Annotated in this window: 47 protein-coding genes and 1 pseudogene; 32 read left to right on the plus strand and 16 right to left on the minus strand. The window is 67.5% G+C overall.

All coding sequences use genetic code 11. From position 1 onward, the window contains the following. Positions 1 to 106 precede the first annotated feature (106 nt). Positions 107 to 1,159 (minus strand): PAS domain-containing sensor histidine kinase, encoded by a 1,053-nt coding sequence (locus C466_RS12820; protein ID WP_004597740.1) that lies wholly within the window; start codon positions 1,157 to 1,159, stop codon positions 107 to 109. A gap of 140 nt (positions 1,160 to 1,299) precedes the next feature. Next, positions 1,300 to 2,181 (minus strand): DMT family transporter, encoded by an 882-nt coding sequence (locus C466_RS12825; RefSeq protein ID WP_004597743.1) that lies wholly within the window; start codon positions 2,179 to 2,181, stop codon positions 1,300 to 1,302. A gap of 111 nt (positions 2,182 to 2,292) precedes the next feature. On the opposite strand from C466_RS12825, the gene C466_RS12830 reads away from it, so the two are divergent. Both C466_RS12830 and C466_RS12835 read left to right on the plus strand, forming a co-directional pair. Continuing rightward, a complete protein-coding gene (locus C466_RS12830) occupies positions 2,293 to 2,856 on the plus strand; it encodes a DUF309 domain-containing protein (RefSeq protein ID WP_004597745.1) in 564 nt (187 codons plus the stop codon). Positions 2,857 to 2,962: 106 nt separating this feature from the next. Further along, positions 2,963 to 3,766: a M14 family metallopeptidase gene (locus tag C466_RS12835; protein WP_004597749.1), complete on the plus strand. Its 804-nt coding sequence runs from the start codon at positions 2,963 to 2,965 to the stop codon at positions 3,764 to 3,766. 31 nt (positions 3,767 to 3,797) lie between these two features. Here C466_RS12835 and C466_RS12840 read toward each other — a convergent pair whose 3' ends face one another. Next, positions 3,798 to 4,178 carry a cupin domain-containing protein gene (locus C466_RS12840; protein ID WP_004597751.1) on the minus strand — a complete coding sequence of 127 codons (381 nt, stop codon included), beginning with the start codon at positions 4,176 to 4,178 and terminating at the stop codon, positions 3,798 to 3,800. 83 nt (positions 4,179 to 4,261) lie between these two features. Here C466_RS12840 and C466_RS12845 point away from each other — a divergent pair, with 83 nt between their 5' ends. The 3 genes from C466_RS12845 to C466_RS12855 all read left to right on the plus strand — a co-directional run bounded on the left by C466_RS12845 (position 4,262) and on the right by C466_RS12855 (position 8,709). Then, complete coding sequence (locus C466_RS12845; RefSeq protein ID WP_004597753.1) at positions 4,262 to 5,446, plus strand: CBS domain-containing protein; 1,185 nt, start codon at positions 4,262 to 4,264, stop codon at positions 5,444 to 5,446. A 136-nt stretch (positions 5,447 to 5,582) separates the two neighbouring features. After that, positions 5,583 to 7,637: a DUF460 domain-containing protein gene (locus C466_RS12850; protein ID WP_004599831.1), complete on the plus strand. Its 2,055-nt coding sequence runs from the start codon at positions 5,583 to 5,585 to the stop codon at positions 7,635 to 7,637. Between the two features lie 85 nt (positions 7,638 to 7,722). Then, entirely contained in the window at positions 7,723 to 8,709 is a 987-nt protein-coding gene (locus tag C466_RS12855; RefSeq protein WP_004597756.1) for a tyrosine--tRNA ligase, read from the plus strand. 20 nt (positions 8,710 to 8,729) lie between these two features. Here C466_RS12855 and C466_RS12860 read toward each other — a convergent pair whose 3' ends face one another. Both C466_RS12860 and C466_RS12865 read right to left on the minus strand, forming a co-directional pair. Beyond that, a complete protein-coding gene (locus C466_RS12860) occupies positions 8,730 to 9,512 on the minus strand; it encodes a topoisomerase DNA-binding C4 zinc finger domain-containing protein (RefSeq protein WP_159358430.1) in 783 nt (260 codons plus the stop codon). A gap of 567 nt (positions 9,513 to 10,079) precedes the next feature. Then, a complete protein-coding gene (locus tag C466_RS12865) occupies positions 10,080 to 12,422 on the minus strand; it encodes a DEAD/DEAH box helicase (protein ID WP_004597761.1) in 2,343 nt (780 codons plus the stop codon). Positions 12,423 to 12,624: 202 nt separating this feature from the next. On the opposite strand from C466_RS12865, the gene C466_RS12870 reads away from it, so the two are divergent. The 8 genes from C466_RS12870 to C466_RS12905 all read left to right on the plus strand — a co-directional run bounded on the left by C466_RS12870 (position 12,625) and on the right by C466_RS12905 (position 22,612). Then, positions 12,625 to 12,987, plus strand: coding sequence for a TRAM domain-containing protein (locus C466_RS12870; protein WP_049902427.1), 363 nt, complete (start codon positions 12,625 to 12,627; stop codon positions 12,985 to 12,987). A 92-nt stretch (positions 12,988 to 13,079) separates the two neighbouring features. Then, positions 13,080 to 18,728 (plus strand): LAGLIDADG family homing endonuclease, encoded by a 5,649-nt coding sequence (locus tag C466_RS12875; RefSeq protein WP_004597763.1) that lies wholly within the window; start codon positions 13,080 to 13,082, stop codon positions 18,726 to 18,728. Beyond that, a complete protein-coding gene (locus C466_RS12880; protein WP_004597765.1) occupies positions 18,729 to 19,028 on the plus strand; it encodes a DUF7854 family protein in 300 nt (99 codons plus the stop codon). 152 nt (positions 19,029 to 19,180) lie between these two features. Beyond that, the gene (locus tag C466_RS12885) at positions 19,181 to 19,519 is read left to right on the plus strand and encodes a DUF7855 family protein (RefSeq protein ID WP_004597767.1); all 339 of its coding nucleotides are present in this window, start codon (positions 19,181 to 19,183) and stop codon (positions 19,517 to 19,519) included. After that, positions 19,516 to 20,331: a DUF7856 family protein gene (locus tag C466_RS12890; RefSeq protein WP_004597769.1), complete on the plus strand. Its 816-nt coding sequence runs from the start codon at positions 19,516 to 19,518 to the stop codon at positions 20,329 to 20,331. Before C466_RS12885 ends, C466_RS12890 begins: the two co-directional genes overlap by 4 nt. A gap of 67 nt (positions 20,332 to 20,398) precedes the next feature. Next, the gene (locus tag C466_RS12895) at positions 20,399 to 21,184 is read left to right on the plus strand and encodes a DUF7857 domain-containing protein (RefSeq protein ID WP_004597772.1); all 786 of its coding nucleotides are present in this window, start codon (positions 20,399 to 20,401) and stop codon (positions 21,182 to 21,184) included. Next, complete coding sequence (locus C466_RS12900) at positions 21,181 to 21,831, plus strand: nucleotide-binding protein (protein WP_004597773.1); 651 nt, start codon at positions 21,181 to 21,183, stop codon at positions 21,829 to 21,831. Before C466_RS12895 ends, C466_RS12900 begins: the two co-directional genes overlap by 4 nt. A gap of 94 nt (positions 21,832 to 21,925) precedes the next feature. Continuing rightward, positions 21,926 to 22,612, plus strand: coding sequence for a M48 family metalloprotease (locus C466_RS12905; protein WP_004597776.1), 687 nt, complete (start codon positions 21,926 to 21,928; stop codon positions 22,610 to 22,612). A 56-nt stretch (positions 22,613 to 22,668) separates the two neighbouring features. Here C466_RS12905 and C466_RS12910 read toward each other — a convergent pair whose 3' ends face one another. Further along, positions 22,669 to 22,968, minus strand: coding sequence for a HalOD1 output domain-containing protein (locus C466_RS12910; protein ID WP_004597778.1), 300 nt, complete (start codon positions 22,966 to 22,968; stop codon positions 22,669 to 22,671). A gap of 122 nt (positions 22,969 to 23,090) precedes the next feature. On the opposite strand from C466_RS12910, the gene pheS reads away from it, so the two are divergent. From pheS to C466_RS16805, 3 genes are all read left to right on the plus strand, one after another. After that, positions 23,091 to 24,626, plus strand: a complete 1,536-nt coding sequence (pheS, locus tag C466_RS12915) for a phenylalanine--tRNA ligase subunit alpha (RefSeq protein ID WP_004597780.1) — start codon at positions 23,091 to 23,093, stop codon at positions 24,624 to 24,626. Continuing rightward, positions 24,626 to 26,362, plus strand: a complete 1,737-nt coding sequence (gene pheT, locus C466_RS12920; RefSeq protein ID WP_004597782.1) for a phenylalanine--tRNA ligase subunit beta — start codon at positions 24,626 to 24,628, stop codon at positions 26,360 to 26,362. Before pheS ends, pheT begins: the two co-directional genes overlap by 1 nt. 119 nt (positions 26,363 to 26,481) lie before the next feature. Continuing rightward, a complete protein-coding gene (locus tag C466_RS16805) occupies positions 26,482 to 26,637 on the plus strand; it encodes a hypothetical protein (protein WP_159358437.1) in 156 nt (51 codons plus the stop codon). A gap of 42 nt (positions 26,638 to 26,679) precedes the next feature. On the opposite strand, the gene C466_RS12925 is transcribed toward C466_RS16805, so the two are convergent. Next, a complete protein-coding gene (locus tag C466_RS12925; protein WP_004597785.1) occupies positions 26,680 to 27,318 on the minus strand; it encodes a bifunctional 4-hydroxy-2-oxoglutarate aldolase/2-dehydro-3-deoxy-phosphogluconate aldolase in 639 nt (212 codons plus the stop codon). A gap of 223 nt (positions 27,319 to 27,541) precedes the next feature. On the opposite strand from C466_RS12925, the gene dgoD reads away from it, so the two are divergent. From dgoD to kdgK1, 3 genes are all read left to right on the plus strand, one after another. After that, positions 27,542 to 28,693 carry a galactonate dehydratase gene (gene dgoD, locus C466_RS12930; RefSeq protein ID WP_004597787.1) on the plus strand — a complete coding sequence of 384 codons (1,152 nt, stop codon included), beginning with the start codon at positions 27,542 to 27,544 and terminating at the stop codon, positions 28,691 to 28,693. A gap of 40 nt (positions 28,694 to 28,733) precedes the next feature. Then, positions 28,734 to 29,564 carry an SDR family NAD(P)-dependent oxidoreductase gene (locus tag C466_RS12935; RefSeq protein WP_004597790.1) on the plus strand — a complete coding sequence of 277 codons (831 nt, stop codon included), beginning with the start codon at positions 28,734 to 28,736 and terminating at the stop codon, positions 29,562 to 29,564. 151 nt (positions 29,565 to 29,715) lie between these two features. Next, the gene (gene kdgK1 / locus C466_RS12940) at positions 29,716 to 30,672 is read left to right on the plus strand and encodes a bifunctional 2-dehydro-3-deoxygluconokinase/2-dehydro-3-deoxygalactonokinase (protein WP_049908382.1); all 957 of its coding nucleotides are present in this window, start codon (positions 29,716 to 29,718) and stop codon (positions 30,670 to 30,672) included. An 84-nt stretch (positions 30,673 to 30,756) separates the two neighbouring features. Here the strand turns inward: kdgK1 and C466_RS12945 are convergent, their stop codons facing one another. Then, positions 30,757 to 31,761, minus strand: coding sequence for a Gfo/Idh/MocA family protein (locus tag C466_RS12945; RefSeq protein ID WP_004597795.1), 1,005 nt, complete (start codon positions 31,759 to 31,761; stop codon positions 30,757 to 30,759). A 167-nt stretch (positions 31,762 to 31,928) separates the two neighbouring features. Here C466_RS12945 and C466_RS12950 point away from each other — a divergent pair, with 167 nt between their 5' ends. After that, entirely contained in the window at positions 31,929 to 32,126 is a 198-nt protein-coding gene (locus tag C466_RS12950) for a hypothetical protein (RefSeq protein WP_004597797.1), read from the plus strand. 47 nt (positions 32,127 to 32,173) lie between these two features. On the opposite strand, the gene C466_RS12955 is transcribed toward C466_RS12950, so the two are convergent. Further along, the gene (locus tag C466_RS12955) at positions 32,174 to 32,851 is read right to left on the minus strand and encodes an MBL fold metallo-hydrolase (RefSeq protein ID WP_004597799.1); all 678 of its coding nucleotides are present in this window, start codon (positions 32,849 to 32,851) and stop codon (positions 32,174 to 32,176) included. Positions 32,852 to 33,047: 196 nt separating this feature from the next. On the opposite strand from C466_RS12955, the gene C466_RS12960 reads away from it, so the two are divergent. Beyond that, positions 33,048 to 33,425: a YccF domain-containing protein gene (locus C466_RS12960; RefSeq protein ID WP_004597800.1), complete on the plus strand. Its 378-nt coding sequence runs from the start codon at positions 33,048 to 33,050 to the stop codon at positions 33,423 to 33,425. Positions 33,426 to 33,458: 33 nt separating this feature from the next. Here C466_RS12960 and C466_RS12965 read toward each other — a convergent pair whose 3' ends face one another. The 3 genes from C466_RS12965 to C466_RS12975 all read right to left on the minus strand — a co-directional run bounded on the left by C466_RS12965 (position 33,459) and on the right by C466_RS12975 (position 35,387). Then, positions 33,459 to 33,905, minus strand: coding sequence for an FKBP-type peptidyl-prolyl cis-trans isomerase (locus C466_RS12965; protein WP_004597803.1), 447 nt, complete (start codon positions 33,903 to 33,905; stop codon positions 33,459 to 33,461). Positions 33,906 to 34,009: 104 nt separating this feature from the next. Continuing rightward, positions 34,010 to 34,621 (minus strand): peptide-methionine (S)-S-oxide reductase MsrA, encoded by a 612-nt coding sequence (locus C466_RS12970; RefSeq protein WP_004597805.1) that lies wholly within the window; start codon positions 34,619 to 34,621, stop codon positions 34,010 to 34,012. A gap of 142 nt (positions 34,622 to 34,763) precedes the next feature. Continuing rightward, complete coding sequence (locus tag C466_RS12975) at positions 34,764 to 35,387, minus strand: hypothetical protein (RefSeq protein WP_004597807.1); 624 nt, start codon at positions 35,385 to 35,387, stop codon at positions 34,764 to 34,766. A gap of 239 nt (positions 35,388 to 35,626) precedes the next feature. On the opposite strand from C466_RS12975, the gene C466_RS12980 reads away from it, so the two are divergent. After that, positions 35,627 to 36,517, plus strand: coding sequence for a DMT family transporter (locus tag C466_RS12980; protein ID WP_049897869.1), 891 nt, complete (start codon positions 35,627 to 35,629; stop codon positions 36,515 to 36,517). A gap of 98 nt (positions 36,518 to 36,615) precedes the next feature. Here the strand turns inward: C466_RS12980 and C466_RS12985 are convergent, their stop codons facing one another. Further along, a complete protein-coding gene (locus C466_RS12985) occupies positions 36,616 to 38,520 on the minus strand; it encodes an ABC transporter ATP-binding protein (RefSeq protein WP_004597811.1) in 1,905 nt (634 codons plus the stop codon). 536 nt (positions 38,521 to 39,056) lie between these two features. Continuing rightward, positions 39,057 to 39,877: pseudogene (locus C466_RS12990) on the minus strand (IS5 family transposase). A 475-nt stretch (positions 39,878 to 40,352) separates the two neighbouring features. On the opposite strand from C466_RS12990, the gene C466_RS12995 reads away from it, so the two are divergent. Genes C466_RS12995 through mobA form a run of 3 tightly spaced genes read left to right on the plus strand, consistent with a single transcriptional unit; the run spans position 40,353 to position 41,727 of the window. After that, positions 40,353 to 40,574 carry a 4Fe-4S ferredoxin N-terminal domain-containing protein gene (locus C466_RS12995; protein ID WP_239640340.1) on the plus strand — a complete coding sequence of 74 codons (222 nt, stop codon included), beginning with the start codon at positions 40,353 to 40,355 and terminating at the stop codon, positions 40,572 to 40,574. Further along, positions 40,574 to 41,074 carry a molybdopterin-dependent oxidoreductase gene (locus C466_RS13000; protein ID WP_004597817.1) on the plus strand — a complete coding sequence of 167 codons (501 nt, stop codon included), beginning with the start codon at positions 40,574 to 40,576 and terminating at the stop codon, positions 41,072 to 41,074. Before C466_RS12995 ends, C466_RS13000 begins: the two co-directional genes overlap by 1 nt. Beyond that, positions 41,071 to 41,727: a molybdenum cofactor guanylyltransferase gene (gene mobA / locus C466_RS13005; protein WP_004597819.1), complete on the plus strand. Its 657-nt coding sequence runs from the start codon at positions 41,071 to 41,073 to the stop codon at positions 41,725 to 41,727. Before C466_RS13000 ends, mobA begins: the two co-directional genes overlap by 4 nt. 77 nt (positions 41,728 to 41,804) lie before the next feature. Here the strand turns inward: mobA and C466_RS13010 are convergent, their stop codons facing one another. Next, positions 41,805 to 43,643, minus strand: a complete 1,839-nt coding sequence (locus C466_RS13010) for a bacterio-opsin activator domain-containing protein (RefSeq protein WP_004597821.1) — start codon at positions 43,641 to 43,643, stop codon at positions 41,805 to 41,807. A gap of 345 nt (positions 43,644 to 43,988) precedes the next feature. Here C466_RS13010 and C466_RS13015 point away from each other — a divergent pair, with 345 nt between their 5' ends. Genes C466_RS13015 through C466_RS13035 form a run of 5 tightly spaced genes read left to right on the plus strand, consistent with a single transcriptional unit; the run spans position 43,989 to position 51,364 of the window. Beyond that, positions 43,989 to 45,020, plus strand: coding sequence for a 4Fe-4S dicluster domain-containing protein (locus C466_RS13015; RefSeq protein ID WP_049902444.1), 1,032 nt, complete (start codon positions 43,989 to 43,991; stop codon positions 45,018 to 45,020). A gap of 4 nt (positions 45,021 to 45,024) precedes the next feature. Continuing rightward, entirely contained in the window at positions 45,025 to 46,296 is a 1,272-nt protein-coding gene (nrfD, locus tag C466_RS13020) for an NrfD/PsrC family molybdoenzyme membrane anchor subunit (protein WP_004597825.1), read from the plus strand. After that, positions 46,293 to 49,550: a molybdopterin-dependent oxidoreductase gene (locus C466_RS13025; RefSeq protein WP_004599833.1), complete on the plus strand. Its 3,258-nt coding sequence runs from the start codon at positions 46,293 to 46,295 to the stop codon at positions 49,548 to 49,550. The genes nrfD and C466_RS13025 overlap by 4 nt, the downstream gene beginning before the upstream one ends. 6 nt (positions 49,551 to 49,556) lie before the next feature. Beyond that, positions 49,557 to 50,273, plus strand: coding sequence for a TorD/DmsD family molecular chaperone (locus C466_RS13030; protein ID WP_193366053.1), 717 nt, complete (start codon positions 49,557 to 49,559; stop codon positions 50,271 to 50,273). 11 nt (positions 50,274 to 50,284) lie between these two features. After that, the gene (locus C466_RS13035; protein ID WP_004597831.1) at positions 50,285 to 51,364 is read left to right on the plus strand and encodes an Mrp/NBP35 family ATP-binding protein; all 1,080 of its coding nucleotides are present in this window, start codon (positions 50,285 to 50,287) and stop codon (positions 51,362 to 51,364) included. Between the two features lie 718 nt (positions 51,365 to 52,082). Here the strand turns inward: C466_RS13035 and fni are convergent. Then, positions 52,083 to 53,165, minus strand: coding sequence for a type 2 isopentenyl-diphosphate Delta-isomerase (gene fni, locus C466_RS13040; RefSeq protein ID WP_004597834.1), 1,083 nt, complete (start codon positions 53,163 to 53,165; stop codon positions 52,083 to 52,085). Positions 53,166 to 53,337: 172 nt separating this feature from the next. On the opposite strand from fni, the gene C466_RS16185 reads away from it, so the two are divergent. Together C466_RS16185 and C466_RS16625 are read left to right on the plus strand one after the other, a co-directional pair. After that, the gene (locus C466_RS16185) at positions 53,338 to 53,982 is read left to right on the plus strand and encodes an ArsR/SmtB family transcription factor (protein ID WP_004597836.1); all 645 of its coding nucleotides are present in this window, start codon (positions 53,338 to 53,340) and stop codon (positions 53,980 to 53,982) included. Positions 53,983 to 54,053: 71 nt separating this feature from the next. Beyond that, positions 54,054 to 54,521, plus strand: coding sequence for a hypothetical protein (locus tag C466_RS16625; protein WP_204366011.1), 468 nt, complete (start codon positions 54,054 to 54,056; stop codon positions 54,519 to 54,521). Positions 54,522 to 54,572: the final 51 nt, after the last annotated feature.

Genomic DNA, 54,572 nt, shown 5'->3' on the forward strand with positions numbered 1-54,572 from the left:
AGAGATGTGTATAAGAGACAGCTCTACAGGAGCGGAGCTTGAATCCGCCGCCGTTTCCGGGCTTGGCTACCCTCGCACGCGGACTGGCGTTGGCTCGGGCTCCCCTTTACCTCGTCGGTTCCGCGCCGACCAGCGTCACCCGGAACCCGCCTTCGGCCGACTCGCCGATCTCCAGCGTCCAGCCGTGCGCGGCCGCGACGCGCTCCACGATGGCGAGTCCGATGCCCGTGCCGCCGTCCGGTGAGACGCCGAAGTCGGTCAGTTCCGCGCGGTCGCGCTCGTCGTCCGGAAGCCCCGGCCCGTCGTCGGCCACGTACACGCCCCGCTCGTCGACGCCGACCCGGACCGCGGGGGCGTCGCCGCCGTGGTCGAAGGCGTTGCCGATGAGGTTGCCGATGGCGCGCCGGAGCAGCGTCGCGTCGCCGGCCACCGGTCCGGGGTCCTCAACGACGAGGTCGGAATCGGCCGGCAGGTCGCCGAAGTCGCCCGACTCCAGGCAGTCGGCCGCGAGGTCCGCGAGGTCGACCGCCTCGTCCGCGGTCTCGATCTCGTCGGGGTCGCGGGCCATCACCAGCGCCTCGTCGATCATCGCCTCGATCCGACCGAACGCGCTCTCGGCGGCCGCCAGCCGCTCCGTCTCGCCGGTCTCGCGCGCGAGGTCGACGTAGCCGCGGGCGACGGACAGGGGGTTCCGGAGGTCGTGCGAGAGGAAGCCGGCGAGCCGTTCGAGCCGCTCGTTGAGCCGTTCCAGTTCGCGCTCGCGCTCGACTCGGTCCGTGACGTCGCGGATCACCCCGACCGCGCCGACGACCGAGCCGTCCCGTTCGATGGGGGTCAGCCGCGTCTCGGTGGTCACCTCGCGCCCGTCCGCGAGCGTCATCGTGAGCTGGACGCGCTCGTCGTCCGCCTCGCCCGCGAGGACTCGCTCGACGGCCGCCCGGTAGCGCTCGCCGGTCTCCTCGGACCAGTACCCCTCCTCGACGAGCCGTTCCGGGTGCTCGTCGTGGAGGACCGCCTCGTCGAACCCGGTCGCCTCGCGGAGCCGGTCGTTGACGAACACGCGGTTCCGGTCGGCGTCGAGGACGTACGCGCCGTCGCCGAGCGCGTTCACGATCGACTCGGCGTGGTCGATCGGGCTTGACTCCGGCGAGGGGTTCATACGATCGGTACGGGCCGAACGGCCAAGTGCCTCTCGGGTAGCGGCGGGCGCGACGGTCGAGGCGGGCGGCCGCTCGTCCCGCGTCCCGCTTCGTCTCGCGCACCGTCACCTCCCACGCGGTATCCGTCCCGCGCGCCGCCTCAGCCTGCGATCATCGCGACGCCGACCACCGCGAGGACGGCCGCGACGAGCCGCAGCCGGAAGTGGCGCTCGCCGAGCAGCACGCCCCCGAGGACGACCGCGACGATCGCCTGCGTGTTGATCACCGGGGAGGCGACGCTCGCGGGCAGCGCCGCGAACGCGACCGTCGTCAGGTGCTCGCCCAGCGCGACGAGCGCGCCGGCGGCGAGGAACTTCGGGAGGTCGTCCCGGCTCGCCTCGATCGGATTCCGGACCGCCGCGGGGAGCAGCACGACCGCGACGCCGGCGAGCAGCAGCGGTACCCACAGCGTGCCGGGGATCGCGAGCTCCTGGAGCGCGACCCGCTTGCCCACGTCGGCGACCGCGTAGCAGGCCGCGCTCGCGAGCGCCAGCTGCGCGGGTCGCGATCGGGCGGCCCGCGCGAACGGCGCGAAGAAGCTGCCCGGCTCGTAGTTCGCGACGTACACCGCGAGGGTGGTGACGACCACGCCGGCGACCTGGATCGGCGCCAGCACCTGCCCGAGCAACCCGACCTCCAGCGGGAGGACGAACATCGGGACGACCTTGTTGATCGGCGCGACGTACGACACCGCCCCGTTCTCGATGGCGCGCAGGAAGAGGACGAACGCCGCGGCCGTCGCGAGGCTCGTGACGGCGACGACGGCGAACCGCTGCGGGACGACCAGCCCGGCCAGCCCGGCCGCGGCGTCGCCGAAGCCGACCGTGAGGCCGGCCCCCGCGAGGAACCACCCGAGCGCCGCGGCGTTTATCGCCACCGTCAGCGCGGCGGGGGGATACTCCGAGAAGGCGCGCTTCAGGACGAAGAGGTACGTCCCCCAGACGACGGCGGCGGCGAGCGCGAAGAGGAGTCCGGCGTCCATTCGTTCGCCCCGAGCGCGACCGGCGGAAAGAAGGGTTCGATCCGTCCGCGGGCCGGTTCATCCACCTCCCCCGCGAAACGGTTAGGTCGCTCCCGCGTGAACGGCCCGAATATGGACGACCACACCCGCGACCCGGGCGTTGCCCCACCGCTCGGGGATCCGACCGGGTGGCACGCGAGCGACCGACCCGACTCGTCCGCAGCGGGCGACGAGGGCGGGTCGTCGGGCGGCCCGCCGGACCCGCGTGCGGTCGGCGGCTACTGGGAGCACGCGACGCTCCGGCGAGCGACCGAGCACGGCGTGCGGCTGTTCAACGACGGCGCCTACCACGAGAGCCACGACTGCTTCGAGGACGAGTGGTACAACTACGGGCGCGGCACCGTCGAGAGCGCCTTCCTCCACGGGATGGTCCAGGTGGCCGCCGGCGCGTACAAGCGCGTCGACTTCGAGAACGACGCGGGGATGCGGTCGCTGTTCGAGACGGCCCTCCAGTACCTCGACGGCGTCCCGGGCGACTTCTACGGGGTCGACGTCGACGACGTCCGGGAGACCCTCCGGGCCGCGCTCGACGAGCCGAGCGCGGTCGACGGGTGGCAGATCACCCTCGACGGCGCGTGCCCCCCGGCGTACCCCGCCGACTACGAGTACGCGGAGCGCGTCGACGAGGGGCACTGAGATCCGTCGGCAGGGAGGCCTCGAGCGGAACGACGCGCGCGGCGGGGTCGACTCCCCGGCGACGCGGATCCGAACGCCACTTACCCGCCGCCCGCCTGGGAGTCGTATGGAAGTTCACGATCTGGGCGACGGGGAGCCCGAGGTCGCCGTCGTCGGCGCGATCCACGGCGACGAGCCCTGCGGCGCCCGCGCCGTCGAGCGCCTGCTCGACGCCGACCTCGACCCCGAGCGGCCGGTGCGGCTGATCGTCGCCAACGAGCCGGCGCTGGACGCCGGCGAGCGGTACCTCGACGCCGACCTCAACCGGGTTTTCCCGGGCAACCGCGACGCGGAGGCCCACGAGGTGCGGCTCGCGGCCGAGCTCGTCGACGCGCTGGAGGGGTGTACGACCCTCGCGATCCACTCGACGCAGTCGTACGCCGAGCCGTTCGCCGTCATCGACTCGATGGACGAGGTGACACGGGCGGTCGCGCCGCACCTCCCGGTCGACGCCGTGATCCAGACCGACGCGTTCACCGAGGGCCGGCTCATCGAACACCCGCACACGCTCGAAGTGGAGGCGGGGCTCCAGGGCTCCGACGCCGCCGCCGACAACGCCTACTGGCTCGCCCGCGCGTTCCTCGCCGCGACCGGCGCCATCTCCGCGCCCGGCGCCGACGACGTGCTCGACGCCGGCGGCCGCGAGGACGTCTCGGTGTTCCGGCTCCGCGAGCGGATCCCGAAGCCGGAGGCGGAGGCGTACGAGGTGTTCGCGCGCAACTTCGAGCGCGTCGAGCCCGGGGAGCGGTTCGCGGCCGCCGACGGCGAGCCGCTGCTCGCCGACGAGTCGTTCTACCCCGTGCTGCTGTCGCCGAACGGCTACCGCGACCAGTTCGGCTACGTCGCCGACCGCGTCGGCACGCTGGAGTAGTCGGCGGACCGGGACCGAGACAGTCGAATTGCTACTCGACGAGTTCGATCGTATCGTCGCCGTTGGGCACCGCGCAGATGAACGCGCCGGGCTCGTCGCCCTCGTTGCGGTACCAGTGTTCGACGCCCGCGGGGATGAGGAGCGCGTCGCCGGGCGAGACGGTTCGCTCCTCGTCGCCGATACCGACGACGTACTCGCCGGCGAGGACGTACTGCTCGTGTTCGACCGCGTTGGTGTGCCGCGGGACAGCGGCGCCCGGCGCGAGCTCGAACCGGCGCATCGCGAAGTTCGGAGCGCCGTCGGACTCGTCGAGGAGGACGCCCTTCGAGAGTCCCTCGGCGGCGTCGACGGGCTCGTAGTCGACGTCGTCGCCGCGCTTCACGACCGACTCCGGATCGCCTGTGTCGCTCATGTGCGCCCCGACGCGGGCCGCACACTTAATCGATCACCGACCCGACCCCGTTACTTAACCCGGCACCGGCCGAACTCAATGGCATGCGTGGAATCAAGGTCGGGAGCGCGTTCGGCATTCCGATCAGGCTCAACTGGACCTTCCTGATCGTCTTACCGCTGTTCGCGTACCTCATCGGCGGACAGGTGGGAGAGATCGCCGGGGTGATGAACGAGGTCGCCGGGCTCGGGATCGACGCGGGCGCGGTCGCGGCCGGCAACACCCCGTGGCTGCTCGGGCTGGCGGCCGCGGTGGGGCTGTTCGTCGGGGTACTGCTCCACGAGTTCGGCCACTCGCTGGTCGCGATGCGCTACGGCTACGAGATCGAGTCGATCACGCTGTGGCTGCTCGGCGGGCTCGCCAGCTTCGCCGAGTTCCCCGAGGACTGGAAACACGAGTTCTGGATCGCGATCGCCGGCCCGCTCGTCAGCGTCGCGGTCGGCGTCGCCTGCTACGGGGTCGTCCTCGTCGGGGCGGGCGGCTCCGACGCCCTCCTCTTCGTGTTCGGCTACCTCGCGCTGTTGAACGTCGTCCTCGCGGTCTTCAACATGCTCCCCGCGTTCCCGATGGACGGCGGTCGCGTCCTGCGGGCGCTGCTCGCGCGGAACCAGCCGCACGCGCAGGCGACCCAGCGGGCCGCCGCCGTTGGGAAGGTGTTCGCGTTCCTGATGGGGATCATCGGCCTGTTCACCTTCCAGTTGCTGCTCATCGTGCTGGCGTTCTTCATCTACATCGCCGCCTCCGGCGAGGCGCAGCAGACGACCCTGAAGGCCGCCTTCGAGGGCGTCACCGTCACGGACATCATGACGCCCCGCGATGACCTCCACACGGTGTCGGAGGACACCTCCGTCGCCGACCTGATGGGCCGGATGTTCGAGGAGCGCCACACCGGGTACCCCGTCCTCGACGGCGACGAACTCGTCGGGATGGTCACCCTGGAGGACGCCCGCTCGGTCCGCGAGGTGGAGCGCGACGCCTACCGCGTCGACGACGTGATGGCGACCGATCTGGTCGCGGCCGACCCGAACGCCGACGCCCTGACCGCGCTCCAGACCATGCAGGAACACGGCGTCGGGCGCCTGCCCGTGGTCGACGCCGACGGCGAGCTCGTCGGCCTCATCTCGCGGTCGGACCTGATGACCGCGTTCAACATCATCCAGACCGGCGGCACGCCGGGGATCATCAGCGGCCGGCAGCAGCAGGCGGGCGAGGACCCGCGCATCCTCTGACCGCTCGTCAACTTGGCGCCGATCCGCTGACCGCTCGCCGATTCGACATCGATCCGCCGACCGCTCACCGACTCGCCGCCGAGGAATCGTCTCCCCCGGCGTGGGGTATATACGCGGCAACGACCTACCTCGGTACGTGACAACCCGGACCATCCGCGCCCGCGACCGGCCGGTGTTCGGCGTCGACGTCCACAGCGGCGACGTCCGCGGCGACAGCCCCTCCTACGCCCTCGTCATCCTCGACTCCGTCGACGAGGACGACCCGGACGCCCCGGACGCAGACGGCCCCATGGCCCGGGTCACCCGTGACGTGGTCTCCTTCCGGAAGCTCTGCCGGCTGATCGACGACCGCGAGCCCCTCTACGTGGCCACCGACAACGCCTACGAGCTGGCGGCGGACAAGGGGGAGCTCGTCAACTTCCTCCGGTCGCTGCCGGACGGCACCCGGCTCGTCCAGGTGACCGGCGCGGAGCGTCCGGAGCCGCTCTCGCGGGTCGCGTCCAGACACGGGATCCCCTACGGGAAGGAGCCGATGAAGGAGGCGGAGGCGGCCGCGCGGCTCGCCGCGGCCAACGTCGGCCACGAGGTGACCGCCTTCACCGACGAGACGACGGTGAAGGTGTCCCGCGGGCGCTCGACCGGGAAGGGCGGATGGAGTCAGGACCGGTACACGCGACGGATCCACGGCAACGTCAGGAAGCGGACGCGACAGGTCCAGTCGAAGCTGAAGGAGGCGAACCTCGACTTCGAGCGCGACGTGACCGAGAAGTACGGCGGCTACGCGAACGCGACGTTCACGGTCGAGGCCCGCCCCGAGGACATCCCCGTCTCGAACTCGCGGGCCGGCGACGTGCGCGTCGAGGTCGAACGCGAGCGCCGCGACGGCATCGAGTACGAGCCGCTGGTACAGCGGCGCGACCGCGTCATCGTCGGGATCGACCCCGGCACCACCACCGCGGCCGCGGTCGTCGGCCTCGACGGCACCGTCCACGCCCTCTACTCCTCGCGGACCGGCGACACCGCCGAGGTGACCGAGTGGATCGTCGAGCAGGGCCGCCCGATCATCGTCGCCGCCGACGTGGAGCCGATGCCGGAGACCGTCGAGAAGTTCCGGCGCTCGTTCGACGCCGCCGGCTGGCGCCCCACGACGGACCTCCCGGTCGACGAGAAGCTCCACCGCACCCGGGAGGCGAGCTACGACAACGACCACGAGCGCGACGCGCTGGCGGCCGCGCTGTACGCCTACGACGACCACGAGGACCAGTTCGAGCGGATCGCGGCGAAGACGCCGCCGCGGCTCGACCGCGAGGCGGTGATCGCCGGCGTCGTCGCGGGCGGCGCGTCCGTCGAGGCCGTCGTCGACGACCTGAGCGAGGACGACGGGAGCGGCGGCGGGAGCGGCGACGGCGACGCGGACGAGGCGGACCCCACGGAGCCGGAACGAACCGAGGAGGAGGAGACGATCCGCCGGCTCCGCGAGCGCGTCGACCGGCTGGAGTCGCACGCCGAGTCGCTGGAGGAGGACTTAGAGGAGCGCGACGACCGGATCGCTGAGCTGGAGGGCGAGCTGGAGGAGGCGAAACGCGAGGAGCGCATCGAGGCGCGCTCGCGGCGAGCGGTCTCGCGGCTCGAACGCGAGACGGACCGGCTGGAGCGCGAGCGCGACGAGGCACAGGAGCGCGTCGCTGACCTCGAACGGAAGGTGGAGACGTTAAAGGAGCTGTGGCGGCTCGACCACTCGAACTTCGGCGACGTCGCCGAGGGGCGGGGGCTGGTGAGCGTGAAGGTCGTCGAGCAGTTCACGCTCGACGCGCTCGACGCCGCGGACGAGGCGTACGGGCTCGTCGCCGGCGACGTGGTGTTCCTCCGGGACGCGTCGGGCGCCGGGCGCCGGACCGCCGAGCGGCTCGCGGAGACGGAGCCGCGGGCCGTGATCCGCGGCGAGGGGAACCTCTCCGACGTCGCGGACGCGGTGCTGTTCGAGCGCGGAGTTCCGGTGGTGCCCGCGGACGCGGTGCCGGTCCGCGAGGTGGACGAACTGGCGGTCGCGAGCGAGGAGGACCTCGCCGCCGCCGTCGAGGAGTGGGAGGAGGAGGCCGAACAGCGCCGACGCGACCAGAAGGCCGAGCGGATCGACCGGATCATCTCCGAACACCGGGCGGGGCGGACGCTGCCCGAGACGGAGGAGTGAGGTCGGCGAACGCGGCCGCTGCGGAGCGCGTGAGCGCTCACCACGCATCCAGAAGTCATATGTCCGGTAACGTACAGTCGGACGTATGGACGCTCACGAGCTGATCACCCGGAACGCGGCCGAGGTGGTCACCGAGGAGGAGATCGAGGCGCTGGCCGACGACCCCGAGGGCAAGCGGGCGTACGTCGGCTACGAGCCCTCGGGAGTCCTCCACATCGGTCACATGCTCACCGCGAACAAGCTGATCGACCTCCAGGAGGCCGGCTTCGAGGTGACCGTACTGTTGGCCGACGTGCACGCCTACCTCAACGACAAGGGCTCGTTCGAGGAGATCCGCCACACCGCGGAGCGCATGCGCGACCAGTTCATCGCCTACGGGCTCGACGAGTCGAACACGCAGTTCGTTCTCGGCTCGGACTTCCAGCTCGACGACGACTACACCCTCGATCTCCACGCCCTGGAGCTTGAGACCACCCTCGCCCGCGCCGAGCGCGCGATGGCGGAGATCAGCTCGGGCGACTCCGTGAAGGTGTCGCAGGCCGTCTACCCGCTGATGCAGGCGCTCGACATCCCGTACCTCGGCGTCGACATCGCGGTCGGCGGGATGGAACAGCGCAAGGTCCACATGCTCGCGCGCGACGTGCTCCCGAGCATCGACCGCGAGCCGCCGACGAGCCTCCACACGCCGCTCATCGCCGACCTCGGCACCGGCCGCGGGAAGATGTCCTCCAGCGAGGGCGTCACCATCTCGATGGAGGACTCCCGCGAGGACATCGAGTCGAAGGTGAACGACGCCTACTGCCCGCCGACGGCCGACCCCGATCCGACCGACGACGGCGTCGAGCGCGACAACCCCGTCCTCCAAGTGTTCGAGTACCACGTGTTCCCGCGGTTCGACGCGGTCACCGTCGAGCGCCCGGAGGAGTACGGGGGGAACCTGAAGTACGACGCCTACGACGACCTGGAGGCCGACCTGGAGTCCGGCGAGCTCCACCCCGCGGACGCGAAGGGCGCGCTCGCGGAGTACCTCGACCGCCTCATCGCGCCGGGGCGCCAGCAGCTCGCCGAGTAGGCCTGCCGCTTTTCGGGCCGCTACGCGTCGTTCGGCCGCTGTGCTTCCGCGTCTCCGCTCGCCGTGTACCCGTCGAGCGAGCAGGAGCCGTCCAGACAGCCGAGCCCCGCCGCCGTCTCGAAGACGGGGAGTCCGCAGTCGCACTCGTCGACGACGACGCCGGCCGGGAACGAGAAGGTGGTCTCGCAGTCGGGATAGTTCTCGCAGCCGAGGTAGACCCGGCCGGGCGCGGAGCGTACCCGGAGGTCGCCCTCGCAGTCCGGACAGTCCCACGCCCTGTCGAACCGGTCGCTGACGGCGTCCTCCATCGGGTCGCACGCGGGGTCGAGACAGAGGTGGAACGGCTCGCCGCGCTCGACGCGGATCTTCGGCAGCCCGCAGTCGTCGCAGGTCGCGTCCGTGACGCTCGCGCCGGCCGGGAGCCCCCACCGCGTCTCGCAGTCGAGACAGACCACGTCGCCCCGCGAACGCACGAGCGGCCCGCCGTCGTCCGGGCAGGTCCCGACCGGAACGCCCGCCTCGGTGACGGGAAGGGCGCGGCACGCGGTCGCCTCCTCGGCGACCACCCGGAGCCGCCGGGAACCGTCGCGGGCGGTGACTGTGAACCCGTCGCCGTCGCCCTCGACGACGACGCTCTCCGGCCGAGTGAGCCACGCGACGGGCTGGTAGCCGTCGGCGTCGTGGACGAGCGTCGTGTCGTCCGGCTTGATCAGGACGACGACCCGTCCGCGGTGGGTGCGGGTGCGGTCGCCGCGGTCGGTCACTACGCAGTCGCCGGCCAGCACGCGGAGTCGTTGCGGCATGGGGCGGGTGGCCGCGGTATGGGTGAAAAGCGGTCGTTGCGGGGGTTTATGAGGGATACGTGGTGGGTGGCGGTGAGTACTGATGGTGGGACGATAGGGCGAATCGCCTGAGCGCTCCGATCGCTCATTTATAAATTGTTGACTGCGGATCGGCGGCGAACACCACCAAATCCCCAGCCACTCACTTATAAACCATTGACTGCGGATCGGCGGCGAACACCGCCAAAGCCCCAGCCGGGAGGCGGGCGCACGCTCGCTGCGCTCCTCGTCACTCGCTCCGCTCGTTCCTGCGGTGCTTGCGTCGCCTGCGCCCGCCTCCCGGCTGCCCCTTTGAGTCCCGCCCCGAACCGCACAGCAACCGCACCTCACGCCTCCCCAGCCTCGTCGGTGGTCCTCCGCTTCGCTCCGGACCACCGACTCCCTCGCGCGTGCGACTCGCAGTCTGACGACTGCTCGTCGGCACGCGCCACCGCCTCGTTTATTTATAAGCTATCGACGCCACCGGCGTTGTTACTTAAATAGCTCGCTGACGACAGTTCGCAAAATCGGGTTCAGACGCCGGGAGACCTACTCCACGCGAACCGTCCGCGTCGCGGTGACCGGCAACAGCGGGAGGTCCGGGAAGACGACCTCGACGACGAACTCCAGCTCGTCGGCGTCGGGGGTGCCGAACACGCCGACGGGGACCGTCGCCTCGCCGTCGAGGTACGTCGTCGTCGCGGTCATCTCCACGTCGTTGACGGTGACGCGGAGCCCCGCGCGGGCGCTCCCGGAGACGGCGGTCACGGCGACCTCGCACATCTCGTTTTCGCCGACGGCGATGGCCTCGGGGAAGTCGCCCCAGTCGACGTCGATCCGGGGGCAGTCGCGCGCGGCCTCGACGATGCGCTCCGCGACGGAGCCGCTCATGCCGGCGTTTTCGAGCTCTTTCGCGCCGGCGTCGACGACGTCGGCGGGAGAGGTGAGGCCGGCGTCCGCGAGGCGCTCGGCGCGGCCGGAGCCGACCCCCTCGATCGCCGTGAGGGCGACCGCCTCGCGGGAGACGCCGTGCTCGACGCGCGCCTCGACGCGGCGGGCGAGGTTGGCGGCCCGGGGGCCGGCGAAGCGGTCGAGGAACTCCGCGAGCGCCGCGAGCAGGCGGAGCGCGTTCTGCCGGATCACCCACGCGTCCGAGCGGAGGTCCGAGGGGATCGAGTCGGCCATCCCCGCGAGCAGGATGGCGAACACCTTGCGGTGGCCGTCCTCCAAGTCGGTGTCGCGCCCGTCGAGAATTCGGTCGATCGCGTCCGACTCGGCCGAGCGCGCCGACACCGAGTCGAACTCGCCGGCGGACGCGACGGTCTCAAGTACGGAGTCGACCGTCAGCGTCTCGCGGTCCGCGAGGCGCCGGAAGCGGCGCGCGGTGTCGAGCCGGAGGTAGTACTTCGAGGCGAGTCGCCCCAGGCCCGTCGGTTCGATCGCGAGGTCGTCGTCCGCCGCGACGAACCCGTCGTCGACGAGCGATTCGAGGGTGTCGCGCACGCGGTCGCGGAGGGTCGGGAAGTCGTACGCTTCGGGCTCCGACTGCGCGCGGACGTAGTAGAAGGTGGTCTCCAGCCACGCCATCACGTCCTCCAACCCGCGGATCGTCCCCATCGCGATCTCGGCGTTGAGGTGCGACTCGAGGTCGGCGGCGAGCCGCGACTCGATCTCCTTGCCGTCGCGCAGCAGCTTCCGGTACTTGTCGGCGTCCGCGCGGTCGCAGACCACCCAGCCGTACCCCACGTCGTCGTACTCCGGCCGGCCGGCGCGGCCGAGCATCTGGAGCACGTCGAGCGGCGAGATGTCGGTCTCGCCCTCCAGCGGGTCGTGGTACTTCGTGTCGCGGATGACGACGCAGCGCGCCGGGAGGTTCACTCCCCAAGCGAGCGTGGAGGTCGAGAAGAGGAACTTGATCTTCCCCTGCTTGAACCACTCCTCGACGCGGTCGCGGTCCTCTTTCCCGAGGCCGGCGTGGTGGAAGCCGACGCCGTCCGTGACCGACTGGCGGAGGGTGTCGTTGGTGAGCTCTTTCGCCTCGTTGTGGAAGTCGTAGTCGTCCCGGGAGTCGATCGGGATGTCGCGCTCGGTGATCTCGTCGCGCGCCTTCTTGGCCGCCTGGACCGTGTCCTGCCGCGAGGAGACGAACACCAAGGCCTGCCCGTCCTCGCGCACGTGCGGCTCGGCCAGGTCGAGCGCGCGGTAGAGCCGGCGGTACTTGTCGGCGAACGCGTTCGACCCGTGCGAGTACGTCTTCACGCCGGTCTCTAAGTCGACCGGGCGGTACTCGTCGCCGAAGGCGTACGTCGTCTCGGCGGGGGCGTCCAGCCACTCGGCGACGTCGTCGATGTTCGGCATCGTGGCCGACAGCGCGACGACGCGCGGGTCCTGAAGCCGGCGGAGCCGCGAGACGGTGACCTCCAGCACGGCGCCGCGCTTCTCGGAGTCGAGCAGGTGGACCTCGTCGATGACGACGCAGTCCACGTCGGTGATGAAGGAGTAGCGCGCGGAGTCGTGCTTCCGCGTGGCGCTGTCCGCCTTCTCCGGGGTCGTCACCAGGACGTCCGCGCGCTCCGCGCGGCGGGGGTTGAGGTCGCGCTCGCCGGAGACGACGTAGACGGAGTAGCCCAGCTCCTCGAAGCGCTCCCACTCGCTCTCCTTCTCGTTGGTGAGCGCGCGCAGCGGCGCGATAAAGAGGGCGGTCCCGCCCGCCGCGAGCGTCTTACAGATGGCGAGCTCGGCGAGCGCCGTCTTCCCGGAGGCCGTCGGCGCCGAGGCGACCACGTTGTGGTCGGTCTCAAGAATGCCCGGCAGCGCCTCCCGTTGCATCCGGTTGAACTCGTCGAACCCGAAGGCGTCGGCGAACTCCGGCACCGCGTCCGCGACCTTCACGGCACACCACACCCGTGCGCGAGTCGTCGGGAACCGCGGCTGTGTCGCATCGGATCGAGAGGGGGGCTTCGAGGGCAAAGGCGTTTCTCATGCGGGCGCGAGGCGAGTCGGACCGTCGGGCGGCGGGAGCGCGAGGCCACGGGGCGCCGACGCGGGGTCGCGGACCCACATCGTTTAGGTGACCGCGGTCGACCGCACGGGTATGATCCCATCGTCGCCGGTCGTCGTCGGCATCGCCGTCGCGGTCGCGCTGCTCGCGCTGTTCGTGCTCGCCCGACGGCTCCGCGGGCCGTCCGCCGACGCGCGCGAGTCGAAGCGCGCCCACGACGCGGCCCAGGAGCGCGACCCGCCGGTCGAGATCGGCGAGACCTACGAGTTCGGCGTCACGGAGCTCACCGACCACCACTCCGGCGAGGAGGTCGCGGTCGGGAAGGTCGAGGGGTTCGTCCTCTTCACCGAGGACATCCCGAGCGGGCTCGAACCGGGCGACGTGATCCGCGCGAAGGTGCTCTCCTTCAACGAGGGGCGCACCTCCGCCGACGCGACGTTCGTCGAACGGGCCTGAGTGCGGCCGGACCGCCGGCGCGAACCGGCGGCCGCGACCACGTCCGCTCCGAACCGGAGGTTCATACGTGATGCCGACGAAGTGGTGTCGCAATGGCTCAGGCCGGCACCCAGGACCTCACGGAGCGGTTCATTCAGTTCTATCGCAACTACTATCGGGAGGAGATCGGGCAGCTCGCGCAGCGGTACCCCAACGAGCAGCGCTCGCTGTACGTCTCCTACGACGACCTCTTTCAGTTCGACCGCGACCTCGCCGAGGACTTCCTGAACAAGCCGGAGCAGATGCGCGAGTACGCCGAGGAGGCGCTGCGGCTCTACGACCTCCCCGCCGACGTCAGCCTCGGCCGCGCGCACGTCCGCATCGAGGACCTCCCCGAGAGCGTCGACATCCGCGGCATCCGCGTCCACGACGACCACATCGGGAAGCTCGTCTCCATTCAGGGGATCGTCCGCAAGGCCACGGACGTCCGCCCCAAGGTCACCGAGGCCGCCTTCGAGTGCCAGCGCTGCGGCACGATGACGTACATTCCCCAGAGCGACGGCGGCTTCCAGGAGCCCCACGAGTGCCAGGGCTGCGAGCGGCAGGGCCCCTTCCGCGTCAACTTCGACCAGTCCGAGTTCGTCGACTCCCAGAAGCTCCGCATCCAGGAGTCCCCTGAGGGACTCCGCGGCGGCGAGACCCCCCAGTCGATCGACGTCGACATCGTCGACGACATCACCGGGAAGGTGAGCCCGGGCGACCACGTCACCTGCGTCGGGGTCCTCCACATCGAGCAGGTCGAGCAGGGCAACGAGAAGTCCGCCATCTTCGATTTGTACATGGACGGCGTCTCCATCGCCATCGAGGACGAGGAGTTCGAGGACATGGACATCACCGAGGCGGACAAACGCGACATCATCGAGCTCTCCGAGCGCGACGACATCTACGAGGCGATGGTCGGCTCCATCGCGCCCGCCATCTACGGCTACGAGGAGGAGAAGCTCGCGATGATCCTCCAGCTGTTCTCCGGCGTCACCAAGCACCTTCCCGACGGCTCGCGGATCCGCGGCGACCTTCACATGCTCCTGATCGGTGACCCCGGAACGGGTAAGTGTCAAAAATATGATACTGAGGTGACACTTGCTGACGGAACGGAACGGGCAATCGGGGATATAGTAGAGTCAAACCTCGAAGACCCGATAGAGGTCGACGACGGGGTATACGAACCGGTAGATATCGGTGTTCAAACAGTAACCGAATCAGGGGCCGTCGAGACTGGGACCGCGACAAAAATCTGGAAACGAGAAGCGCCGGATAGGATGCACAGAATTTCGATGGCATCGGGGCGCGAAGTAGAAGTAACACCGTCGCACCCGTTGTTCAAACAGTTGAACAGAGGATTGTCTCCCCGACGGGCAGATCAATTGGCGGAAGGAGACCTCATTGCGGTCCCCGGAAACATCGACGCGGATTGGGATGATTCGCTTGATGTTTCGTTCCAGCAGGTCGAAGCCTACAACGCGAATTCGTTCACGCCGCCCACCCGAGTCGATCCCACTCTGGCTCGACTCCTCGGTTATATCATCGCAGAGGGCCACACCTATGTCTCGGGATCGAGTGCCGCTACCGAGGTTACGAACGTCGACGAAGAGATACTGACGGACGTGGAGAACTGCTTCCGCGAGTTGGGCGTTCGGTGGTCCCGTCTAGAGAAATGGGATCATGAGACTGCCGAAATCGTCCGCTGTTCCTCGTTGGAGTTCGTCCGGTTCCTCAGAGAACTCGAACCGGCAATTCTCAAAAACTCTGAGAATCAACTCGTCCCCGATTGTCTCAAACGGGCGAGTCCGGAGAACAAGAAGGAATTCCTACAGGCGTACGTTGACAGCGAGGGGACAGTCTCACCCAAAGAACGCGAAATCACGGTTTTCTCGATGAGTAGAGAACTGCTGACCGGAGTACAGACGTTACTCCTCGCGTTCGGGATCCAGAGCCATCTTCGGAAACGACACAACGACAGCCACCGACTGCGCATCAGTGGACGGGATTTCGTCAAATACGTCGACGAAATTGGATTCGTTACCGATCGCAAAGCGACGGCCTCGAAAGCGTTCGACGACGTTCCAGAGAACACAAACACGGATGTGATTCCGGGACTAAGTGACGATCTCCGGCAGATCCGCGAGGCGCTCGCGTTGTCACAGTTCGATATCGGAATGCCGCGTCCGACGTATCAACACTACGAACGCGGCGACAGAAATCCGAGTAGAGCGAGTCTGAGAGCGGTTGTCGACACGTTCGAAACCCGCTTAGACTGGCTTCGGGAGAAGCGCGGAGAGCTGCTGGACGGTGACTGGCAGGCAGTCGAGACGCTACGAGAGGAACTGAACATCTCTCAGAAGGTACTCTCGGAGGGTATGGACGTCTCTCAAACCGCGATCAGCTACTATGAGCGGAACGACGTCGCTCCCGACGGTGGACAGACCGCGGATGCAAAGGACGTGATTTTGGATCGTCTCGACGAGGCATTATCTGTCAGCCAAGACATCTCCGAACTCGATCGTCTGTGTGCGAACGACGTTCACTGGGACCGGATCGAGTCGATCGAATCGGTCGATCCGGATTACGAGTGGGTCTACGATCTCGAGGTCAGAGACACGCACACGTATCTCGGAAACGGCGTCGTCTCTCATAACTCCCAGATGATTTCGTATGTAGAAAACATCGCGCCCCGCTCGGTGTACACGTCCGGGAAAGGGTCGTCCGCGGCGGGGCTCACGGCCGCGGCCGTCCGCGACGACTTCGGCGACGGCCAACAGTGGTCGCTCGAAGCCGGCGCGCTCGTGCTGGCGGACAAGGGGATCGCCGCGGTCGACGAACTCGACAAGATGGACTGCGTAACGGGCGACACGCTGGTCTCACTCGCCGACGGGCGCGTCGAGCGCATCGACGAACTCGCGCGGGAGGCCGCCGAGGACGGCGACATTGAACAGCTCTCGAACGGTCGCCGCGTCCGCGACGTCGACCTCGACGTCTGGTCGATGGACGAGGACGGCAGGCTCGTCGAGCGCCCCGTCTCCGCGGTCCACGAGTACGACGCGCCGTCGGAGCTGACCCGGGTGACGATGGAGACCGGCGAGTCGCTGACCGCGACCGCCGACCACCCGTTCTTCGTCCTCGACGACGGGGAGCGCGTCGAGCGCGAGGCGGCCGCGCTCGACGACGGCGACTGGGTGTACGTCCCCCGCGAGATCCCGACGAAGGCGGCGGACGGCGGAACGGTGGCGGCGAGCGGCGGAGAGGGACCGTTAACCGAACCCGTCGACGGCGAGGATGTCAACGGCGAGAGCGTCTACGGCGTCGACGCCGCGATGGCGAGCGTCCTCGGATACCTCTCCGGCGACGGGAACGTCTACTACGACCGCGACGAGGGCGTCTACGGCGTCCGGTTCACCAACGCGGACGACGAGCTCTTGGACGACTTCGAGCGCGCGGCGCGCGAGGCGTTCGATGCCGAGCCGACGCGGCCGCCGAGCGAGAAGCGCGACGACGGCGTCGAGACGGTCCGCGTCACCGGAAAGGAACACGCCGACGCCGTCCTCGACGCGGGGATGAACCTCGGTCGGTACGACGGGAAGTGCTTCCCGACCCCCGTTCCGACCGGAAGCCGCGCGGCGAAGGCCGCGTTCGTCCGCGCGCTCGCCGACAGCGAGGGGCACGTCGACGACTCGGCCGGCAACGTTCGGATAGCGTCCGCGAGCCGGGATCTGCTGGAAGGTGCCCGAAACCTGCTCTTACAGTTCGGCGTGTCGAGCCAGCTCCAGCACCGCGAGCGGAATGGGGGCCGCGACGTGTACTACCTCACGGTGACCGACGCGGACTCGCTCGCGGCGTTCCGGCGGTACGTCGGGTTCACGGCCACGCAGAAGGTCGAAGCGCTCGACCGCGTCGTCGATTCGGCCGGCGGCGGTCGCACGATCCTCGACGTGGTCCCGGAGGTCGGCGACGTGCTCGCGCGGTGTCGCGACTCCCTCCGGCTCCACCAGCGAGAGTGCGGCCTCGACGCGGGCACGTATCACGGCTTCGAGAGCGGGGCCGCGAACGTCTCGCTTCACCGGGCGCGGCGGATCCTCGCCGCGTTCGAGGAACGGCGAGAGGCGGTCGACGACGACCTGTCGGTCCTCGACGCGACGCCGACGTGGGAGACGCTCTCGGAGCTGCGGGAGCGGTACCACGTCTCGCAGTCCGAACTCGCGGACGGGACGGCGCTGTCCCAACAGCAGATCTCCCGCGAGTGGGGCGAGAGCGAGGCGGTCCGTCGGACGGTGACCGAGCGGCTCCGAGAGATCCTCACCGAAGTCGCGGAAACCGACCTCGACGACCTTCGCGAGTTCGTCCGCGGCGACGTGAAGTGGCGTCGGGTCGAGTCGGTCGACACCGTTCCGCCGGAGTCGACCGAACACCGCGGCGAGGTGCTCCGACAGCGGCTCGCAGACGTCATCGGCGGGCCGGTCGAGACGGCGAAAGAGCGCGCTCGCGACCTGCTCGACCGCGGTCCGGTCGGCGAAACGCGAGCGGAGCTGTCGGCGGCGCTTGACGCGTACGGGATCAGTCAGGCGGACGTGGCGGCGAGGCTCGACGTGACGCAGGCGACCGTCTCCCGCTGGCTGTCCGGCGCCGTCGAGATGGACCGGCTCGACGACCTCCGAGAGGCGGTCGCGGGGGAAGTCGACGCCGTCAAGGCGGAACTGCGAACGATACTGGCGCGCATCGAGGACGGAGAGCGACCGCGAGTGTACGACCTGACCGTCGAGGGGACCCACAACTTCGTCGCGAACGGGCTCGTCGTCCACAACTCCTCTGACCGCTCCGCGATGCACGAGGGCTTGGAACAGCAGAAGATCTCGGTGTCGAAGGCCGGGATCAACGCCACCCTCAAAGCGCGGTGCTCGCTGCTCGGTGCGGCGAACCCCAAGTACGGCCGGTTCGACCAGTACGAGCCGATCGGCGAGCAGATCGACTTAGAGCCCGCGCTCATCTCGCGGTTCGACCTGATCTTCACGGTGACGGACAGCCCGGACCCGGAGCACGACTCCCGCCTGGCGAAACACATCATCAAGACGAACTACGCCGGCGAGCTCAACACCCAGCGCGAGGAGCTGGCGAGCTCGGAGTTCACCTCGGAGCAGGTCGCGGCGGTGACAGAGGAGGTCGCGCCGGAGATCGACTCGGAGCTGCTGCGGAAGTACATCGCCCACGCGAAGCGGTCCTGCTTCCCCACGATGACCGACGAGGCGAAGGATCTCATCGAGGAGTTCTACGTCGACCTGCGCTCGAAGGGCGCGGACGAGGACGCGCCGGTGCCGGTCACCGCCCGGAAGCTGGAGGCGATGGTGCGGCTCTCGGAGGCGAGCGCGCGGGTCCGCCTCTCGGACACCGTCGAGCGCGAGGACGCCGACCGCGCGACCGACATCATCGAGTCGTGTCTCAAAGACATCGGCGTCGACCCGGAGACGGGACAGTTCGACGCCGACGTGGTCGAGACGGGCACCTCGAAGAGCCAGCGCGACCGCATCAAGAACATCAAGGGGCTCATCGCCGACATCGAGGAGGAGTACGAGGAGGGCGCGCCGGTCGACGAGGTGCTCGACCGCGCGGGCGAGATCGGGATGGACCGCGGGAAGGCCGAAGGCGAGATCGAGAAGCTCCGGACGAAAGGAGAGGTGTACGAGCCCAAGCAGGGCCACCTCCGGACGACGTAGATGGACCGCATCTCCGCGATACGGAACGTCGAGGACGCGCTCCGCGAGTTCGAGGACGGCGACGCCGACCTCGCGGCCACGGAGCGGCGCGTCGCGGCCGTGCTCCGGACGTACGCCACCGAGTTCGACGGCGACGGCGACGTGTTCCGCGCCGTCGGCGACGACCCAGTCGACGGCACGGTCGTCGTCGCGCCCTCGGAACCGGCCGCGCGCGAGCGCGTCCTCTCGGCGAGCGGCGTCGACGGCGAGGGCGATCCGGACGGTGCCGACGGTCCCGAATTCGAAGTGGAGCGGTTCTAACGGTCGACCTCGATCGCTTCCAGCGTCCGGGGTCGAGCGGTTTCGATCGCCGACCGCTGGCTCGCGAGAGGCGATTCGGTCCGCCGTCGCTGAATGCGGCTGAAACGTTCCGGTCCGGAACGGATAAATTGGAAAACCGACCACCGGCGGGCGTGCTGCTGGTCGTGACGTATTCGGCGGCCGCGCAAACCGGCCTCCGAAACCTGTGTCGTCGCCACGAGTCGGTCGTCGCCCGGCGGTTCGGCCGCGCCGCGCTGTTCGACGAGACCGTGTACGCCGCCTTCCTCGCGCTCCGGCTGCGGGAGTCGCACGGCGGGGACGTCCAGATAGAGCGCACCGAGCCGTTCAATGAGTTCGTCGCCGTCGACGACCCGGTGCGGGAGGCCGCCGCGGCGTACGCGGACCGGTCGGCGGAGTCGACGCCGTACGCCGCCTTTGCGGCGGGGACGGAGCACCCGGACCCCGACGCCATGCGCGACCGAGAGCTGTGACCGGGGCGGAGTCGAAGCCGTCGGGATCGGACCGCGAGGAGCACGAGGACGAGCGGGAAGACGGGACCGTCGCTGTCGAGGAGCGTCCGGAGCCGAGCGCGGTGCTCGGACGGCTTCCCACCGACGCGGGACTCCGACGGCAGCTCGCGGCGGCCGCGCGCTCCCGGGGACGGACCGCGTCGGTCGCGGCGGAGATCGCCGAGATCGAGGCGGAGCTCGCGGCGATCGAGATCGAGCCGGTCGACCTGACGGCGGCGCGGCGGCGGGTCGCCGAGACGACCGGAGAAACCGAGCGACTGAAAGAGCGGGTCGCGGCGCTGCGCGGGGACGCCCGGGCGCGCCGCGCGGTCGACGCCGAGGCTGACGAGACGCTCGGCGACCTGGAGGAAGCGGCCGCGGAGCTGTCGGCCGCGCAGACGGAGGCGATCGCCGCCGAGCAAGCGCTCGAACGCGCGCGAGCCGAGGCGGCTCGGAACCGCGACGAGCGGCGGCGACGGCTCCGGCTCCGAGACCGGCTCCGAAATCGTCGGCGGACCGCCCGCCGCGAGCTCGCCGAGGCGATATATCCGGCTTTCCGGCGCGCGCTGGCGGTCGTCCCGGGCGGCGACCCGAGCGCGGCCGGCGCGGAGCCGAGCGGGTACGACGGGGACCCGATCGCGGCGTCGCTCGCGGCGGTCAGGCTCGCGGCGCTCGACGGCGTCGTCGAACTGCGCGGCGACGCGGCCCGAGCGGTCGCCGCGTCCGAGCGGAGCGCGCGATCGCTGCTCCGCGCGAGAGACGTTCGCCTCCGAGGCGCGTCCGGCGGGCGCTGAGTCCGACGGTACGGGCGCGCGCCTGGCCCGTCCCGAGCCTTAAATACGATTCCGCGGCACCCGGCGCATGGAACTCGACTGGTCCGTCGACCGCGAGGGTGACGCGTCGCTCGTCGGCGTTCGGGTGCGAAACGACGGAGCGGTCCCGCGGCGCGTCCGGATCGAGAGCCGGCTGGACGGCCCCGTCCTCCCGCCTCGGCGCGGCGGCGTCCCCGAATCCGGCTGGGACGCCGGGGGCGTGACCAGGGTGATCGACCCGGGCGACCGGGCGGCGTTCGGGTTCGCGGCGCTCGCCGACCCAGTCGAGCCGCCGGTCGAAATCGCGAGCGTCGAGCCCCTGAGAGGGAACGCGGACGACGGTCGCGGATCGGCCGAGGACGGCTCCGACCTCGCGCGGGCGGCGGTGCGCGACCTCGAATCGCATCGCCCTCCGCGGCGCGCGGTCGCCAGAGCGGAGCCGGGTGACGACGAGGCGGGGAGCGACGGCGAAGCGGCTGACCGGGACGGCGAAGAGCGCCCAGGAAACGAGGAATCGACCGGTTCTGACGGAGGCGCGACTCGGTCAGCGGCTCCCCATGCGTCGCCGAGCGCGGCGGGGCCCGACGAGATCGACGCGTGGTTCGCGGCCGTCGAGGCGCGGATCGAGCGGGCGGAGCGGCTGGCCGACGCCGACCTCGCGACGGCGACGGCGGTCGTCGAGGAGGCCGGCGGCCTCGACGCGGTCGGGGGACTCGACGAGCGCGTCGCGGCCGACGCCGAGCGTCTGAAGGCGGTCCGCGACCGCGCCGCGGCGCTGGCCGAGCGCGCCGAGGAGAGCGAGGTCCCGACCGAGGCGCTGGAGGCGCTGGCATGATCCTCGCGGTGGCGGGCGGGAAGGGCGGCGTCGGGAAGACGACGCTCGCGTACAACGTCGCCGCCGAGCTCGACGGCGTCGTCGTCGATGCCGACCTCGGGATGGCGGACCTGCCGGACGGCCGCGGCCCAGACCTCCACGACGTGCTCGCCGGCGCGGCGGACCCGATAGAGACGGTTCGGTCGGGGCCGGTCGACATCGTCCCGTGCGGCCGGACGCTGGCCGGCGCCCGGGCGGCCGACCTGACCCGGTTGGCCGAGGCGGTCGCCGCGGTCGAGCGCGAGTTCGGGACCGTCGTCCTCGACTGTCCGGCGGGGCGCCGCGCCGACGCCGGCGTGCCGCTGGCGGTCGCGGACGCCTGCCTTCTCGTCGTCTCGCCGCGGGCGTTCGCGCTGGCCGACGCGATCCGCACCCGAGAGCTCGCCCGCGAACTCGACGCCGGGCTGGTCGGCTGCGCGGTCAACCGCGTGACCGAGCCGCCGCCGGTCGAGGCGATCGGCGACACCCTCGGCGCGCCGGTCGAGGTCGTTCCGGCCGACCCGCGCGTCGGCCGCTCCGTCGCGGCGGAGCGGCCGGTCGTCGACGCCGCGCCCGACAGCGATGCCGCGGCGGCGGTCAGGGCGCTCGCGCGGCGGGTTCCGGAGTGAGGAGCGAGACGAGTGAGATGCGCGAGATCGAGAAACCGGGAACGCCGTCGCGACACCGCGCCTTTTTACTCCGGTCGTCCCGTCGGCGAGAGCGATGATCGGAGTCGCGCTCGTCGTCGGCGTCGGCGTCATCTCCGCGCTCGCGGTCTCGGTGGGACCGCTGTACGCGGCCGACCGCTTCCGGGAGTTACGGGAGCCGACGGACGCGGAGCGCGCGCAGATCGCTGCGCTGGCGGACCCCGGCGGACTCGACCTCGACCGGATCGCGATCGAGTCCGTCGGCAGCGATGACGGCGGCGGGGGATCCGCGGCCGACGGTCCCGCCGAGGTCGCCGTCCGGGGGCCGCCCGGCCGACGGGTGCTGTTCCTCACGGCGGACGTGTTGACCGACCTCGACGAGGACGTCGCGATCGGACTGCTCGCGGCGGAGGCCGGGCGAGTCGCGACGTACTACGCGGAGTTCCGCGCCGTCGCGGTCGGCGCCGTGCTGGCGACGCTGGCGGCGGTCGTCACGACGCTCGTCCCGTTCGAGTCCGGCTTCGCCGCTGTCATCGCCGTGGGGGTCGCCGCCTTCTGGGCCGGCCGTCGGGTCCAGTACGCGGCGGACACCCGCGCGGCGGACGCCGTCGGCGCCGACCGCGTCGCGGACGCGTTCGAGCGCGTCGCGGAGCGCCGCGGGGTCGAACCGGAAACGGGGGACTGGTCGACGTGGTTCGAGGTCCAGCCGCCGCTCGGCGACCGGATCGCGCGGCTCCGCGAACGGGCGGCAGACGAAGGGTAGCGAAGCGGGTAGACGAGGCGTAGCGGGCAGAAGGAGGGATTCGAGCCGGCGGGGGCTCAGTCCCGCGAGCGCCGAGCGACGGCGGACTCCGGACCGACGCGGACGTCGTAGCCCGCGACGGTGAGGGAGACGTCGACGTCGGACCGGTCGGCGACGAGCGCGTTCAGCGCGTCGGGGTCGACGTGTTCGTACAGCACCACGCCCGCCTCGTGGAGCTCGGTGGCCTCGACGCCGGCGAGGTCGGCGATCGCCTCGACGACGGCGAGGCTGGGACTGGGACCGCCGTCGCCGTGACGGACGCGGGCCGTCTCGGCCGTCGAGCGGGAGCCGGTCGCTTCAGTCGGGACGCTGCTCATACTGGATCTCTCGTCGAAACCACGTATAAATGAGTCGTTCAATTTATCAGAAGTGATTAGATCGGGGCGTCCCGGTCCCGGAACCGTTACCAACCAGCCGCACGCGTGTAGAGACAACTCGAATGCGACTCCCGGAACGACAGCTCGCGGTCCTCGAGGCCGCGAGCGCGACGGACGAACGAACGGTGGCAGAGATAGCCGCGGAGACCGACCTGAAGCCGGAGACGGTCGCCGGCGCGGCGTTCGACCTGGCCGACGAGGGCCTCGTCGAGGTCGGGTCGGCGACCGACGAGACGCTCGAACTCACCGACGAGGGGCGGACCTACGTCGACGACGGGCTCCCCGAGACGCGGCTCTACCGAGCCGGACTCGACGCGGGCGCCGACGCCGAGCCGGCCTCGATGGGCGAGGTCATCGGCGGGGCCGATCTCGACGGCCCCGAGGTCGACATCGCCTTGGCGAACTTCGCGCGGAAGGGGTTCGGGAGCGTCGACGGCGGCGAACTCTCGGTCGACCCCGACGCCGACCCGGACGCCGACCACGAGGCGACGGCGCTCGCGGCGCTCGCTGACGCCGGCGGTGAGGGCGAGGGCCTCGACGCGGAGGCCCTCGGCGTCGACGAGGCGGCGATCGACCAGCTCGACTCGCGCGGGCTGGTGGCGGTCGGCGAGTCGGTCACGCGGACGGTCCGGCTCACCGACGACGGCGTCGACGCGCTGATGACCGGCGTGGAGGCGACCGAGACGGTCGGGGCGCTCACGCCCGAACTCCTCGCCAGCGGCGAGTGGCGCGACGCGGAGTTCGCCGAGTACAACGTCGAGGCCGACGCGGAGACGGCCCGCGGCGGCCGGAAGCACGTCCTCCGTCGGACCGCCGACCGCGTGAAGGACGTGCTGGTCGGCATGGGGTTCCAAGAGATGGAGGGCCCGCACGCCGACGCCGACTTCTGGATCAACGACTGCCTGTTCATGCCGCAGGACCACCCGGCGCGGACCCACTGGGACCGGTTCGCGCTCGACGTGGACCGGATGGACGGGATCCCGGACGAGCTGATGGCCCGCGTCGAGGCCGCCCACCGCGACGGGTGGGGGATCGACGGCGACGGCTACCACTCGCCGTGGTCGGCCGACTTCGCCCGCGAGGTCGCCTTACGCGGGCACACCACCTCGCTGTCGATGCGCTACCTCTCCGGGATCGCGGGCGCCGAGCTGGAGCCGCCCCAGCGTTACTTCTCCGTCGAGAAGGTGTACCGAAACGACACGCTGGACCCGACGCACCTGCTGGAGTTCTTCCAGATCGAGGGGTGGGTGATGGCCGAGGACCTCTCGGTGCGCGACCTGATGGGCACCTTCGAGGAGTTCTACCGCCAGTTCGGGATCACGGACATCCGATTTAAGCCGCACTACAACCCGTACACAGAGCCCTCCTTCGAGCTGTTCGGCGAGCACCCGGAGACGGGCGAGGAGATCGAGATCGGCAACTCCGGCGTCTTCCGCGAGGAGGTCACCGGCCCGCTCGGCGTCGACTGCGACGTGATGGCGTGGGGGCTCGCCCTCGAGCGACTGGCGATGCTCACGACCGGCGCGGAGGACATCCGCGACCTCCACGGGACCCTGGCCGACATCGACTTCCTGCGGAACGCGGAGGTGAGCTACTGATGCCCGTCGTCGACGTCGACCCCGACGAGCTGCGCGAGCTCACCGGCCACGAGGAGAAGGACGACGCGGAGCTGAAAGAGGACCTGTTCGGGCTCGGCCTGGAGTTCGAGGGCGAGACCGACGACGGCATGTTCCAGTTCGAGTTCGCGCCCGACCGGCTCGACCGCCTCTCCGTCGAGGGGGTCGCGCGCTCGCTGCGCTACCACTACGGCGACGCTCGCGGTGTCTACGTGCCGAACACGAACGACCCCGAGTGGAGCATCGAGGTCGACGAGTCGGTGCCCGACGAGCGCCCGTACGTCACGGGCGCCGTGGTCCGCGGCGTCGACCTCGACGAGGCGGCCCTGGAGTCGCTGATCCAGCTGCAAGAGAAGCTCCACGCGACGATGGGCCGCGGCCGCGCGAAGGGCGCGATCGGGATCCACGACCTCGCGATGGTGAAGGGCGCGCCGCTTCAGGAGGGCGCGGAGCCGTCGATCACCTACCGCGGCGTCGACCCCGACGGCGACACGTTCGTCCCGCTCGACGCGAACGACGAGCTGACCCCGAACGAGGTCCTCGACGAGCACGACACGGGGACGACCTACGCCGACCTCGTCGAGGGGCTCGACCGCTATCCGGCGATCTACGACGACCTCGGCCTCTTCTCGTTCCCGCCGGTGATCAACGGGAAGCGCACCGAGGTGACGACCGGCTCCCGCGAGCTGTTCGTCGAGCTCACCGGCACCGACCAGTGGACGATCGACCGGATGTGCAACATCATCTGTTACGCGCTGTCGGCCCGCGGGGCGACGATCGAGGCGGTCGAGGTGAACTACGCCGACGGCGCGACGCACCCGAGCGAGTACGGGGCTGAACTCGTCCGTCCCAACCTCGACGTCGACGAGAAGGCCGTCTCGCACGACCGGATCGAGACGCTGCTCGGCGTCGACTTCGAGCCCGAGGAGGTTGTCGACTGCTTCGAGCGCGCCGGGCTCGACGCCTCCTACACCCTCGACGAGGACGTGACCTACGAGGTGTCGATTCCGCCGTACCGCGTCGACGTGCTCCACCCGCTCGACCTCGTCGACGACGTGGGGCGCGCGTACGGCTTCGACAACTTGGAGCCGCGCTACCCCGACGTGGGGACGGTGGGGGGCCGCCACGAGCGCTCGCGGCTGGAGGACGCGGTCCGGACGAGCCTCGTCGGCCTCGGCTTCGAGGACCTGCTGAACTTCCACATGACGAGCGGAACGGAGAACTACGACCGGATGAACGTCGAGGCGGGAAGCGACGCCTTCGGCGGCGGCGACCCCGTCGAGATCACGGAGCCGTACAGCGAGGAGTACACCCAGCTCCGCACCTGGGCGCTCCCGTCGCTCGTCATGCTGTTGGAGCGGAACACCCACAACGCCTACCCGCAGGACGTCGCCGAGGTCGGCTTCGTCGCCGAGCGCGACGACGCCGAGGACGCGAACGTCGCCGAGTCCCGCCACGTCGCCGGCGCGGTCGCCCGCCGCGACGCCTCCTACGAGGCCGCGAAGGGCCGCCTCCAGGCGCTCTGTGACGACTTCGGCGCCGAGCTGGCGACCCCGCGGACCGAACACCCGTCGTTCATCGAGGGGCGCGCCGCCGACGTCGAGATCGACGGCGAGCGCGTCGGCGTGATCGGCGAACTCCACCCCGCGGTGCTCGTCGAACACGACCTGGAGGTGCCGGTGGCCGCCTTCGAGTTCGATCTCGACGCGCTGCGGTAATCGGCCCAGGAACGGGAGCCGAAGCCGACCGAATGTCTGTTTCGACGGGTCGGTAACGAATTATCACGAACCCGATCGCGAACAGAAGACATATAAATTCCTTGGCACACCCACCGGGCATGAACTGTGAGAAGTGCGGCGTCGACGCTCCGCTCGCGCACCGCGACGTCGACGGCTTCCCGTACTACCTGTGTGAGGCCTGTATCAGCGGGTGGGACGCGGTTCGGGGGCCCTCTGCCGACGCCGCCGAGGAGGCCCGGTCTCCCGCGCGGTAGGGGCGTCGCGCGGCGGCGGCACAAGTCTGACCGCCGAACGAGTCACTCCCGAGCCGCGGCGACGGCCTCGACGACGGCGCGCGCGTTTTCCCGGACCGCGTCGAAGTCACCGTCGGCGACCGCCTCGTCGTCGACGATCGAGCTGCCGACGCCGACCGCGACCGCGCCCGCCCGGACGTACTCGCCCGCGTTGTCCGCGCCGACGCCGCCGGTCGGCACGAGCGGTATCTGCGGGAGCGGCCCGCCGATCGCCGCGACGTGGTCCGGGCCGCCGGTCTTCGCGGGGAACACCTTCACCGCGTCGGCGCCGGCCTCGTAGGCCTCGATCGCCTCGGTCGGCGTGTACGCGCCGACGGCGACCGGCGTGCCGTAGCGGTTCGCCGTCCGGATCACGCCGCGGTTCACCGTCGGCGTCACGAGGAACTCCGCGCCGGCGAGCTGCGCCGCGCGCGCGGTCTCCGCGTCGAGGACGGTGCCGGCGCCGACGACGGCGTCGTCGACGCGGTCGGCTATCGCCTCGATGGAGGCCATCGCGTTCGGCGTGTCCGCCGTCACCTCCAGGGCCGTCACGCCGGCGTCGACGACCGCGTCCGCGACCGCCACGGCGTCGTCTCGCCCCACGCCGCGGAGGATCGCGATCACGCCGCCCTCGGTGATCCGGTCGAGTCGATCGGTTCGCATGGCTGGTACCTCCCCGCCGGGGGTCTTAAATCGGGCCGTGTCGGAGACGGCCGCGGCGCGCCCGCACACACCTCCTATTTAACAAACGGACGGGCAAGTACGACCGTGGCGACGGACCGGTCCGGGTCGGACGCGGGAGATCGACGGAGCGTGCGACCCGCCGTGACCGACGGCGTGCGAGTCCCGCGGCCCCCGGACCGGTTCGGAGTTACCCCAACTCACCATGTACATCACCGACTACGAGCTGTTCGAAGTACCGCCCCGCTGGCTGTTCCTGAAGCTGACGACGAGCGACGGCACCGTGGGGTGGGGAGAGCCGATCGTGGAGGGGCGGTCGCACACGGTCGTCGCGGCCGTCGAGGAGCTGCTCGACGACTACCTGCTGGGCGAGGACCCGACGCGGATCGAGGACCACTGGCAGGCGATGTACCGCGGCGGGTTCTACCGCGGCGGTCCGGTGCTGATGAGCGCCATCGCCGGCGTCGACCAGGCGCTGTGGGACCTCAAGGGGAAGCAGTTCGGCGCGCCCGTCCACGAGCTGCTCGGCGGCCGCGCGCGCGACCGGATCCGCGTCTACCAGTGGATCGGCGGGGACCGACCGGCGGACGTGGGCGAGGCCGCGAGGGAGAAGGTCGACGCCGGCTTCTCGGCGCTGAAGATGAACGCCACGGCGGAGCTCGAGTCGATCGACTCCCCGGCCGCGGTGGCCGCGGCGGCCGACCGGATCGCGGCCGTGCGGGAGGCGGTCGGCGACGAGGTCGACATCGGCGTCGACTTCCACGGTCGGGTGGCCAAGCCGATGGTCCGTCGGCTCGCGGCGGCGCTGGAGCCGTACGACCCGATGTTCATCGAGGAGCCGGTGCTGCCCGAGAACAACGACGCGCTGCCGGCGATCCGGGCGTCGACGACGATCCCGATCGCGACCGGCGAGCGGATGTACTCGCGGTGGGACTTCAAGGAGGTTCTGGAGGCGGACGCCGTCGACCTGATCCAGCCGGACGTCTCCCACGCCGGCGGGATCACCGAGCTGAAGAAGATCGCGTCGATGGCCGAGGCGTACGACGTGTCCGTCGCGCCGCACTGTCCGCTCGGGCCGATCGCGCTCGCCTCCTGTATTCAGGTCGACGCCTGTACGCCGAACGCGCTGATTCAGGAGCAGTCGCTCGACATCCACTACAACGAGACGAGCGACGTGTTGGACTACCTCGCCGACCCGTCCGTGTTCGAGTACCGCGACGGGTTCGTCGACATCCCCGACGGCGACGGGCTGGGAATCGAGATCGACGAGGAACACGTCCGCGAGCAGGCCGAGGAGGACGTCGACTGGCACAACCCCGTCTGGCGCCACGACGACGGCTCCGTCGCGGAGTGGTGATCCCGATGGCGAGACATATCGACCGATCGGAGGGCGACCGATGACCCGCCGACGCGAGTCGCCGACCGAGGGCGCGGTCCCCGGGCGGTTCGCCGGCGAGACGGTCATCGTCACTGGGTCGACGCGCGGGATCGGCGCCGGGATCGCGGAGCGGCTCGCCGCGGAGGGGGCGAACGTCGTGGTCAGCGGGCGCTCCGAGGAGGCAGGAGCGGCCGTCGCCGAGCGGATCGCGGCGGGGAGCGAAGAGGGAGACGCGACGTTCGTCCGCGCGGACATGCGCGACCCGGACGACGTGGCCGCGCTCGCTGAGGCGGCCGCCGAGCGGTACGGCTCCGTCGACGTGCTCGTGAACAACGCCGGCGTCCAGACGGAGACGGCCGCCGACGAGGCGACGCTCGACGACTGGGCGTTCGTCGTCGAGACGGACTTCCGGGCGTACTGGCTCGCCGCGCGGGCCGCCCTCGAGCACATGGACCGCGGGGCGATCGTGAACGTCTCGTCGAACCACGCGTACGCGACGATGCCGGCGCACTTCCCGTACAACGCGGTTAAGGCGGGGATCAACGGCATGACGCGGTCGCTCGCGGTCGACTTCGGCCCCCGCGTCCGGGTGAACACGGTCGTCCCCGGCTGGGTGGAGATCGAGCGCACCCGCGAGGAGCTCCCGGAGGGGCGGTTCGAGGAGGTCGAGTCGATCCATCCGACCGGGCGGATCGGGACGCCCGCCGACGTCGCCGGCGCCGTCTCCTTCCTCGCGAGCGAGGACGCCTCGTTCGTCACGGGGGCCGCGCTGCTCGTCGACGGCGGCCGCGGCGCGGTGATGCAGGACGACACGCTCCCGGACTACCGGGCGCGCGAAGACCGAGAGTAGGCGGGGACGGCGCGGTGAGGAGAGACGCGGCGCGAGCGGAGCGCGGGCGCCCCCGCCCGCGCCGGCCGACGGCGATCACCCCTTCTTATAATCGGCCGAGCGTAGCACCCACCATGAACCCGTTCGAGACCTGCGGCGCGGGGTGGCGCCGATGACCGACCTCGTCACGTTCGGCGAGACGATGCTCCGGCTGTCGCCGCCGCGCGGCGAGCGGCTGGAGACGACGCGCGACCTGACCGTTCAGGCCGGCGGCGCCGAGAGCAACGTCGCGGTCGGGGCCGCGCGGCTCGGCGCCGACGCCCGCTGGCTCTCGAAGCTCCCCGACTCGCCGCTCGGCCGGCGGATCGTGACCGAACTGCGAAGCCACGGCGTCCGCCCGGACGTCGCGTGGGCCGACGCGGACGCGAGCCGCGTGGGGACCTACTACCTCGAACACGGCGGCGAGCCGCGGGGGACGAACGTGATCTACGACCGCGCCGACGCGGCGATCACGACCGTCGAGCCCGACGAACTCCCGACGGACGCGGTCGCGGAGGCAGAGTGGTTCCACACGACCGGGATCACGCCCGCCCTCTCGGAGACCACGGCGGAGACGACGACCGCGCTGTTGCGGACCGCCGGCGAGGCGGGGACCACGCGCTCGTTCGACCTGAACTACCGGGCGAAGCTCTGGGACCCGGAGACGGCGCGGGCGGCCTACGAGGAACTGTTCGAGCACGTCGACACCCTGTTCGTCCCGCGGCGGGACGCCCGCGAGGTGCTCGACCGGGAGGGCGGCGCCGTCGAGATCGCGCACGGGCTCGCCACGGAGTTCGGCTTCGACACGGTGGTCGTCACCCGCGGGCTCGAGGGGGCGGTCGCGCTCCACGACGGCTCGGTGTACGAGCAGGACGTGTACGAGGCGGAGACGTTCGACGCGATCGGCACCGGCGACGCGTTCGTCGCCGGCTTCGTCGCGGAGCGCCTGCGCGGCGGCGACCTCCCCGCGGCGCTCCGGTGGGGCTCGGCGACCGCGGCGCTGAAACGCACCACCGACGGCGACCTCGCGGTGACGACCCGGGCGGAGGTCCGCGACGTCATCGAGGGCGAGGGCGGGATCGATCGGTAAGGCCGGTCGCAAGGCCGGTGAGCCGCGCGGCGGCGCCCGGGGCGTATTGACGGGAGTCCGGAGGACGTTCTCCGGTGGCAGCGTTCAGAGGTCGACGGGGCCGCCGTCGGCGGCGCTCTCGGCGAGCGCGTCGATGGCCGCCATGTTCGCGATCGCCTCCTGCCCGTCGGTCAGGGGGGCGGTCCCGTCGGCGACGCGCTCGGCGAAGTGCTCGACCTGAAGCCGGTACTGGTCGACCGCGGGGAACGTCTCGACGCCGTGCCGGCCGTCGATCTCGTACTCCAGCTCGACGGGCTCGTCGGTCGGGGCGTCGAACGCGCGCTTGACCGCGACCCACCCGTTCGTCGCGTCGACGCGGTACCGCTGGACGAGCTGGGTGTCGAAGCCGGACGCGACCCGCGCCGAACGGCCGTCGTCGTACGCCAGCACGCCCGAGAGCTCCGTGTCGACCCCGGCGTCGCGGGTGTCGCCGGCGTGGGCGTACGCGCGGTCGGGCTCTCCGAGAATCGTCCGAGCGAGCGAGACGGGGTAGCAGCCGACGTCCATCAGCGACCCGCCCGCGAGGTCGGGGTCGAGCCGCACGTCGTTCGGGCGGTCGTACAGCGGGAACCGGAAGGTGGCCGTCACCGTCCGCACGTCGTCGAGCTCGGTCGCGGCGAGCGCGACGGCGCGCTCGGTGCGCGGGTGGTACCGGTACATGAACGCCTCCATCAGCGTGACGCCCCGCTCGTCGCAGTGGGCGACCACGTCGCGCGCCTCGGCGGCGTCGGCGGCCAGCGGCTTCTCGCAGAGGACGTCCAGGCCGGCGTCCGCGGCGCGCTTCGTCCACTCGGCGTGGCGGCCGTTGGGGAGCGGGACGTACACCGCGTCGAGCGCGTCGTCGTCGAGGAGCGCCTCGTAAGAGCCGTAGCTGCGCGGGATCGCGTTCTCGGCCGCGAACCGCTCCGCGCGGGCGGCGTCGCGGGACGCCACCGCGCCGACCGCGTGGTCACTGGCGGCGATCGCCGGGATCACCGCTTTGCGGGCGATCCCCGCGGTGCCGAGGACGCCGAATTCGAGGCCGGTCGAGCCGGTCGGTGAGTCGGGCATGGCCGGGGCGACGCGCCCCCCGGACAAGTCGGTTCGGGTCGGCGAGATTCAAACGGCGGCGGGGGCGGCGACCGCCGTCGCCCCCTGCGACGCGGCGTCGGTCGTCGCCGGACGGCTGTCGGGGAACCAGTACCTACTACTGGGACGCCTCGGTACGTGGACGGCACATGTCCCTGTCGAGCGACGTCCTCCTGTTCAGCATCGTGCTCATGCTTTGGGCGGTTCGCGTCGAGGTCCGCGGATACGGCGACTCGGGCGGGATCGTCCTCGCCGCGCTCGCGCTCGGCGTCGCGGGGCTCCTCGGGAGTTTCCTCTCCGCGGCGATCGGAGCCGGCCCGAACGCGGACGCCGAGAGCGCGGAGTGACCCCGTTCGGCTCGGTTCGAAACCGAGATCGCTGCCCCTACTGACCGCTACCGGTCGGCCACCAACTCCCGGATGCGGGCCGTCCCCGCGGCGGCGCGGCCGCCGTGGAAGCAGAACGTCTCTGCCACGGCCAAGTCAGCGAGCGTCTCGACGCTTTCCCACGCGGTCTCGAGGTCCTGGGTCACCTCTGGTCGGGGGCCGACGAGCGCGCCGTCGACGACGTTGAGCGCGTCCGCGCTGACGAGCAGCTCCGCGTCGGGGAAGTGCGCCGACACGTGCCCCGGACTGTGGCCGGGCGTCGCGATGACCTCCATCGGCCCCGCGGCGGTCGCGAACGTCTCGCCCCCCGTCAGGCGGACGTCGACCGTCGTCGAGTCGATCGACAGCGGTCGCTCCGCGGTGGACTTGACGAGTTCCCTGTCGCCTTCCAGGTACGGCGCTTCCGTCTCGTGCGCGAAGACGACGGCGTCGGTCCGGTCGACGACGGCCGCCAGACAGCCGGCGTGGTCCGGATCCTGATGGGTGATGAGGATTCCCCAGGCGTCGTCGAGGCGCAGCCCCTCGTCGTCGAGCGCGGCTTCGAGGACGTCCACCGTGTCGGGGAGGCCGACGTCGATCAGGAGCGGTCCCCGCGGCGTCTCGACGGCGGTCGCGTTGAACGTCGCCTCGCGGTCGTCCATCGAGACGCGTAACGGGAGCCCGTGTACGCCCGGCGTCAGTTCCATGCGAGATCCAGGTCGGCGAGCGTCTTGAAACGGGCGGGGGCGAGCGGGGCGCCTCCTCGGAGCGACCACGAATTTGCTGCGGGAGACCTACTCGGAGCTCCCGCACCTGCGACGTTCGGTACCGGGCGCGTTCGAACGCTCCGGGAGGACCGCGACGGACGACACGGGTTTCCCCGCTGAGCGTCTACCCCGAGTAATGGCACAACGCTCCCTGCTCGTTCGTGCGCTGTGGTTCGTCTTCGTCGGCTGGTGGGCGACGCCGATCGTCGTCAACGTCGCGTGGCTGCTCAACGTCACGGTCGTCCTCCTCCCGATCGGTATCAAGCTGATCAACCTCGTGCCGACGGTGCTCACGCTCGCGGAGCCGCGGTCGCTCTCGGACCCCGACTCGGCCCGAGGCCAGCGGTCGCTCGTCGTCCGTGCGGTCTACTTCGTCCTCGTCGGGTGGTGGCTGAGCCTGCTGTGGGCGAACGTCGCGTCGGCGCTCGCGATCACGGTCGTGGGGCTGCCGGTCGCGATCTGGATGCTCAACCGGCTCCCGTACGTCACGTCGCTGTACCGGTTCCACGGGTAGGCCCGACCGGCGGGCGCGGCGGACGAGCGGGGCTCAGTTGACCTCGATGACCTCGACGTCGAACGTCAGGGTCTCGCCGGCGAGGGGCGGGTTGAAGTCCGCGCGGACCACGTCCTCGTCCACGTGGATGATCTCGCCTTGGCTGCCGTCCTGGGCCTCGAGGTACGCGCCCTCCTCGGGCAGCTGTCCGCCGAGCATCTCCCGGAGCTCGTCAGTTTCGAACTCCTCGACGTTCTCGTCGCTGGGCTGTCCGTAGGCCTTCTCCGGCGGAATCGTCAGCGTGTCCGTCTCGCCGGCCTCCAGCCCGATCAGTCCCTCCTCCATCCCCTCGATGACCTGGCCGCCGCCGACCTCGACCGTCAACGGCGTGTACTCGCGGTCGGGCTGGGCCTCGGCGAGGCCGGCGTCCTCGGCGACCGACTCCTTGGAGGTGTCGAACACGGTCCCGTCGTCCAGTTTGCCGGTGTACTCGAGCGTCACAGAATCGCCAGTAGTTATCGACATACGGACGCAAGAAGTGCCACACGGAAAGGCAGTGGCATCTGTGGATATCGGATATCCCGCGCACCCGGTAGCCAGCGGGGTCACTCGGATGCCGGGGGTTCCTCGAGGACAGCGACATCGTGTCCGGCGGCGTAGCCGTTCAGCTTGGCAGCGATCGGCGACTCGCGCACCGCTTCGTCGTCGTATCCCGCTTCGTCGAACGCGTCCATGAGCGACGAGACAGACCGGAGCTTGTACTTTTGATGGTAGTCTTCGGCGGGGTAGAACCGCGAGAGCTGTTCGATGCGCGTGCCGATGCCGTCGGCCGTGAAGCCCCGTGACGAGAGGAACTCGGTGAGAGTCGCTTGCTGGGCCGCCGTCGCCGTGAGGACGGCGTTCTGGTACTGCGTGTTCCGGGTCTGGCGGTTGGGGGCGTGCGACTCGAAGACGAGCTCCAGCAGCTCCCGATACGTGACGGTGGCGGGGTCAAACTCGACCTGAAACACCTCGGTGTGATCCCCCAGCGAGTGGTACGTCGGGTCGCGCGAGGTGCCGCCGGCGTAGCCCACGCGGGTGCGGACCACGCCGTCGACGGCGCCGAACTGCGCGTCCGGCCCCCAGAAGCAGCCGAGGCCGAACGTGGCCGTCTCGGTCTCGTCGCTGGCTGTCGCGCGCCGGTCGTACTCTCGGATTCGCGTTTCTGTGAGGTTCATGGGAGTTAGCTGCCTGTAGAGTCGTCGCAGGGCGGTTCGTGGGTCGGCCCGCATTCACCGACGGTCGGGCTCGCAGACGTATATGTCGTGTGTTGGCGTGTCTCGCTTTCGGGCGGAACGAGGGTGCGCCGTCCGATCTCCGTCAATCGAGCCCGAGCGCGGCCGTGAGCGCTGCCGTCGCGTCCTCGTGGATGCTCGTGCCGTGGCCGACGAGGACGTGGTCGGGGTCCCGCTCCGCCAGTTCCTGTGGCGACTCCTCGACCGCGGGGTGAACCCCGAGCGCGTCGCCGCCGTCTCGGAACGCCGGGAGGGTCCCGAGCGTCTCGGGGACGAGCAGCGTCTCGCGCTCGGCGTTCCACAGGACGGCCTCCTCCCACTCGTCGTCTGATCGGAGCTCGTGAACCTCGTACGCCGACCCGGCGAGGGCCGAGCCGGTCGCGTCCGCGTCCGCGTCGAGCTTCTCGCGGGTGAGCGCCATCCCCTCCGGCACGGACACGGCGACGTCGTGTCGACGCGCCACCGCCGCGGCGTCGCGCGTGTGTCGGTCCTGGAGGACGACGACGCCGGCGACGTCGCCCGCCTCGCGGAGGTGCGCGTCGAGCCCGTCGACGTCGACCGGGTCGACGAGCCAGACGCCGGCGTCCGTCGTCAGTGCGTGGCTCGCGCGGCGCGCGTCCTCGTCGGGATACGCGATCCAACTGAACCCGCCCTCCCACTCGGTCGTCTCGACAGGCGTCGCGTCGTCGTCGGCATCGGTGTCGGCCATACCAGCCATTGCCGGGCCGGAAGCTTACGTCTGTGCCCCGGTGGAGTTCGGGCTCCCGAGTTGGCAGTCGGCGATCGCGTCGAGAGTACGGACGGAGCCGGAGAGGCCCGCTCGGGGTGGGTTGAGAGTGACTCCTGACCGGCAGAACGGATATCCGGCCGTCGCCACACGCGGCCGGCCGCCAGGAGAGTCGGGGCGGTTCGACGGGTCTTTCGCCGTCGGCGGCGACCTCCGCGTGAATGAGTCGCTCCCGGACGGCCGGCCGCTTTCTGTTGCTGTGCGCAGTGTGGGGGACGGCGTTTATGGCGACGGACGTCGGGCTCGCGGACCTTCCCGCGGTCCCGTTCGCCGCCGTACGCTTCGACGTCGCCGCCGTACTGTTGTTCGCCGGCGTGCTCGTCGCCGGCGTGGAGATCCGCCCTCGGACGCGGGACGACTACGTCTACGTGCTCGTCGGCGGCGCCCTCATCATCGGCGCCCATCACGCGTTCCTGTTCGCCGGCCAGCGGTACGTCACGGGCGGCGTCGCCGCGGTGCTGTTGGGTCTCGTCCCCGTGGTGACCCCGGCGCTCACGCGGCTCGTCTCGACCGACGAGGAGTTCACCGCCGCCACCGCGCTCGGCGTCGCCCTCGGGTTCGTCGGCGTCGTCGTCATCGCCGACCCCGACCCGGCGAACCTCGCGGACAGCATCCTCGGCGTCGCGCTCGTGCTCGCCGCCGCGCTCGCGTTCGCCGTCGCCGCGGTCGTCACCCACAGCCGATCGCCGTCGATGCCGTTCCTCTCGACGCAGGCCTGGATGATGGCCGTCGGCGCGGTCGTCCTTCACGCCGCCGTGCTCGCGCTCCCCGGCCAGTCGTTCGCGACCGCCACGTGGACGCCGTCTGCGCTCGCTGCCATCGCGTACCTCGCCGCGGTCGCCGGCGTCGGCGGCTTCCTGCTGTATTTCACGCTCCTTGAGGATCTCGGACCGATCGAGATGAGCTTCATCGAGTACGTGATTCCCGTGTTCGCGGCGCTCGCGGGCTGGCTCGTGCTCGGGCAGGAGGTGACGCCCGCGACCGTCGCCGGCTTCGGGTTCATCCTCGCGGGGTTCGTCGCCGCGAAGTGGCGGGCGCTGCGTGGGATTTAGTGGCACGTATGCCCACCAGAACGACAGTCTTCAGATGGCCTCTCTCGTCTGGTTTTGAGAGATGAGGCAGCTAGCGCGACGGAAGATAAGATCGTCAATCAGTCGTCGGCAGCGGCGGCCTCAGCCTGCCCCTGCCAGAGGTTCGCGTACGTTCCCTCGCTCGCAACCAGCTCGTCGTGCCCGCCCTGCTCGACGATCCGGCCCTCATCCATGACAACGATCTCGTCCGCGTTCTGGATCGTCGACAGCCGGTGGGCGATGATGAACGCGGTCCGCTCCTCGACCAGCCGCTCGAGGCTTTCCTGAATCAGTTCCTCGGTCTCCGTGTCGACGTCCGAGGTGGCCTCGTCGAACACGATGATCTCGGGGTCGTTGAGCAGCGCCCGGGCGATGGCGAGGCGCTGCCGCTGACCGCCCGAGAGTTTGACACCGCGCTCGCCAACTTGCGTATCGTATCCGTTGGGGAGACCGTCGATGAACTCGTCGGCTGCGGCCGCTTCAGCCGCTCGCTCAACCCGAGCGCGGGCGCTTTTGTCAGGTTCTTCTGCCCACTCGGCCTCGAGCGTCTCGCGGTCGCCGTACGCAATGTTCTCTGCGACAGTCCCCGAGAACAGGTACGGATTCTGCTCAACGATGGCGATAGAATCCCGTAACGACTGGAGGTCATACTCCCGGACGTCAGTTCCGTCAACCCGGACGGCCCCGTCATCGACATCGTGGAAGCGGGGAATGAGTTTCAGGAGTGTTGATTTGCCGGCCCCGGTCGCCCCGGCGAGCCCGATCGTCGTCCCCGCCGGCACGTCGAGCGAGACATCACGTAGGACCGGCTCGCGGTCCCCGTAGGCGAAGGTAACGTCTTCGAACGTGACGTCCCCGTCTATCGACGCAGGGGTGTGCGGCGAGTCGGGGCTGGTGACCGTCGGCTCGCGGCCGAGCAACCCGAACACGCGCTCGGCGCTTGACTTCGCGAGCTGGTACTTGTTCGCCGACTTCCCGACCCGGCGCATCGGCGAGTACAGCCGCCGCAACAGGAGGAAAAAGAGCGCAAACCCGCCGAGGGTCAGCGCCCCCGCCTCGCCGGGCACGCCGGTGATGATGTCGGTGCCACCGATGTAGAGCACGAGGACGAACACGACGCCGGTTAACAGCCGTAGGGTCGCAAAGAACCCGCGTCGGATGCGCAGTGCCGCGACCTTCTCGTCGTGGTACGCCTCGCTCTGTGCGGCGACCCGACGCTCCTCGAAGCTGTACCGGTCGAACGACTTGATCACCGCAGCGCCGCCAAGGTTGTTCTCGAGCCGCGTGTTCAGTCGCGCGACGGTCTCGCGAATCGATTTGTACCGCGGCTCGATCCAGGTGAGAAACTGACTACTGGCCAGGCCGATGACCGGGACCGGGGCGAGCGCGATGAGCGCCAGCTTCGGCGAGTACGTCCACAGGATGATCGCGATCCCGCCGACCGTTGCGACCACGCGGATGAGTTGTCGAAACTCCGTGTTCAGAAACTGCTCGAGCCGATTGATATCGCTGTTGAGGATCGACATCATGCCGCCGGTCTGATGATCGGCGAAGAAATCCATCGAGAGCCGCTGGAGATGGTCGTACGTGTCGTTTCGCAGATCCCGCTGAACCTTCTGGGCAGTCGCTTGCAGCAGATACCGAGAGATAAACCGCGCGACCGACCGGACTAAGTACGCAAGCACCGCGATGAGCACGAGCTGTTCGAGCACCGCCAGGCGAGCCGCTTCGCCGGTGATCTCACCGGGCGGCAGCAGACCCACATCGGTCAGCAGGCCCGCGTCGGCCGAGCCGCGGATCGCTCGATCGATGGCGGCCGCGACGACAATTGGCGGGACCAGTCGGGCGAACCGCGTGAGAAACGCCGCGAGCACGCCGAGCGTGAGAGTCGGCCAGTAGCGTTTGGCGTAGCCGAGCAAACTCACCATCGGATGCCCATCGACGTTCTCCCGAGCGTGTTCGAACCCGCCGTGGTCGTCTGTCACTGGGCTCGTTAGCGCGCTCGCGCACAAGTATCCGGTGACATGGCGCTGGTGAAGCACGCAACCGGCTCGGTTGAAATCCGTAAGATCGGATAGGATCGGTGTGCGAGAGACAGAGGATGTGGTCAGCAGTGAAGCTGCGTTATTTTCTTCATCTAAATCGGCTCTGTTGAAATCCTATTCTTTAGATATATACACAGATGAAACAGCCGGTTGGTGAGAGCTGCAAATGTACCGAAAGTGTATACTCGCAGAGACCATTCGGAAAGTATGAAACCGTCATTTAGACGTGACACGATTATTTTTATTAGTGTATTTGTGGCAGGCCTCGTAGCTGTCGGCGCTCTTGGGGCATTTATACTCGGACAAACGCCCTCTGTGTTTCTTCGTGACAAATTTACTGACCCTGTCTGGCTATTCAGCTGTGTGTTTCTGGTGACCATCTGGGTTTGGATGTATCCAAGATTACAAACGAACCCGGATAAACAAACAAGCTAATTCTCTGCTGGCTTGTCATCTACTTGGTCTGTATTGACCGCTCAGAGTGATCGATCTACATTATGAATGAGACAGGCAATGGTGAGTTCACGGAACTGCTTCCACCACCGCCGTGACCGGACAAACGCACCATACTTTCGCTTGAGTGTTGAGTTCACAGTCTCGGATTGACTCCGTTATCCGTAGAGATCAGCGTCTAAGCGTGCGTTCCATGCCTTGTGGAGTGATGTGAACTCACGATGCTTAATCAGTGGCCGAACCTCGTGTTGCCGGGCGAGCCGCCTGATTTTCTGATCGTCGTAGCCTTTGTCTCCGAGGAGAATATCGATACACTCGGGGTTGCGCTTGATCAACGACGGAGCGATCTGGCTATCGTGTTTTCGAGTCGTCGTCACGTGTAGATCGAGAATTGCGTTCACCTTCGCATCGACCAGCAACGTCACCTTGAGCTGCTGAATCGTGATCTCGGCCCGTTTTGTGTAGTGTTTCGAGGCGTGACTGCGGTCGAAAGCTGACGCATCAATTCCAACGACGCCGCTTGTCGGAAGTAGCGACACTGAGAGAGTCAATATAATACGCCATACAGCCATATCAAGCCGGTTGAACGCCTTACAGAGCGTTGAAGCAGTAGGAAACTCGGTTAGCCCGAGAACACGACGGATGCGTGGCATCTCGATCAGTTCGTCAAGTAGGCCACGGTAGGTCGTGTTCTTCCGCACTTTGAGACAGAGCAGAACAACGTGCTGCGGGAGTGTATAGCGGTGTTTGGAAACTTCGAGGAGTATCGAGAAACTGCTCGTCGGGCCAGATGGATCGCCTTCTCAGTAAACCGGAGAATCTGCGACTTCGGGAGGGCTTTCATCTCGTCGAATTATACGACGAACATGTAACTCGATGAGGATTCCAACAGAGCCTGCTTTTACTATTCAACCGCTGTAGGTTTCGGTATGAGACCGCCAGCGAGTCTCGGATTGGCGGTCAGATATCTCTTCTCGTGGCCAAGAGCGAGCCGTTGAGACCCCCGAAGGGAAATAGGAATCAGCTATGGTAGCGTTTCCAGATGAGTTCTACTGGATTGCAGCGTTTGCCATTATCGCGGCGCTGGTGAACAGTGCCGTCTCGGTCTGCGACGAGAAGGTTCGAGTTGGGATCGCCGTCGAGCAGTCACTCGGACGATGGGGGACCCCAGGATCCCAAACAGTATTGGTACCCGCACTATACCCGAACGCTTCGTCGTATCTGTCCCCAACAGTATTGGAAGTACGCTCAACAACCGGGATTGCGTATCCCTGCGTGTATGTCGACAATCGCCGTAGGTGTGAAAGGAGGTGCTAGCCGTGAGTAGTACCGACGAGTGGCTTCCCGGTATCCCCGACGCGGGAACGAACAAGTTAGACGCGATGGCCGATGCGGAGCAGACAAATCCGCGAGAGGAACTCAAAAAGACCGACTACGACACGGAGCTGGGGCTCGCGATGACCGAGGACGCACAACGGGTCTCGCACGGTGAATTGTCCAGCGACGAGGCGGCGACTGAGGCCGTGCGAGGTGACGCCTAATGGATGGTGTCGTCGTTTTTGACGGTGACGACCCGAACGAGCTTGCGGACGCGCCCACGAGCTTTGTCATCGGCAGCGGCGGTGAACGGCGTGCGGTCGACGCCGCCGCCTGCGCCGACCGGTCGACCGTCACCCGCGAGTACACGATCCGCTGTGCGACCGGTGAGCGGACGACCGCCTCCTGGACCGGCGTCCCGGTGACCGACCTGCTGGATATCGTCGACGCTCCGGCGGAGACGACGCACTTCCGGGTCGAGAGCGAAGACGGCTACGCGATCTGTGTCCCGGTCGCCGACGCACTCGACGGGGTCGTCGCGTTCGAACGCGACGGCGAACAGCTCCGGGAGACGCGGCCGTACGCGCTGCGGTTCCTGGCCGGCGATATCGACGGCGAGCGACTGGTGAAAGGAATCCACCGGATTGACCTGCTCAGCCTCCCGGCCGATGCTGATCCGGACCGGTACGAAACAGTGACCCTCGACAACCCCGAGTACGAATGAACGACGAGCACAACCAGGACGACCGCAATTGCTGGGCCGTGTCGGTCACGCCCATCGTGCTCGCCGGCGGCGGGAGTGAGCGCTTCGGGCCAGAGCCGAAGTCGCTAGCGACGGTCCAAGATCAGCCGATGATCGCTCGCATCGTCGACGCGGTGCGGGCCGCGACCGGTCGGACGCCGGTCGTCGCCGTCGGCGATCCGGAGAAGCAGTTCGTCGTCGACCCGGTCCTCTCGCCGCTAGTCCGCTACCGGTACGATGTCGAGTGGGGACGCGGCCCGCTCGCGGGGATCGCAGGGGCGATCGGTGCGGTCGAGACGGATGCCGTGTTCGTCTGCGGATGCGATATGCCGCAACTCGATCCCAGCGCGGTCGAGTGGCTCGTAGGCGAATACGCAAGCCGACCCGCCGCCGCGATCATCCCGGCGAACGACGCCGGACACCACCCCTTGCACGCCGTGTACGACTGTCGGGCGCTGGAACGATACTGTTCACAGCAACCTTCGGACCTCCGCCTGCAGCGGCTCGTGTCCGAACTCGACGCGACGGTCGTGCAGGACCAGGACGCCCCCGACCGTGTCCCGCTGAACCGTTCGGTCTCGAATACGAACACGCAGGCCGAACTGTGTGCCGTGCGAACGCGGATCAGCGACTGACATTATTTCTCATATGACAGTGATGACCCACAACAGCAAACCGGCGAGTATGTACCAGAGTAGCGACGTTCGCTCCACTAAGTGGCTACTGTTCTGTCGAACAGTGCCTCGAAGAGTTTCTTTTCGGCTGCCCGAAGGTGCTGGGTAAACGTCGTCTGTGAGATATCCATCATCGACGCGACTTCCTCTCCGCTGTGTTCACGGGGCCAATCGAAGAACCCTGAAAAATGGGCGGTCCGCGCTGCCTCCCGTTGTCGCTCTGTCAGCGCGGCTGTCAGCTGTTTTCGGAAGACTGCTTCAGTCTGTATGTCCTGCTCGCGCTCTCGTTGTGCGATCAGCGTCAACCCATCGTAGGTCGTCCGAAGCGCGTTGACGACGCTTCGAATATCGTTCGAGCTGGCTACCTGTGCGACCAGTCGTCCGGTGGTTCCAGTAATCGAAAACGACTCGATGCTTGCCCCGTACTGCGCGAACGTTGTGACGACCGACCGTTCGTTGATCGACAGCTGGAACAGCGCCTGCTCCTCGTGCGTATAAACGTGCTCTATGGTGTCGATAAAGTCGGCTTCGGCCGCATACTCGATGACGACCTCCGGATCGGGTTCGGTGACGGTAACGTACTGGACCTGCTCCTCGTCGCCGTCATCGACGACGTGCTCGAGTGTGACCGTACAATCGAGCTGTGCTGCCATATTCGCCAACGGCTCGTCGATTCCTGTCAACCGGAATTCTAATTCGGTGACGCTGTTGGAAATGAGCGTCTGCTTGCTCTCGACAGCGCTGATGGCGTCTGCGATCGTTTGACCGAGTTCGACGAAAACATCCCGCTCGATCAGGTCGAACGCGTTCGGGTTGCTAGTCACTACCCCGAGGACGCCATACTCCGCATCCTGATAGGCGAGCGGAACGACGACGCACCGTTTTTTGCCGACTGTCTGCAATCGGTCGTCCTCGACGTCGGTAAACACAGGGTCCTGTCCCTCTAGTGCCTGCTCGACCGGTGTCGGATCGGTGTTACACATCGCTTCGATATGATTCTCGAGCGATCCGAGGTCGCTGCCGGCCCAAGAGTGCGGGCTAACTGTGCCGTCGACGAGTCCTCGACTACCGATCCAGGCCACGTCGAAGAGATCCGACGAGGCGAACTGCTCACAGACGGTGGCCTCGATCTCGTCGCGTGTCGACGCAGCGACGAGTTCGCGGTTGATATCGCGGAGCACTTCGTTTGTATTGTTCAGTACCGTTAAGCGCCCGTTCTGATCCTCGATGCGCATTTCGCGTTCCTTTCGTTCGGTGATGTCGCGCTCGATCGCGACGTAGCGATTCACGTCCCCGTCCTCGGTGATCGGGGCGATCGTCGCGTCTATCCACAGTAGCTCACCTGATTTCCGGCGATTCGTCAGTTCGCCTTCCCAGACCGATCCTGACGTGATTTGGCCCCACAGCTCTGCGTAGAAGTCGTCGCCGTGTTTCCCGGACTGCCAGAGCCGAGGAGTCTCTCCGATCACCTCCTCTCGGTCGTACCCGGTGACCGACTCGACGGCCGGGTTGGCGTACTCGATAGTCCCGTCGGAATCGGTGAGAAAGATCGCGTGCCCGGCGTGTTCGATGGCCTTCTGAAAACTCCGGAGGCGCTCGTTTACTGCCCGAAGCTCCGTCTTGAGGGCGTTTTCTTCGGTGACGTACTCGGAGAGATAGTACACTGTCAACAAAGTCAGCACGCTCACGACGAGGCCGGGAAGCTCTTCGAGCCCGGTGCTCGCCGTTTGTACGGTGAGCAGTTGCCGAAGCGTCATAAAGGAAAACAGCAGCGTCAGGAAGCCGAACCGGCGGTCACGGGTGCGAGCGAGGAGCAGAATCGAATAGCCGACGCCGAGGAGCCGCAGTCCGATCGAGAGGGCGATAATCGCGTTCATACGGTTCGCGTCTGCCTCCGACAGCGATGGGACCCTCGGCCGCGGAGCGTTCGTCCGCTTCGACTCGACCAATTCATACTCGGAGGTAACTGGTCTCGCCGAATAACCCCTGTGATCGGTGCTTCGCTCGAGACGCGGCCCGGTTTGTCCCCGGCTGACCCCGACCCAAACAGTATTGGTACGCTCGATATGGGGTGTCTCTCCGGAGTCGGGCCGACTCAGACTATATTGGTATCACCCTCTCCACGGGCGGCAACGTACGAATACGTGTATGAACTCCAAGACTGACCGGCTGACGCAGGAGCAACTGCTCGTCGGCAGGACGACCGGCAACGGGTGGTCGCGATGAGCACCGCAGACGACGACACGCTCCCCGGTATCCCGAACGTCGGGAAGGCCGACCTCGACGCGATGGTCGAGAAGGAGCGACCCGATCCGCGAGAGGAACTCGCAGACGTCGAGGCGGACACGGATCTCGGCGTCGCGATGGCCGAGGATGCACAGCGCGTCGCACGCGGTGAACTCTCCGGCGACGAGTACTGGGAAAAGTACGACGAAGCCGCGGCTGCCGAGTTCGGCGAGGCGTATCAGGAGACGCCGAACCCTGCGGTCGACGCCGGCGACCAGACTGTCTCGACGGAGACGGCCGAATCGTTGAGCTGTGCCGTCGGATCGATGGACACCGTTGCGACGGAGTCGACGCAGGTCGAAGGAGACGGGCCCGACGGTGGGATCGGCGCGGGCGACGAGAAGTGGGGGATGGTAATCGACCTCCAGAAGTGCGTCGGCTGTGACTCGTGTACGGTCGCGTGTAAGTCCGAAAACCGGACACCGCCCGGCGTTTCCTACAACGTCGTGATGGAAGAGGAACACGGCGAGTTCCCGAACGTCACCCGGACGAACGTGCCACGACCGTGTATGCAGTGCGATAACCCGCCGTGCGTGCAGGTGTGTCCGGTCTCGGCGACGTACAAGATGGACGACGGCGTGGTCAACATCGACTACGACCGGTGTATCGGCTGCCGGTACTGCAACATCGCCTGTCCGTACGGGGCGCGGTACTTCGACTTCGGCGAGAACTACGACGACGAGGTTGACGGAGCCGGCGAACTGACCAGCTCCGAGTACGGGGTCGACCGGGGACCGCGCGAAGAGGGCAAATCGCCGATCGGCAACATCCGAAAGTGCAGTTTCTGTACGCACCGGCTGGAGCGCGGCGAAGAGCCGGCGTGCGTCGAGACGTGCGTCGGCGACGCCCGGAACATGGGCGATCTCGAGAACCCCGACAGCGACGTGGCACAGATGGCCGACTCCTCACGCGCGTTCCAACTGAAAGAAGACGAGGGGACCGACCCCAACGTCTACTACCTCAAATAAGACAATGGCAACACAGAGTTCACGCTTCGAGTTCGATCCGGGATTCGAAGATGACCGGCTGCGGATCGTCTGGTACGCGATCATCGGCGTCCTCGTCGCCGTCGGCGCGTACGCGACGTACCTCCGGCTTACGGGAGGGATGGCGACCACCAACCTCACGAGCATCGTCCCGTGGGGGGCGTGGGTCGCCTTCTACATCTACTTCGTCGGCCTCTCCGCCGGCGCGTTTCTCGTGAGCACGATGGCCAACGTCTTCGAGGTCGAAGGGATGCACAGGATCGACCGCGACGCGCTGTTTGCGGCCATCATCAGTATGGCGGTGGCGCTGCTGTTCGTCTGGATCGACCTCGGACGGATGGACCGGATGTACTTCCCGTTCCTCTGGCGCCAACTGACTTCCGCGCTCTCGTGGGAAGTGCACGCCTACGTGGCCTATATCGGGATTCTGGTCACGGAGCTGTATTTCTCGATGCGGATCGACCTCGCGCGGGTCGCGCAGCGCGCCTCGGGGCTTCGACAGACGTTCTACGCGGCGCTCGCGCTCGGCCGGCTGGACACGAGCGAGGGGTCTCAGTCGTTCGATCAGCGCTGGCTCAAGCGGGCCGGTATCGTCGGGATCCCACTGGCGATCTTCTTGGTCCACGGCGGGACCGGCGTGCTGTTCGCCGTCTCGAAGGCCCGTCCGTACTGGAACAGCGGGCTGTTTCCGGTGATCTTCGTCATCTCGGCACTGCTCAGCGGGACCGCGCTCGTGATGGTGATCTACGTGCTTCGGACCCGGCTGTTCGACGGCGACTCGGTCGACCCGGACTTGCTCGACCGCCTCGCACAGCTTTTGATCGGCTTCATTATCGTCGACGCCGCCCTGACCGCCATCGAGACGTTCATCGCAATCGCCAGCCTCCACCCCCACGAGATCGAGACCTGGCAGGTCATTATGTACGGCCCGATGTCCTGGTCGTTCTGGTGGTTTATGATCGGATTCAGCTGGGTGTTCCCGATGGTATTGCTGACCAAGAAGTCCTGGCGGCGCACGCCGTCGGTGATGGTGCTTGCCGGACTGAGCGTCGTCATCGGGATCGTCGCGGTTCGGTTCAATATCGTCGTTCCGGCACAGATCATGCCGGTAATGGAGGGGCTCCCCCACGGATCGTACTTCCCGACGCTGGTCGAGTGGGGGACGAGCGTCGGGATGATAGGCGTCGGACTGCTGTTGTACACGCTCGGTGCGGAGACGCTGCCGTTGACGCCGCTTACCGGAGGTGACCACGAATGAGTACTGACGATTCAGGCGATGACGGCGCAGGCGTATCGCGTCGTGACTTCGTCAAGGCGGTCGGAAGTATCGGAATCATCGCGGCGGCCAGCAACGCCGCGGTCGACGTGGACGTCGACGACCTGTGGACGGACGACGAGTTCCACTACGTCGGGGACGACTACGGCGAGTACAGCGCGAGCGACGTGATACACACCACCTGCGGACAGTGTAACACCTTCTGTCCGATCAAGGTCCAACTCGCGGACGGGAGCGGGACCGGCGAGTACAGCTCGCTTGTCCGGAAGCTCGCCGGAAACCCGTACTCGTTCCTCAACACGCAGCCGTTCTCGCAGGTGCCCTACGAGAGCGACCCGGAGGACGTGGCGATGGGCGACATCGAGGGGAGCGGCGACATCGCCACCGACCGCTGGTCGCTCTCGGGCGGGCGAATCTGTCTGAAGGGCCAGGCGGGCATCCAGACGGCCTTCGACAGCTACCGTGTCCGCCAGCCGATGAAACGGGTCGGCCCGCGCGGGTCGGGCGAGTGGAAGACCGTCTCGTGGGACCAAGTGATTCGAGACATCGTCGAGGGCGACGACGACCTCGGCCACCCTGGACTCAAAGACATCTGGGGATACGCCCCACAGGAGGCGGTGATGAGCGATTGGGAGGCCGTCCAGAGCGGCGAGCTGTCCAAGTCGGCGTTCGACGAGAAGTACGCGGACGACCTCATCGACACCGACCACCCCGATCTGGGGCCGAAGTCCAACCAGATCGTCGATGTCGGCGGGTTCCGCCGAAACTTCATTCGGAACCGGCTCTGGCACCAGGGGCTGGGGTCGATAAACAGCATCCACCACGCCGGGACCTGCGGCGTTTCGAGCGTGATGGGTAACGTGCGCTCCCACGGCGGCAAAAAGAAGCGCCAGTACCCCGACATCGAGAACTGCGAGTACCTCATCGCGTGGGGGACCAATCCCATGGTCGCCAACAAGGGCCCGACGTGGCTCGCACCGAAGCTGACGAACGCCATCGAGGACGGAATGCGGATGGACGTCGTCGACCCGCGCCTGTCGAAGACGGCCGAAAAGGCCGACACGTGGGTGCCCGTCGAACCCGGCGCGGACGGGGCGCTCGCGCTCGGGATGGCGCGGTGGATCATCGAGAACGACCGCCACGATCTGACCTACCTCCAGAATCCCTCACGGTCGGCCGCGAGCGACGACGACGAACCCACGTGGAGCGACGCGACGCACCTCGTGCTCGTCGACGAGTCGGCGGGACCGAAGGCGCGCGCCACCGACCTCGGACTCGTTTCGGAGGACGCCGATGCCGCCGACGACTTCGTCGCCGTCGATGCGGCCACAGGCGAACCACGGGCCGCAAGCGAGGTCGACACGGCCGTTCTCGACGTCGACATGACCGTCGACGGGATGGCGGTTCGGAGCGTCTGGAGCCAGTACCGCGAGCGGGTCTTCGAGCACACCGTCGAGGAGTACGCCGAGATGGCCGGCGTGCCGGCCGAGCAGATCGCGGAGATCGCCGACGAGTTCACCAGCCACGGGAAACGCGCAGCGATTATGGCCTACCGCGGGCCGGCGAAGCACACCAACGGCTTCTACAACACGCGGGCGATTGCCACCCTCCAGCACCTCATCGGGAACTACGACTGGAAGGGCGGCCAGATCACGCCCTACGCGGGCTACGACACCATGTCCGGCCGGTACGAACTCGGCTCGGTCCCGGACGGGCACGCGCCGTGGGGGATCCCCCTGCTCCGTGGGGGCGTCAACTACGAAGACACCTCGCTGTTCGACCGCGACGACGGCTACCCGGCGAAGCGACCGTGGTTCCCCGTCGCGCCGCCGCAGGCGACCCAGGAGCTCTACGGGAGCGCCGCTGCCGAGTATCCGTACGGTGTCGAGGCGCTGTTCATCCGGCCGTACTCGAACAACCACGTCATGGCGGTTGCCGGTGGCGACGAGATCCCGGCGATACTCAAAGACACGGAGACGATCCCGCTGATCGTCGCCTCGGATACGGTCATCGGTGATACGAGCCAGTACGCCGACTACATCCTGCCCGAGCCGACCTACCTCGAACGGTGGGAGAACTTCGGGACGTACCCGAACAAGCGGCTAGCCGACGAGAAGATCAGCCAGCCGGCTGTCTCAGTCGTCCCCAACGCGCGTCCGTTCGAGGACGTGCTCATCGAGCTGTGGTCGGAACTCGATCTCCCCGGCGTCGGTTCGAACGCCATCCCCGACGCGGACGGCGACCTCTGGCCCCTCGAACAGGCCGAGGACTTCTACCTGAAGCTCGCTGCCAACATCGCGTACGGCCGGGATCCGGTCGCAGACGCGACTGAAGACGAGCTTCGGGTGTTCCGCGAGAGCCACGAGAACGGGCTCGGCGATCAGTTCGACCTCGAGCGCTGGCGGGCGGCCGTCACAGACGAGGAATGGTGGAAGGTCGTCACGGTGTTGAACCGAGGCGGTCGCTTCGAGGAGCCGACCGAGGGCTACGATGAGGCGTTCGCCGAGCACGGTCACGGCTACGACTACGCCGAGCGCGCGGACGACTCGAACGCCTACGACGGCGAGCATATGCGGTACAAACTCGAGTCGCGCGTCGACTTCTACAGCGAAGTCGTCCCGAATGGGAAACACTCCTTCACCGGCGAGCGGTTCGACCCGCTCCCGAGGGTCGACGACGTCGAGCACTACGACGGGACCGTCCAGGCCGCGGTGAGCGGCGACGACAACCGGGAGCGCCCGCTCCGGCTGATCAACTGGAAGCCCCGGACGCAGGGGATGCACCGCACCCAGAACAGCCCGTGGCTCCGCGAGACGCGCCCGGAGAACCCCGTGTGGATCAACCCCCGCGACGCCGACGAGCGCGGCATCGAGAACGGCGACGACATCGTCCTCGATGCAGGCCGCAAGACCGTCGACGCGGTCGCAATGGTCACGAGCGGAATCCGTCCCGGCGTCGTCGGCGCGATGTGGGGATGGGGCCGAACGGGTGGCGGTGCGACGGCCGAGACGATCGACGGCGAAACGCGCCCGGCGGTCGAGGCCGACGGCCACAGCGACTACCAGTTCGACGAGCCGATGACTGAGGAGGCCGGGTACGCGAAGGGACGCGATGCTGGCTTCGCGATCAATCACGTCCAGCCACTGGATGAAGAGCTCGGCGACACCGGTCTCTCGGACCTTGTTGGCGGAAGCAACGCACAGTACGACGCCTTCGTCGACGTGGAGCGGCGGTGATCTGACATGCCCACACACACGGCTGACGGCCGCGACGAGGCGACAATGGCGACGGCCCGCGCCCGGCTCTACGGGCTGTTGGCCGCAACCTTCGACGGCGAGGCCGAGACGATCGCGGCCGCACTCGATCGCGGGAGCTTCGCGGCCGTTGCCGAAGTGTTCCCGATCGACATCGAGACGGCAAATCTGCGCGGCGACGACCACGACGCCGACTCGCTGGGCGTCGGGTACGACAACCTGTTCGTCGTGCCGGGAACCCACTACGTCCCGCCATTCGCGTCCGCTCATGCGACCGATCCGAGCGAGGCGTTCGAGTCGGACTCCAGGTATCACACCGCCGGGGAGGCCGGCGAATTCCTCGGCGATCCGGCCGCCGACATGGCGCAGCTGTACGCCGCCGCCGAGTTCTCGCCCGAGCGTGGGGACAGCATCCCCGACCACGCCGCCGCCTGCTTCGAGTTTATGCGCGCGCTCTGCGAGCGAGAGGCGGTGCTCCTCGAAGACGACGGATCTGAAGCGAACCTCGACGCAGTCCGCGAGCTTCAGGCCCGGACGCTCTCCCGTCTTGGCTGGATCGACCGGTTCGAAGAGGCCGTTGCGAGCAGCGACACGGTCGAAGGCGTTTTCGCCGCAATCGCTCGTCTCGCGCGGACGTTCACCGCATGGGACGCGCAAGAAGTCGTACAGGCCGAACGGCAGCCGTCCGAAACCACACCTCCGTAACCACTCGACCGATGACAACCACAAACATCTCAGACGCAGACCTTCGTGATCGCCTCCGCGCCGTCGACGACCCGGCGCTCGATACCGACATCGTCACCGCCGGACTCGTCACCGATATTTCCGTCGACGGCGGGACCGCGACCGTCGAGCTCGCACTCGGCGCGCCGCATGCCCCTGACGAGGCCGCCATCGCGGAGCGCGTCCGTGAGGTCGCCGACGATGCGGGGATCGATGTCGAGCTCTCGGCGAACGTACCGTTGTTCGATGCTGCCGAATCGTCGGTTCTGCCTGGCGTCAAAAACGTGATCGCCGTCGCCTCCGGAAAGGGGGGTGTCGGGAAAAGCACCGTCGCCGTCAACCTCGCTGTTGGCCTCGCCGACCGCGGGGCGAACGTTGGACTGTTCGACGCCGACGTGTATGGCCCGAACGTCCCACAGATGCTCGGCGCCGACACCGATCCCGACGTGACGACCATCGACGGCGAGGAGCGGATCGAGCCGCCGACCGCCCACGGGTTGAAACTGATGAGCGTCGGGCTGATGATCGAAGACGACGATCCGGTGGTCTGGCGCGGCCCGGTCGCACAGAACACGCTCACTGACCTGTTTGCCGATGTTTCGTGGGGACGGCTGGACTACCTCGTCGTGGATCTCCCGCCGGGGACCGGTGACGTCCAGCTGACTGTGCTGCAGCACTTACCTGTCACAGGGACTGTCGTCGTCACGACACCACAGTCTGTCGCCGTAGACGATACCCGGAGAGGCGTCGAGATGTTCGGCGAGTACCAGACTAACGTGTTGGGTGTCGTCGAGAACATGAGTGGCTTCGTCTGCCCCAGTTGCGGAGACGCTCACGAGATTTTCGGTGAAGACGGTGGCCGATCGCTGGCCGACGCAGTCGATGTCCCGTACCTCGGAGCGCTTCCGCTGGATCCGGCGATCCGTGTGGGCGCCGACGCCGGCGAGCCGATCGTCCGTCAGGACGGTGCGAAGACCGCGGAAGCATTCCAAGACCTAGCGGGGACGGTTGCGAACAAAGTTGGCGTGCTGCGACGCCATTACCACCAGACTGCAACTGACGGTGGTGAATAAAACCCCTCGGTCCGGATATCGACGATATCTCCAAACTCCGTGGGTCAGTTCTAGTCAGCGACCTCGGGTAGGAATTCGGCGCCGCAGACAATTCGCTGGTCGCTATCGACTGTGAGCCAGCTTAATTTGTGGCCGGCTGAGAAACACAGCGTCAGCGTTGAGTCGTCCTCCCAGAGAATGTGATCTATGCCTTCTTCCGCTTCTACCCGGGTAACATATCTGCGAGCCGTTGTACCGTGGCGATCACGATGGGCGTGGCTAAGCACAAGACGAGTGCCACGCCGAGGGCCATCCACAGCTCAAGTGCCCACAGGAGGAGGAACGAACCTCTATTGAGGCGGATGTGTGCCGTCGTGTTATTAACAATATCTTCTTTTCTGTTAGCTCTGGCCATTCTATAATTGAATTAATGACTCCACAGATATCCAATATGAGCGCTTAGCAGGAGATGGATATTATTGACACGGACACTCTCGACAATTCGGATACTGGCCGGATGCCCGAATGCTTGCAGAATATGCACGCCCATCTTACTGCAGGCTCACTCGGTAATTCTTGGACCAAAACCAATCTCGATGAGACCGTATGCATTGAGACAATCGGTCTCAACTTCAGGGGGAGTTGGGTACTACTCGCTACTGGTTCGTTGTTCCACGTACTCGCGCGTCTCCCCGTGTAACACGTATTCTACCTGCTGAAGCTCGTTGATCGNTGGGTACTACTCGCTACTGGTTCGTTGTTCCACGTACTCGCGCGTCTCCCCGTGTAACACGTATTCTACCTGCTGAAGCTCGTTGATCGACCCCGAGCCGGTGACAAACATTGCTGTCCGCAGCTCGGCGATCAGGTCCTTGACTCGTTCGATGACAGCGTCTGTCCCATCTGTAGCTGGTTTCAGGAACGGTTTCGCTAACCCGCCGGCGTGGGCACCCAGGGCAATCGCTTTGGCCACGTCCAATCCCGTTCGTACGCCACCACTCGCAATTACGCAGTCGTGTTCGGCAGCACACTCGATCGTGCTTACAGCGGTTGGGATTCCCCATTCTCGAAACAGGGTGCCGATTCGTTTCTGTCGCGGCGCGTTTGCGGCTGCTGCGCGGTAGGCTTCGATCCCGGACCACGTCGTCCCACCTTTTCCAGCGACGTCGAGCGCGTCAACGCCTGCCGCAGTTAGCTCTCGGGCGGTCTCCCTGGAAATCCCGTTGCCTGTTTCCTTGACGATAATCGGCACCGAGAGTGACTCAGACACTCGTTCAATCGCAGCTACACAGTTCCGTCCATCGACATCGCCTTCTGGTTGGGTGGCTTCCTGGAGGAAGTTCAGGTGAACCGCGAGCGCGTCGGCGTCGATCATTTTGACTGCCTGCTCGACCATTTCAATGTCGTACTCTCGAAGCTGTGCAGCGCCGAGGTTCCCGTAGATGAACGCATCGGGTGCGGCATCGCGGACGACGGTGTACGATTCGAGGACGCGGTCGTCGTCGAGTTCGAGACCTGCCCGCTGACTACCGAGACCCATGGCGATACCGGTCTCGCTGGCGGCCCGGGCCAGCGCCCGATTAATCTCCGTCGTGTTCTGGTGCCCCCCCGTCATACTCTCGATGAAGATTGGGGCAGATAGGTCGTGACCCAAGAAGTCGATGGAGGGGTCGATCGCATCGTAATCGAGTTCCGGAAGCGCGTTATGGATGAGTCGGACGTCGTTGAAGCCCGTCCCTGCCGTTTCGACATCCCGATCCTGAACGATTTGTAGGTGGTCGTCTTTTCGGTCTTCAGTCTTCGAGGAGTCCTGTGCCGTCATTAGTTGAGTTTCTGTAAGAGATGTTAAAACAGAAACGTTCTATCGGTTGGTCCCGGATTCACATACCTATCCAAGGAGATACTTAGTTGGGTGACCATAATGCCTGAATCGGATTCAAACACTTCTTTGAGCCTTCCCTACCCAAATGATAACGCAAAGATACAAGACGACTATGTCTTCACTATTACCACTGAAACCTACCCCCGAAACAGCTTCGGACCGTGAATTAGAGCCGAGGCTCGTTGGATTCGAAGATGAATCTGCGGAACAGATTCTGTCAGCGGTCACTTCAACAACGGCGCGCCGGATTCTTAATCAGCTATATCATGAACCGACGACCGCGTCGGACATCGCCACTGAACTTGACTCTTCAGTACAGAACGTCAGTTATCATCTCAACCGACTCCAAGGCGCAGATCTCGTGGAAGTCATCGAAACGTGGTATTCCGAGCAAGGGCGTGAAATGGACGTATACGCTCCGAGCAATAGTGCACTTGTCCTCTTCGCCGGAGCGGAACGGACAGCCCCGTCACTCACGACCGCGTTGCGTCGTGTCTTCGGCGCAGTAGGTCTTGTTGGAGTTATCAGTGGAATCGTCCACACACGCTGGTCAGTGCTGACGCCCTCATCGTCGCTCCGAGGAGCTGAACCTCCTGTACAGCAACCAGACCCAACTATGTGGGAGACACTCGTTACGTTTGGGACCGGTCCTGGTGGATTCGTTCTGGGGATCGGTGTCTTCCTGATCCTGTTTCTTTTCATGGCATGGTACTGGCAGACGTATCGTCCTGCGCGGAGTCGTACCCAATCGATGTAAGTGGTCTTTGGGACTCAAACACCCATTTGAATCTGAGATAGGACAATATTTGGCCCCTCCAATGATAGCCCATGAAACGAAGAACGTTTCTGGCAAGCACTGGAATTGGTCTCGCAACCGCAACGGCGGGCTGTACCTCTCAAGCAACTTGGAGTAGAGCGCGTGAGACTGGCTCAGATACGACTACTACCACCTCAGAGGGTGGACAGACTGAGACGAAACAAACGCCCGAGCAGACACTGATTGAAGCCGGTGATACCGCTGAGCGGACTATTGGGACCGGATCGCTCGAAGAGCGTGGTCTCAGAAAAACTCACCACGTCACATTCGGGAACCCGACGGAGGAGCCCCACCAAGGAACGATTACGGTTTCAAAGGCCGACGAGACCGTGTTTGAGGAATCGGTAGAGTTCGAAGCAAACGCGAGTATCGCTGCGTCACTCACTGACCTCAATACGTATACTGCTCGTATGACGCTCCCCGAGTTGGATGCGACTGAACAGGTTCAGTACCTCACAAAGCATCGTCAGCGAACCTGACCTGAGTCACCTATTCTGTTACAATGAGTCGTCGGTAGTGGCTGATCAGCG

The sequence above is a fragment of the Halorubrum distributum JCM 10118 genome, from assembly GCF_000337335.1.
Lineage (GTDB): Archaea > Halobacteriota > Halobacteria > Halobacteriales > Haloferacaceae > Halorubrum > Halorubrum distributum.

Bases quoted from the DNA above. Each gene is read 5' to 3' on its own strand.
- C466_RS12820 (WP_004597740.1), bottom strand. From the start codon at position 1,159: ATGAACCCCTCGCCGGAGTCAAGCCCGATCGACCACGCCGAGTCGATC.
- C466_RS12825 (WP_004597743.1), bottom strand. From the start codon at position 2,181: ATGGACGCCGGACTCCTCTTCGCGCTCGCCGCCGCCGTCGTCTGGGGG.
- C466_RS12830 (WP_004597745.1), top strand. From the start codon at position 2,293: ATGGACGACCACACCCGCGACCCGGGCGTTGCCCCACCGCTCGGGGAT.
- C466_RS12835 (WP_004597749.1), top strand. From the start codon at position 2,963: ATGGAAGTTCACGATCTGGGCGACGGGGAGCCCGAGGTCGCCGTCGTC.
- C466_RS12840 (WP_004597751.1), bottom strand. From the start codon at position 4,178: ATGAGCGACACAGGCGATCCGGAGTCGGTCGTGAAGCGCGGCGACGAC.
- C466_RS12845 (WP_004597753.1), top strand. From the start codon at position 4,262: ATGCGTGGAATCAAGGTCGGGAGCGCGTTCGGCATTCCGATCAGGCTC.
- C466_RS12855 (WP_004597756.1), top strand. From the start codon at position 7,723: ATGGACGCTCACGAGCTGATCACCCGGAACGCGGCCGAGGTGGTCACC.
- C466_RS12860 (WP_159358430.1), bottom strand. From the start codon at position 9,512: ATGCCGCAACGACTCCGCGTGCTGGCCGGCGACTGCGTAGTGACCGAC.
- C466_RS12870 (WP_049902427.1), top strand. From the start codon at position 12,625: ATGATCCCATCGTCGCCGGTCGTCGTCGGCATCGCCGTCGCGGTCGCG.
- C466_RS12875 (WP_004597763.1), top strand. From the start codon at position 13,080: ATGGCTCAGGCCGGCACCCAGGACCTCACGGAGCGGTTCATTCAGTTC.
- C466_RS12880 (WP_004597765.1), top strand. From the start codon at position 18,729: ATGGACCGCATCTCCGCGATACGGAACGTCGAGGACGCGCTCCGCGAG.
- C466_RS12895 (WP_004597772.1), top strand. From the start codon at position 20,399: ATGGAACTCGACTGGTCCGTCGACCGCGAGGGTGACGCGTCGCTCGTC.
- C466_RS12900 (WP_004597773.1), top strand. From the start codon at position 21,181: ATGATCCTCGCGGTGGCGGGCGGGAAGGGCGGCGTCGGGAAGACGACG.
- C466_RS12905 (WP_004597776.1), top strand. From the start codon at position 21,926: ATGATCGGAGTCGCGCTCGTCGTCGGCGTCGGCGTCATCTCCGCGCTC.
- C466_RS12910 (WP_004597778.1), bottom strand. From the start codon at position 22,968: ATGAGCAGCGTCCCGACTGAAGCGACCGGCTCCCGCTCGACGGCCGAG.
- pheS (WP_004597780.1), top strand. From the start codon at position 23,091: ATGCGACTCCCGGAACGACAGCTCGCGGTCCTCGAGGCCGCGAGCGCG.
- pheT (WP_004597782.1), top strand. From the start codon at position 24,626: ATGCCCGTCGTCGACGTCGACCCCGACGAGCTGCGCGAGCTCACCGGC.
- C466_RS16805 (WP_159358437.1), top strand. From the start codon at position 26,482: ATGAACTGTGAGAAGTGCGGCGTCGACGCTCCGCTCGCGCACCGCGAC.
- C466_RS12925 (WP_004597785.1), bottom strand. From the start codon at position 27,318: ATGCGAACCGATCGACTCGACCGGATCACCGAGGGCGGCGTGATCGCG.
- dgoD (WP_004597787.1), top strand. From the start codon at position 27,542: ATGTACATCACCGACTACGAGCTGTTCGAAGTACCGCCCCGCTGGCTG.
- C466_RS12935 (WP_004597790.1), top strand. From the start codon at position 28,734: ATGACCCGCCGACGCGAGTCGCCGACCGAGGGCGCGGTCCCCGGGCGG.
- kdgK1 (WP_049908382.1), top strand. From the start codon at position 29,716: ATGACCGACCTCGTCACGTTCGGCGAGACGATGCTCCGGCTGTCGCCG.
- C466_RS12945 (WP_004597795.1), bottom strand. From the start codon at position 31,761: ATGCCCGACTCACCGACCGGCTCGACCGGCCTCGAATTCGGCGTCCTC.
- C466_RS12950 (WP_004597797.1), top strand. From the start codon at position 31,929: ATGTCCCTGTCGAGCGACGTCCTCCTGTTCAGCATCGTGCTCATGCTT.
- C466_RS12955 (WP_004597799.1), bottom strand. From the start codon at position 32,851: ATGGAACTGACGCCGGGCGTACACGGGCTCCCGTTACGCGTCTCGATG.
- C466_RS12960 (WP_004597800.1), top strand. From the start codon at position 33,048: ATGGCACAACGCTCCCTGCTCGTTCGTGCGCTGTGGTTCGTCTTCGTC.
- C466_RS12970 (WP_004597805.1), bottom strand. From the start codon at position 34,621: ATGAACCTCACAGAAACGCGAATCCGAGAGTACGACCGGCGCGCGACA.
- C466_RS12975 (WP_004597807.1), bottom strand. From the start codon at position 35,387: ATGGCCGACACCGATGCCGACGACGACGCGACGCCTGTCGAGACGACC.
- C466_RS12980 (WP_049897869.1), top strand. From the start codon at position 35,627: ATGAGTCGCTCCCGGACGGCCGGCCGCTTTCTGTTGCTGTGCGCAGTG.
- C466_RS13000 (WP_004597817.1), top strand. From the start codon at position 40,574: ATGGATGGTGTCGTCGTTTTTGACGGTGACGACCCGAACGAGCTTGCG.
- mobA (WP_004597819.1), top strand. From the start codon at position 41,071: ATGAACGACGAGCACAACCAGGACGACCGCAATTGCTGGGCCGTGTCG.
- C466_RS13010 (WP_004597821.1), bottom strand. From the start codon at position 43,643: ATGAACGCGATTATCGCCCTCTCGATCGGACTGCGGCTCCTCGGCGTC.
- C466_RS13015 (WP_049902444.1), top strand. From the start codon at position 43,989: ATGAGCACCGCAGACGACGACACGCTCCCCGGTATCCCGAACGTCGGG.
- nrfD (WP_004597825.1), top strand. From the start codon at position 45,025: ATGGCAACACAGAGTTCACGCTTCGAGTTCGATCCGGGATTCGAAGAT.
- C466_RS13025 (WP_004599833.1), top strand. From the start codon at position 46,293: ATGAGTACTGACGATTCAGGCGATGACGGCGCAGGCGTATCGCGTCGT.
- C466_RS13030 (WP_193366053.1), top strand. From the start codon at position 49,557: ATGCCCACACACACGGCTGACGGCCGCGACGAGGCGACAATGGCGACG.
- C466_RS13035 (WP_004597831.1), top strand. From the start codon at position 50,285: ATGACAACCACAAACATCTCAGACGCAGACCTTCGTGATCGCCTCCGC.
- fni (WP_004597834.1), bottom strand. From the start codon at position 53,165: ATGACGGCACAGGACTCCTCGAAGACTGAAGACCGAAAAGACGACCAC.
- C466_RS16185 (WP_004597836.1), top strand. From the start codon at position 53,338: ATGTCTTCACTATTACCACTGAAACCTACCCCCGAAACAGCTTCGGAC.
- C466_RS16625 (WP_204366011.1), top strand. From the start codon at position 54,054: ATGAAACGAAGAACGTTTCTGGCAAGCACTGGAATTGGTCTCGCAACC.